The organism is Pseudomonas sp. RL_15y_Pfl2_60, assembly GCF_963970595.1.
GTDB lineage: Bacteria > Pseudomonadota > Gammaproteobacteria > Pseudomonadales > Pseudomonadaceae > Aquipseudomonas.
Window position 1 is genome coordinate 228466 of the sequence record NZ_CAXAOE010000001.1, and the last position, 57671, is coordinate 286136.

At 56.1% G+C, this 57671-nt stretch carries 55 protein-coding genes and 1 pseudogene (2 of these 56 only partly in view); 7 read left to right on the top strand and 49 right to left on the bottom strand.

The genetic code is table 11. From position 1 onward, the window contains the following. On the top strand, positions 1-331 hold the final stretch of the coding sequence (locus AACY26_RS01150; RefSeq protein ID WP_339510185.1) for an ion transporter. The gene continues 509 nt to the left of window position 1, outside the view; only the last 331 of its 840 coding nucleotides appear in the window; its start codon lies off the left edge, out of view; the stop codon is at positions 329-331. A 102-nt stretch (positions 332-433) separates the two neighbouring features. On the opposite strand, the gene AACY26_RS01155 is transcribed toward AACY26_RS01150, so the two are convergent. The 13 genes from AACY26_RS01155 to AACY26_RS01215 all read right to left on the bottom strand — a co-directional run bounded on the left by AACY26_RS01155 (position 434) and on the right by AACY26_RS01215 (position 11959). Next, complete coding sequence (locus AACY26_RS01155; RefSeq protein ID WP_339510187.1) at positions 434-1012, bottom strand: TerD family protein; 579 nt, start codon at positions 1010-1012, stop codon at positions 434-436. A gap of 88 nt (positions 1013-1100) precedes the next feature. Beyond that, positions 1101-1676 carry a TerD family protein gene (locus AACY26_RS01160; RefSeq protein ID WP_010485246.1) on the bottom strand — a complete coding sequence of 192 codons (576 nt, stop codon included), beginning with the start codon at positions 1674-1676 and terminating at the stop codon, positions 1101-1103. A gap of 36 nt (positions 1677-1712) precedes the next feature. Beyond that, positions 1713-2711: a TerC/Alx family metal homeostasis membrane protein gene (locus AACY26_RS01165; protein WP_089360809.1), complete on the bottom strand. Its 999-nt coding sequence runs from the start codon at positions 2709-2711 to the stop codon at positions 1713-1715. 45 nt (positions 2712-2756) lie between these two features. After that, positions 2757-3206, bottom strand: a complete 450-nt coding sequence (locus AACY26_RS01170; RefSeq protein ID WP_010485243.1) for a tellurite resistance TerB family protein — start codon at positions 3204-3206, stop codon at positions 2757-2759. Positions 3207-3252: 46 nt separating this feature from the next. Further along, positions 3253-4434 carry a TerD family protein gene (locus AACY26_RS01175; protein WP_339510190.1) on the bottom strand — a complete coding sequence of 394 codons (1182 nt, stop codon included), beginning with the start codon at positions 4432-4434 and terminating at the stop codon, positions 3253-3255. After that, positions 4434-5018, bottom strand: coding sequence for a TerD family protein (locus AACY26_RS01180; RefSeq protein ID WP_339510192.1), 585 nt, complete (start codon positions 5016-5018; stop codon positions 4434-4436). The genes AACY26_RS01175 and AACY26_RS01180 overlap by 1 nt, the downstream gene beginning before the upstream one ends. A 2-nt stretch (positions 5019-5020) precedes the next feature. Continuing rightward, positions 5021-5755 carry an HAD family hydrolase gene (locus AACY26_RS01185; RefSeq protein ID WP_010485238.1) on the bottom strand — a complete coding sequence of 245 codons (735 nt, stop codon included), beginning with the start codon at positions 5753-5755 and terminating at the stop codon, positions 5021-5023. After that, on the bottom strand, positions 5755-6705 hold the full coding sequence (locus AACY26_RS01190; RefSeq protein ID WP_339510194.1) for an HpcH/HpaI aldolase/citrate lyase family protein: 951 nt from the start codon (positions 6703-6705) through the stop codon (positions 5755-5757). The genes AACY26_RS01185 and AACY26_RS01190 overlap by 1 nt, the downstream gene beginning before the upstream one ends. Then, positions 6705-7799 carry a cysteine protease StiP family protein gene (locus AACY26_RS01195; RefSeq protein ID WP_339510196.1) on the bottom strand — a complete coding sequence of 365 codons (1095 nt, stop codon included), beginning with the start codon at positions 7797-7799 and terminating at the stop codon, positions 6705-6707. The genes AACY26_RS01190 and AACY26_RS01195 overlap by 1 nt, the downstream gene beginning before the upstream one ends. Continuing rightward, positions 7796-8548, bottom strand: a complete 753-nt coding sequence (locus AACY26_RS01200) for an HAD family hydrolase (protein WP_339510198.1) — start codon at positions 8546-8548, stop codon at positions 7796-7798. Before AACY26_RS01200 ends, AACY26_RS01195 begins: the two co-directional genes overlap by 4 nt. Continuing rightward, complete coding sequence (locus AACY26_RS01205; protein ID WP_339510200.1) at positions 8538-9656, bottom strand: phosphoribosyltransferase domain-containing protein; 1119 nt, start codon at positions 9654-9656, stop codon at positions 8538-8540. Before AACY26_RS01205 ends, AACY26_RS01200 begins: the two co-directional genes overlap by 11 nt. Before the next feature lie 64 nt (positions 9657-9720). Continuing rightward, complete coding sequence (locus tag AACY26_RS01210) at positions 9721-10860, bottom strand: trypsin-like peptidase domain-containing protein (protein WP_339510202.1); 1140 nt, start codon at positions 10858-10860, stop codon at positions 9721-9723. 100 nt (positions 10861-10960) lie between these two features. Then, positions 10961-11959 (bottom strand): ATP-grasp domain-containing protein, encoded by a 999-nt coding sequence (locus AACY26_RS01215; RefSeq protein WP_339510204.1) that lies wholly within the window; start codon positions 11957-11959, stop codon positions 10961-10963. A gap of 489 nt (positions 11960-12448) precedes the next feature. On the opposite strand from AACY26_RS01215, the gene AACY26_RS01220 reads away from it, so the two are divergent. Continuing rightward, positions 12449-12988 (top strand): DUF1523 family protein, encoded by a 540-nt coding sequence (locus AACY26_RS01220; protein ID WP_339510206.1) that lies wholly within the window; start codon positions 12449-12451, stop codon positions 12986-12988. Between the two features lie 60 nt (positions 12989-13048). On the opposite strand, the gene argR is transcribed toward AACY26_RS01220, so the two are convergent. The 19 genes and pseudogenes from argR to AACY26_RS01310 all read right to left on the bottom strand — a co-directional run bounded on the left by argR (position 13049) and on the right by AACY26_RS01310 (position 34260). Then, the gene (gene argR / locus AACY26_RS01225; protein ID WP_339510208.1) at positions 13049-14032 is read right to left on the bottom strand and encodes a transcriptional regulator ArgR; all 984 of its coding nucleotides are present in this window, start codon (positions 14030-14032) and stop codon (positions 13049-13051) included. Positions 14033-14102: 70 nt separating this feature from the next. After that, positions 14103-14867 (bottom strand): ABC transporter ATP-binding protein, encoded by a 765-nt coding sequence (locus tag AACY26_RS01230; RefSeq protein ID WP_339510210.1) that lies wholly within the window; start codon positions 14865-14867, stop codon positions 14103-14105. A gap of 26 nt (positions 14868-14893) precedes the next feature. After that, on the bottom strand, positions 14894-16006 hold the full coding sequence (locus tag AACY26_RS01235) for a succinylglutamate desuccinylase/aspartoacylase family protein (RefSeq protein WP_339510212.1): 1113 nt from the start codon (positions 16004-16006) through the stop codon (positions 14894-14896). A gap of 10 nt (positions 16007-16016) precedes the next feature. Continuing rightward, on the bottom strand, positions 16017-16715 hold the full coding sequence (locus AACY26_RS01240) for an ABC transporter permease (RefSeq protein ID WP_339510214.1): 699 nt from the start codon (positions 16713-16715) through the stop codon (positions 16017-16019). A 16-nt stretch (positions 16716-16731) separates the two neighbouring features. Continuing rightward, positions 16732-17421, bottom strand: a complete 690-nt coding sequence (locus AACY26_RS01245; RefSeq protein ID WP_339510216.1) for an ABC transporter permease — start codon at positions 17419-17421, stop codon at positions 16732-16734. 151 nt (positions 17422-17572) lie between these two features. Further along, positions 17573-18352, bottom strand: a complete 780-nt coding sequence (locus AACY26_RS01250) for an ABC transporter substrate-binding protein (RefSeq protein ID WP_339510218.1) — start codon at positions 18350-18352, stop codon at positions 17573-17575. 552 nt (positions 18353-18904) lie between these two features. Then, the gene (acs, locus tag AACY26_RS01255) at positions 18905-20866 is read right to left on the bottom strand and encodes an acetate--CoA ligase (RefSeq protein ID WP_339510220.1); all 1962 of its coding nucleotides are present in this window, start codon (positions 20864-20866) and stop codon (positions 18905-18907) included. A 165-nt stretch (positions 20867-21031) separates the two neighbouring features. Further along, positions 21032-21472, bottom strand: coding sequence for a methyl-accepting chemotaxis protein (locus AACY26_RS21290; RefSeq protein ID WP_445261273.1), 441 nt, complete (start codon positions 21470-21472; stop codon positions 21032-21034). 102 nt (positions 21473-21574) lie between these two features. Then, a pseudogene (locus AACY26_RS21295) lies at positions 21575-22348 on the bottom strand (PAS domain-containing protein); the annotation flags it as partial. Positions 22349-22487: 139 nt separating this feature from the next. Then, a complete protein-coding gene (locus AACY26_RS01265; RefSeq protein ID WP_339510224.1) occupies positions 22488-23369 on the bottom strand; it encodes a DMT family transporter in 882 nt (293 codons plus the stop codon). A gap of 98 nt (positions 23370-23467) precedes the next feature. Next, positions 23468-24379: a LysR family transcriptional regulator gene (locus tag AACY26_RS01270; protein ID WP_339510226.1), complete on the bottom strand. Its 912-nt coding sequence runs from the start codon at positions 24377-24379 to the stop codon at positions 23468-23470. A 70-nt stretch (positions 24380-24449) separates the two neighbouring features. After that, a complete protein-coding gene (ycaC, locus tag AACY26_RS01275; protein WP_339510228.1) occupies positions 24450-25076 on the bottom strand; it encodes an isochorismate family cysteine hydrolase YcaC in 627 nt (208 codons plus the stop codon). A gap of 84 nt (positions 25077-25160) precedes the next feature. Further along, positions 25161-26762, bottom strand: coding sequence for an MFS transporter (locus AACY26_RS01280; RefSeq protein WP_339510230.1), 1602 nt, complete (start codon positions 26760-26762; stop codon positions 25161-25163). Further along, positions 26752-28590, bottom strand: coding sequence for an amidohydrolase (locus AACY26_RS01285; RefSeq protein ID WP_339510232.1), 1839 nt, complete (start codon positions 28588-28590; stop codon positions 26752-26754). Before AACY26_RS01285 ends, AACY26_RS01280 begins: the two co-directional genes overlap by 11 nt. 84 nt (positions 28591-28674) lie before the next feature. Then, entirely contained in the window at positions 28675-29214 is a 540-nt protein-coding gene (locus AACY26_RS01290) for an antibiotic biosynthesis monooxygenase (RefSeq protein WP_339511667.1), read from the bottom strand. A 179-nt stretch (positions 29215-29393) separates the two neighbouring features. Then, complete coding sequence (locus AACY26_RS01295) at positions 29394-30218, bottom strand: alpha/beta fold hydrolase (RefSeq protein ID WP_339510234.1); 825 nt, start codon at positions 30216-30218, stop codon at positions 29394-29396. A gap of 279 nt (positions 30219-30497) precedes the next feature. After that, complete coding sequence (locus AACY26_RS01300) at positions 30498-31961, bottom strand: ATP-binding protein (RefSeq protein ID WP_339510236.1); 1464 nt, start codon at positions 31959-31961, stop codon at positions 30498-30500. A gap of 177 nt (positions 31962-32138) precedes the next feature. Beyond that, positions 32139-33089 (bottom strand): GlxA family transcriptional regulator, encoded by a 951-nt coding sequence (locus AACY26_RS01305; protein ID WP_339510237.1) that lies wholly within the window; start codon positions 33087-33089, stop codon positions 32139-32141. Between the two features lie 163 nt (positions 33090-33252). After that, positions 33253-34260: an AraC family transcriptional regulator gene (locus tag AACY26_RS01310; RefSeq protein ID WP_339510238.1), complete on the bottom strand. Its 1008-nt coding sequence runs from the start codon at positions 34258-34260 to the stop codon at positions 33253-33255. Between the two features lie 133 nt (positions 34261-34393). Between AACY26_RS01310 and AACY26_RS01315 the strand changes: the two genes are divergently transcribed. Beyond that, complete coding sequence (locus tag AACY26_RS01315; RefSeq protein WP_339510239.1) at positions 34394-35989, top strand: GMC family oxidoreductase; 1596 nt, start codon at positions 34394-34396, stop codon at positions 35987-35989. Between the two features lie 181 nt (positions 35990-36170). Here AACY26_RS01315 and sthA read toward each other — a convergent pair whose 3' ends face one another. From sthA to AACY26_RS01365, 10 genes are all read right to left on the bottom strand, one after another. After that, complete coding sequence (gene sthA / locus AACY26_RS01320; protein WP_339510240.1) at positions 36171-37565, bottom strand: Si-specific NAD(P)(+) transhydrogenase; 1395 nt, start codon at positions 37563-37565, stop codon at positions 36171-36173. Positions 37566-37671: 106 nt separating this feature from the next. Further along, positions 37672-37899: a (Na+)-NQR maturation NqrM gene (gene nqrM, locus AACY26_RS01325; RefSeq protein ID WP_339510242.1), complete on the bottom strand. Its 228-nt coding sequence runs from the start codon at positions 37897-37899 to the stop codon at positions 37672-37674. Beyond that, positions 37896-38921, bottom strand: coding sequence for an FAD:protein FMN transferase (locus tag AACY26_RS01330; protein ID WP_339510244.1), 1026 nt, complete (start codon positions 38919-38921; stop codon positions 37896-37898). The genes nqrM and AACY26_RS01330 overlap by 4 nt, the downstream gene beginning before the upstream one ends. Positions 38922-38923: 2 nt before the next feature. After that, a complete protein-coding gene (nqrF, locus tag AACY26_RS01335; RefSeq protein ID WP_339510246.1) occupies positions 38924-40147 on the bottom strand; it encodes an NADH:ubiquinone reductase (Na(+)-transporting) subunit F in 1224 nt (407 codons plus the stop codon). A 15-nt stretch (positions 40148-40162) separates the two neighbouring features. Beyond that, positions 40163-40771: an NADH:ubiquinone reductase (Na(+)-transporting) subunit E gene (nqrE, locus tag AACY26_RS01340; RefSeq protein WP_087517411.1), complete on the bottom strand. Its 609-nt coding sequence runs from the start codon at positions 40769-40771 to the stop codon at positions 40163-40165. Then, entirely contained in the window at positions 40771-41445 is a 675-nt protein-coding gene (locus AACY26_RS01345) for an NADH:ubiquinone reductase (Na(+)-transporting) subunit D (RefSeq protein WP_339510249.1), read from the bottom strand. Before AACY26_RS01345 ends, nqrE begins: the two co-directional genes overlap by 1 nt. After that, positions 41442-42230 (bottom strand): Na(+)-translocating NADH-quinone reductase subunit C, encoded by a 789-nt coding sequence (locus AACY26_RS01350; RefSeq protein ID WP_339510251.1) that lies wholly within the window; start codon positions 42228-42230, stop codon positions 41442-41444. Before AACY26_RS01350 ends, AACY26_RS01345 begins: the two co-directional genes overlap by 4 nt. Continuing rightward, the gene (locus AACY26_RS01355) at positions 42223-43434 is read right to left on the bottom strand and encodes an NADH:ubiquinone reductase (Na(+)-transporting) subunit B (protein WP_339510253.1); all 1212 of its coding nucleotides are present in this window, start codon (positions 43432-43434) and stop codon (positions 42223-42225) included. The genes AACY26_RS01350 and AACY26_RS01355 overlap by 8 nt, the downstream gene beginning before the upstream one ends. Positions 43435-43436: 2 nt before the next feature. Beyond that, positions 43437-44774 carry a Na(+)-translocating NADH-quinone reductase subunit A gene (locus AACY26_RS01360; RefSeq protein WP_339510255.1) on the bottom strand — a complete coding sequence of 446 codons (1338 nt, stop codon included), beginning with the start codon at positions 44772-44774 and terminating at the stop codon, positions 43437-43439. A gap of 409 nt (positions 44775-45183) precedes the next feature. After that, positions 45184-46650 (bottom strand): glyceraldehyde-3-phosphate dehydrogenase, encoded by a 1467-nt coding sequence (locus AACY26_RS01365; protein ID WP_339510257.1) that lies wholly within the window; start codon positions 46648-46650, stop codon positions 45184-45186. 132 nt (positions 46651-46782) lie between these two features. Here AACY26_RS01365 and mfd point away from each other — a divergent pair, with 132 nt between their 5' ends. Both mfd and AACY26_RS01375 read left to right on the top strand, forming a co-directional pair. Beyond that, positions 46783-50220: a transcription-repair coupling factor gene (mfd, locus tag AACY26_RS01370; RefSeq protein WP_339510259.1), complete on the top strand. Its 3438-nt coding sequence runs from the start codon at positions 46783-46785 to the stop codon at positions 50218-50220. A gap of 17 nt (positions 50221-50237) precedes the next feature. After that, a complete protein-coding gene (locus tag AACY26_RS01375) occupies positions 50238-50765 on the top strand; it encodes a CsiV family protein (RefSeq protein WP_339511669.1) in 528 nt (175 codons plus the stop codon). A gap of 214 nt (positions 50766-50979) precedes the next feature. On the opposite strand, the gene AACY26_RS01380 is transcribed toward AACY26_RS01375, so the two are convergent. Genes AACY26_RS01380 through AACY26_RS01395 form a run of 4 tightly spaced genes read right to left on the bottom strand, consistent with a single transcriptional unit; the run spans position 50980 to position 54028 of the window. Then, on the bottom strand, positions 50980-51717 hold the full coding sequence (locus tag AACY26_RS01380; protein WP_339510261.1) for an S-methyl-5'-thioinosine phosphorylase: 738 nt from the start codon (positions 51715-51717) through the stop codon (positions 50980-50982). Between the two features lie 10 nt (positions 51718-51727). Beyond that, positions 51728-52726, bottom strand: a complete 999-nt coding sequence (gene nagZ / locus AACY26_RS01385) for a beta-N-acetylhexosaminidase (protein WP_339511671.1) — start codon at positions 52724-52726, stop codon at positions 51728-51730. Positions 52727-52747: 21 nt separating this feature from the next. After that, positions 52748-53272: a L,D-transpeptidase gene (locus AACY26_RS01390; protein WP_339510263.1), complete on the bottom strand. Its 525-nt coding sequence runs from the start codon at positions 53270-53272 to the stop codon at positions 52748-52750. A 48-nt stretch (positions 53273-53320) separates the two neighbouring features. Next, the gene (locus AACY26_RS01395; protein ID WP_339510265.1) at positions 53321-54028 is read right to left on the bottom strand and encodes a TetR/AcrR family transcriptional regulator; all 708 of its coding nucleotides are present in this window, start codon (positions 54026-54028) and stop codon (positions 53321-53323) included. Positions 54029-54286: 258 nt separating this feature from the next. Here AACY26_RS01395 and lexA point away from each other — a divergent pair, with 258 nt between their 5' ends. Together lexA and sulA are read left to right on the top strand one after the other, a co-directional pair. Then, entirely contained in the window at positions 54287-54895 is a 609-nt protein-coding gene (gene lexA / locus AACY26_RS01400) for a transcriptional repressor LexA (protein ID WP_339510267.1), read from the top strand. Positions 54896-54905: 10 nt separating this feature from the next. Further along, positions 54906-55379, top strand: a complete 474-nt coding sequence (gene sulA / locus AACY26_RS01405) for an SOS-induced cell division inhibitor SulA (RefSeq protein WP_339510269.1) — start codon at positions 54906-54908, stop codon at positions 55377-55379. 178 nt (positions 55380-55557) lie between these two features. On the opposite strand, the gene AACY26_RS01410 is transcribed toward sulA, so the two are convergent. The 3 genes from AACY26_RS01410 to topA form a co-directional block, all read right to left on the bottom strand. Then, a complete protein-coding gene (locus tag AACY26_RS01410) occupies positions 55558-55791 on the bottom strand; it encodes a hypothetical protein (protein ID WP_339510271.1) in 234 nt (77 codons plus the stop codon). A 77-nt stretch (positions 55792-55868) separates the two neighbouring features. Next, complete coding sequence (locus AACY26_RS01415) at positions 55869-56387, bottom strand: DUF6586 family protein (protein WP_339510273.1); 519 nt, start codon at positions 56385-56387, stop codon at positions 55869-55871. Between the two features lie 124 nt (positions 56388-56511). Further along, positions 56512-57671 carry the 3' end of a type I DNA topoisomerase gene (gene topA, locus AACY26_RS01420; protein WP_339510275.1) on the bottom strand. The gene runs 1453 nt beyond the window's last position, so only the last 1160 of its 2613 coding nucleotides appear in the window; its start codon lies off the right edge, out of view; the stop codon is at positions 56512-56514.

The window sequence follows — 57671 nt, forward strand, 5'->3', positions numbered from 1 at the left end:
CGTGATTGAAGGCCCCGAACACGGCTTTACCAGTATTCCCAAAGGCATCTACTGGGCGGTGGTCACCCTTACCACCGTCGGGTTTGGCGATATTGTCCCTAAGACAGTGCTTGGGCAGTTTCTGTCGACCCTGGTGATGATCACTGGTTATTCGATTATTGCCGTGCCTACTGGGATTTTCACTGCTGAACTGGCAAGCGCCATGAACGGCGGCGAATTACTGGAGCGCGAATGCCCAAGCTGCAAAAAAGATACACACGAACCCAATGCAGCCTTCTGTAATCGCTGCGGCAACCCGCTGTACCCCCGCGAAGGCGATCAGGCAGGGTAATTGACCGGACTGCTTGGCACTGTGCCGGAGCATCCAGCTTGCAGGTTTCAGCGGGTGAAACCTGCAAGCAATAGTCGAACTGTTGCAGTTCAACCGTGCCGTTTAGGCGATGCTGACGCCATGGGCCTCAGCCAATGGCTTCAAGCCACCTGCAAAACCCTGGCCGATTGCCTTGAACTTGAACTCTTCGCCTGCACGATAGACTTCACCGAAGATCATTGCGGTTTCGGTCGATGCATCTTCGCTCAGGTCGTAGCGCGCCAACTCTTTACCGTCAGCTTTGTTCACCACACGAATGTAAGCATTGGCAACCTGACCGAAGTTCTGCTTGCGCTGATCCGCTTCATGGATGGTCACCGAGAAAACCAGCTTCTTGACAGCAGCAGCCAGGCCGTTGAGCTTGACGGTGACTTGTTCATCATCACCCTCGCCTTCACCCGACTGGTTGTCGCCCATGTGCTCAACCGAGCCATCGGCGGATTTCTTGTTGTTGTAGAAGATGAAACCTGCGTCTTCGAGAACCTTGCCGTTCTCACCGACGATAAAAACCGAAGCATCAAGGTCGAATGGCGAGCCATCGGTAACGCGTGGGTCCCAGCCCAAGCCAACCACTACTTCGCTCAACCCTGGTGCTTCCTTGGACAGCGAGACGTTTCCGCCTTTGGACAGACTAATAGCCATTTGCAAGTTCCTTGCTCAATAAATTCGAGCTTTTTTGAATGGTAAAACTCGCTGGCGCTATTAATGGCGCCAGCAAGTCATCGACTGTTTAGAAGTTCATGCCATAGGAGTTGGCCAATGCTTTCAGGCCACCCGCATAACCTTGGCCAACGGCGCGGAATTTCCATTCGCCGTTGTTGCGATACAGTTCTGCGAAAACCATTGCGGTTTCGGTCGATGCATCTTCAGCCAAGTCATAACGCACGACTTCAGCACTGGTTACTTCGTTGACGATGCGAATGAACGAACCGCCCACTTGGCCAAAGTTCTGCTTGCGCGAATCGGCATCGTGGATGGTCACGACGAAGGCAATTTTATCGACATCAGCCGCGACACGGCTCAGGTCGACCTTCAACACTTCGTCGTCGCCATCACCGGCACCTGTGCGGTTGTCACCGGTGTGCTCAACCGAGCCGTCTTGGCTCTTCAGCTGGTTGTAGAAAATGAAGTCGGCGTCGCCACGGACCTTGCCGTCAGCACCCAATAGGAAGGCGCTGGCATCCAGGTCGAAATCAGCGCCGTCGGTGGCGCGTGGATCCCAACCCAGACCGATCAGCAGCTTGGTCAAGCTCGCATCGGTTTTGGTGAGTGACAGGTTACCGCCTTTTTGAAGAGTCAGTGCCATGGGTAAAGCTCCTTTCTGGATGGTTAATACTGTTGCTCAGTTGTTTTCGGGCTGTACATCTTCCTTACCGGGGAAGATCCAGCTCGCGACGACGCCTATGACCAAGACAATCATGACGATCATCAGACTGGTGTTGGCATCAATGGTGTAACCGTGATGGAACATATGGTCGGTTGCATTCAAGCCGAGCTTAACGGCGATGAAGAACAGCAGCACGATGACCGCCTTCTCCAGGTGGACCAGGTAGCGTTTCAGGGCCTCCAGTACAAAGTACATGGTGCGCAAACCCAGGATCGCAAACAGCATCGCCGAATAGACGATCAGCGGCTCACGACTGACCGCGATAACCGCAGGCACCGAGTCGAATGCAAACAACACATCGGACACTTCCACGACTACCAGACACAGGAACAGTGGCGTCGCGAAAATCGCGCCTTTAGCCGCTAGCGTCATGCCTGCGTTTTCAGGCTTCTGAATTTCTGTCTCGAGATGCTTGCGCGAGACGAAGAAGTTATGGCCATACAGCTTCGGCCATACCGGAAACAGCTTCTGGGCGAAGCGATAGGCAATGTGCTTGGAGTAATCCTCTTCTTCCTCGTCGTCACCACCGGCGCGCAGCATCATTACGGCGGTCCAGGCCACGATCACTGCAAATACAATCTCGACCCAAGGGCCAAATGCGAGCAGCCCGGTGCCGATTGCGACGAAGATCCCGCGGAACACGATGGCGCCGATAATGCCCCAGTAAAGTATCCGGTGGCGCAAGCCATCCGGCACTTTGAACCAGGCGAAGATCGCCATGAATACGAACAGGTTGTCCACGCTCAAGACTTTTTCTAGGGCATAACCGGTGACAAACAGGCTGGCAACTTCAGGGCCATGCTGGACATACAGGAAGCCGGCGAAAGCCAGGGAGATTGCAACCCAGAACACCGACCAGACGGATGCCTTGGTCAGTGAAATTGGCTTGTCGCCACGATGGGTAATCATGTCGAGGAGAAGCGCACCAACAGCGATCCCCACGAAAACCGCCATAGTCAGCGGTGGGAATCCAATTTGTGTTTCCACGTCTAGAGTTCCTTAAAGGTCAAAGTCAGCTGGATTGAGATCCAGCTCCAGGCAAATCAAGCGACATACCGCTTTCTCGTCGTCATCGAAGTTGCCATCCGATGCACCAACGGCAGAGACCACGCGGACCAGAAGGCGAGCAGCGCCATCATTACCTTTAAGCTTGCCAACGACCTTCAGCGCTTCAGCCCGACCGATCTGTTGATCGAACTCGAACTTGGCACAGTGATCGTTGAAGGAGTTGATCACGTCCTTGAGGTCAAAGACTTTCAACTCGGGCGAGTTAGTAATAAAGCCGACCATCTTGGATTTTTCCGCCGAGGAAATATCACCATCGGCTGCCGCGACCAATGCACAACCTGCCGTGGTCGCATCCATGAATTTTTGATTACGAAACTTGCTGACCTCTGTAGTCAGCTTGTCACGTGCCGCTGTCGCATTTGTTTTTAGCCACTCAAGCATTTGAGTTCTCCTCGACAGGCGCAGCCAGATGACTGCGCCATGAATATTATTTTGAGCCTGCGGTCCAGCGCATGCCCCAGCCATAGGCCTTGTCCATCACCGCATGGCCGCGATGGAAATCAACCTGACGGGTGACCTTTACTGCACCATTTACGTTTTCCAGCAAGGCAATGGCGCATACCCCTTCACGACCACCCTCCTCGTTGAGGCGTACCTCAATGTCGGGTTGGCCGGGAATGTAGATGGTCACCACGCCGTCTGTTTCCTTCCAGTTGGGAACACCTTCATAAATGAAGGCAAAGAACAGGATGCGCCGCACCTCGCTCCACTTAGCCCCATTGATGTGCAGCCACTCGCCACCGGCCACCGAGCCAGTCCGGTCGTCGCCCATCAGCTGTATATAAGGCTCGTGCGTCAGGCTTCCGAATGCCTTGCCGAGCGCTTGAACCACGCCCTTCTGGCCATTTTGCAGCTCATACAAGCAGCCGACATCGAGGTCGATGGACTTGCTGCGGGCAAAGAAACCACCGCTCTTGGCCGGCCGCTGATTCCAGTTCAGGTTGACCTTGATCTCACCAAAACCGGCAGCGGTTTTTTCCAGGCTGATAGTGGTGCGCGTCTTGTCGAGCGTGACCTTGCTCAGGCTGACCGATGACTTTGCAGCCGCAGGCGGCGTTGGAGGTACTGGAGCCGGGGGCGGCGTTGGGGTGGCCGCTGGCGCTGGCGCCGCAACTTCAACCCCAAAGTGCTTGGCCAATGGTTCAAGCCCGCCTGCAAAGCCCTGTGCCACGCAGCGGAACTTCCACTCGCCCTGGCGTCGGTAGAACTCCCCGAGGATGAGCGCAGTTTCCTGCATCCCCGCAGTAGCAAGCTGAGCTTCGATACCGCCCGCGATGTTCAGCGAAAGCTGGGAAACACGGTCAAAACTGGCTTTGTTCTCGTAGATAGTGGCGGTCAACGCCACTTTCTCAACCACAGGCTCGAGCTTGCTCAGGTCAACAGTGAATACGGCCCGACCGGCAGATGATTCGGTCATCTGCACGACACCGCCCAGCACACTGGTTTGGCCGTAGAAACACATATCGCTATCGCCACGGACTTTACCCGCAGCGTTCAAGATAAAAGCCGAGACATCAATGTCCGCCCCAGGAATCGGGGTGTAGTTGATATCCACACTGAGTTGACCGGTCGCAACTGGCGCATTACCCCCCGGTACGAGAGCAACCATTAACGCACCGCCTGCACAGCCAGGGAAACCAGGTCATCGACCGTGCGACCATTGGTGGTAACGCCGATTGCCTTGAACTCCCAACCCGAGCTTTCACGCGACAGGCTGGCCATTACGATGCCAGTGTGACCGCCACGCTCGGACAGGTTGTAGCGGGCCAGTTCGCTGTTGTTGCTGGCGTTGACGATACGGCAGTAGGCGTTTTCAACTTTCTCGAAAGTCTGGCCAGTGAAGCTGTTGACTGTGAACACCAGGTACTTGACTGCTTCAGGCAGGCGCTGCAAATCGACCTTGATGGTTTCGTCATCACCGTCGCCTTCGCCGGTACGGTTATCACCGGAGTGCTGGATGGAGCCGTCATTGGACTTGAGTTGACGGAACCAGACCAGGTCGATGGCCTTCAGCTCGCTGTCGAGCAGGATGCAGGAAGCATCGAGGTCGATCTCGCCGCCGCTGCCCAGCAACTTGCCGAAGAACCCGCTTTTTGCCGCATCCCAACCAAGGCCCAGGCTGATTTTGCTCAGGCCAGTGCCAGCAGTTTTTTCCAGGGATATCGTTTGGTTTTTGCTCAGCGTGAGTGCCATGGTTACGCTCCTTGTTGATCGTCAGTATTTGCTTGGTTTTCGGACTTGAGCTGTACAACGCTCGCTTGTTCTTTACGCTTCTTGGCCCTGCGCTTGCGTCCACGACGCCAGGCGGAGTGAAAGTGCCGCCAGTGCGCGTCTTGCGCTGCAGCCAGCAGTTCCAGGTCACCACGGGTGTCACCCCAGGCCCTGAGCCGATACTCGCTGAGGAGCCCGTAGACCGCCTCAAGCCGGATCACCTTGTTTTCGCAGCGGCAGTTGTTGCCGCTGATACGGCCCGTCAACACTCCGTCGACAACCTCAAGCTCGGTGGCGATCAACTTGATCCCAAGACGCTTGGCAAACGGGCCGAGGACCAAGGCTGGAGACGCCGAGCAAAGCGTAACCTCGGCACCTGACTCGACCTCGGCGGCGACCGACGACAAGCCCGATGGACGCATCAGCCGGGTCCAATAGCGGTCGCAAAATGCCACTGCCTTGTGTTCAACCCACTGCGCCTCGACACCGGTCAGAAACTTGGCGATCAAATGGGCCTTGAGTTCATCACGGTTCATATGCCTGAAGAGGAAGCGCAAGCTGGGTATCGCCAGGGTAAAAATCCGGCGGATAAACTCAGTTCTACCGAAAGCAAACCTGAGAAACGGGACAAAACTGTCACGCCGTGTCAGCGTGCCATCGAAGTCAAAGACCGACAGCACCCGCTCGTCATCCGCATCAGCACCCAACATCTCATGCATTATCGAGCCGCTCCAGCCAGTAGGACCGGCGCTTCACCGCTGCCGATCTCAGTTTGTTTAACGCCGAGCCAGCGAGCTCGCTCAAGAATCTTGACTGCCCACTTGTAGTGAGTCGCCGGCTCGCACATCACATCGTTGTGTTTGAACACCGCTGGGGCCAGATCGCTGACGATCAGCTTTGCGCTGTTGAAATCTTCAAGGCTGACGCGCAGCGAATCCTGGATGATGCTGATTTGGCTTGGATGAATCGCCGTCTTACCGACCATGCCATGGGCGATATCAAGTTCGAGTTCCGCCTTGAGCAAATCGGGTTTGGCCAACTGCTCGAACACTGGCGCAGTCAAGGCAAAGCCCTGCGAGCCCATGACGCCCGACAGCATCGCAATCACGTAGGACATCGGCGTGCTGTAGAGCGTTGTAGCCGGCATACGACGCAGCCCCAGGCAACCCATCAAATCATTGCCGCCAACGCGCAGGGCAATGACTCGCTGGTCGAGGCTGGCCTTGAGCGCCTGGCCTAACTCGACCATCGCATTCGGATTGAACACCTCAGGTGTCTCCAGGGTCGGCATCAGGTACAGGTCCGCATTGGTCACGGCCTGCTCCCATGCCCGCAGGTTGCTCAGCGTCAGCTTTGGCACGACGAAGCCATCGACATGGCGCATCAAAGGCCAGTCATTGAGCACTGCTGCCATTTCCGAATCGCGCGGGCGCACGAACATCAGCGGCGCGCCAGCTGGACGTCCGCCACGGGCAGCAATAGCGTCGAGCAAGACCTTGAGGTTTTGCAGCGCCGTGGACACATCGACCTCGGCCACTGCGTCTTCCAGGCACACGACCAGCGAACGCAGTTCGGGCAGCTTGGTGCCAAACACTATATCCAGCAGGTCGCTGCGCGTAGCCGGCATGTATAGGGTGGCCCCGAGGGCGTATGGCGACACTTTATTCATTAGCTCAGACTCCGAATGATGGTCACCGCCCTGTAGGGTCCAAGCGCGCTGCCAACTTCTTCCACCGTAACACCAACGGACGTGGTGAGGTGCATGAGCAACTGAACATCGCTGTCATTGCGGTCACGCACCAACACATGGTCGGGCACCCGTCGCAGCACTGCGCGAGTCGCTTCGGCAATCCCTGGTTTGACCCGGTTCAGGTTGCTGATGTCAAACCGTTCAGCCAAGGACTCGACGACGGACCGGGCTGCCGCCTGCAGCGCTGTTCGTTGATCGTCGCTCCAGGGTGTTGCCGGGGCGACCGGAGCCAGTGCTCGGCGCTGGGTTTCGATGTGCTCGATGAACTCGCGTGTCACGTCGTGCTCGGTCAAATGATCGTACACAACGCATCCATGCAGCCCACCATTAGCGGGCCAGATGGAGCGCGACACCAAACCCGAAACGGTGGCGCCCAGGATCCCCGACGGAATGATCCAGTCCTCTGCCGAAGCCGATAGCCAGGCACGGCCACAAGGGTCTGCAAGCACCACCAGGCGCGGCTCGGCCGCAAAACGTGGGTCGTCCTTGAGACTACGCCTAATTTCAGCCGATATAGCGCCTTTACCTGTCCATCCATCGACAAACACGATGTTCTCGGCGCCATGGGCCTGAATAATGGCCTCAAGCGCTAGATTGTCTATGCCGCGGTCGCGAACAATACTGATTCCATAGTGATGGCAATCGCGGCCCAGTTCGATCAAGGCGCGACGCAACAACACCCCCAATGGCAGCCCCGCACGCACGAAGGACACCAATATTATCGACGGCCCAGTACAGGCTTGGTTCAATGCCAAGGCCAAGGATTGCACATCCGCAGCCATGCGCTCGCCGCTCTGTTGCAGTGCCCGTTGGTATAACGCCTTGTGTACCGGCGTCGGCGCGTGCTCTTGGCTGATCATCTCGGAATAATGCTTTTGCCTGGTTTGGATCAGGCGTTCCTTTTCCTCGACATCGGTCACTTCGATCTGCACCGCTTGCAGCAAGAAGTGCACGTCATCAGTTGCATAGCTACCGCTGCCGACGGTGTCCAGCTCAACAAGAGACAGCGTCATAGGCAGCGCTCCACAAGCTTGGCGAGTTGGCTGCGAGCCGGGGTTGCCCACATATGGCAGGCGTCCATAAACCCGAGGTCGGTAATGCTGTCACCAAAGCCCAATACCGGCCGCTCACCATTGATTTGGCGGTCACGGCGCAACCATTCCTCGACGGCTACGCGCTTGGACAGGCCCACAGGTAGAAACGCCAGGTTATTGCTGTTGGCGTGGATATGCATGCCATCGAGCAAGCCGCGCGCCTGGACTTCAGCCAGGACCGTATTCAGCACTTCATCACTGGATTCATTGTGCTTGGTGACCACGTAATGCTGCAGACCGTGCTCTGCAACCACCCAGCCACGTAACGAAATGCCCAGCGCCTTGCCGATCTCAAGCGTCGCTTGGCTCAGGTTCGGCAGGCGCTCTTGGTAATCGGCCAGAACCTCGGTCATGTGCGCCTGCCAATTAAGGTCAAGCGACCCGGTGGCATCGAGCATGATGCCGCCATGGGCACAGATTGCGCCTTGGCTGAAAGGCAGTTGTACGCGGCTGTAGGCTTCAACACTGCGCGCAGTCACAGGCACCACATCGGCACTGGCGAGCAACCACTCGACAAAAGACTTCTGCACGGGGCTCATGTAGCCATTTGGCTGGCCCTGGATGTCGAGCGTGGCCGTATGCCGAGGCGTTCCTTCGACCATCTTGCGCGCAGTTTGGAACAAGGTGTCATCAAGGTCGATCAAGACCAGCGGACGATTACTGCTCATCGACAATCACCTCGGCGCCAAGGGCTTCCAGCAGTTGTGCCGAGACGGCTTGCGCCGGTGTTTCCGAGCAAATCAGCACGCGATCGAACTGGCCTGGACTGACGTTGTAGAGGAAGTTGGGAATCCCAAGGCCGTAGTTATCGGAAAACGACAGCGCATGGCCGATGGCATGACCAAGGGCGATGGGCGAACGACTTGTTGAGCTGAAGTGAACATCAGCGCCCGCCCGCTCCAAGCGCTCGGCCAACAGGAATGGCCGCCAGACAAACTCACTGGTGCCAACCACCAGCACGCGCTCACCTGGCTCGACCTGCAAGCCAGGCGCCAAGCTGTCTTGTACTTCACGCACGCCCAAGCGCCCCCAATTGTTACCTGAGGACAGCGGCCAGTTGCCTGCTGCGACGGTTCCCACTGCGGGCATCTGCGGCAGTGGCGCCTCAACATCTTCGTTGAACTGATAGGAGCCTTGGAGCAAGGATACTTGCTGTGCCGACGGCCCAATGCTGTCACGAACGGCATTGCCCGACCAATCGGTGAGTACGCATGTGACAACACGCTCAAGTTGGGTCATACCCGCATCGACCAGTGCGCGATGCAGGTTGATGAATGTCTTGCCTGTGGAGGCTTCGTCGTCGACAAGCACCAGCGAACGGGCGTTCAACAGCGCTTCAGGCTCGACCGGCATATGGATCAAGTGCGCACTGGCGTGGCTGTGCTCTTCTTCGAATCGAGTGAAGAGTTCGGTGCCGGTCGGATGACGGGTGCTGACCATATAAAGCGTGTCCGGCCGGGTGCGGCTGTACGCACGATGCACACCCGCACCAAGGCCAACAGCGGTCTCGGCCATGCCGATCACCACAACCGGGCCGGGTAAGTCAGCCGGGATCTTGGCCGCCAAATGTTCAAAACTTGCATTCATCACTGCAGGACGAACTGGAATATGACGCCCTAATACCTTTGAAACGAACAAAAATGCACGCTTGGGATTGTGCCGCTCGGCAAAGCCGAACAATTCATCAGGCGCACCGACGCAGCCCTCGACCTTGACTTCGAGCAGGCCGCGCATCAGTTGCGCACTAAGCATATGTGTTGCGGTGTTACCAGCCATTAACAATGTTCCTAGATTGACGTTGGGCAGATTACCCAGCGCCGGTTCCGTGGGCTTTGTGCAATTACAGGTTTCGCGCCTCGATTCGCCATAAAGCAGGCTGGGCTTCACGCGCCAACTCAGCTGTATTCAGGGCTCTTGCGTTTGGCGTTTTGTCTGCATCGATACGACAAGCCTCAAGGAAAGAAAGTACCAAGGCGCCCTTGACCGCAAAGTTCATGTTTTGCGTGTCCGGGCAGGTTGAAGTCACCATCGCGACCACTGCGCCGCTTGAGTCAAATAACGGGCTACCACTCGAGCCCGGCTGAATAGGCGCGGTAAACTGCAGAAGGCTTGAGTCGTTGTGTAGCCCAAACAATGCCGAGACACCGCCCTGGGTAACATGCACGCCACCGCCAGCCAGGCCAGCGAGCGGAAAGCCAAGGGCAACCACCGGGGCACCAAGGTCACAACCAGCGCCATCCTTGAATACCACCGGTTTCAGTCCCGGACACTCAAGAACCCTGAGCAGGGCAAAATCATTGCTGCGATCGACCACCACGGGCTCGGCCCGATAACGCCCCTCGAAAGAGGCGATGTGAATCTCCTGCATCCCCTCGATAACGTGGGCACAGGTCAATATATGGTTGGCTGAAACCGCAAAGCCGGTGCCGGTTGCACTGCCTGCTGCTCGACCAGAATCCGAGGGCATGGTGCGCCCCTTGGGATGGGCATCATCAACATCAAGCCCAAGCCGTCGCCCCATTGCCGCCAAACCGTAGGCCGAACCTTCAGCCAGGGCGCGAAATTTCCATTGTTCATTGCGAATGTAGTATTCGCCAATAATGATCGCAGACTCGCCGTTCTCGCCAAGATCAAGCCTGCACTCGATCTGTCCATCGATTTGCAAGTGCAGGGTTTTGAGCGCGCTGACCGGCCCGGCTGCGGCATAGCTGTAGACGACCAGAAGCACTCGATCAGCGCCAGCTGGCAACGCTGCCAGATTGAGCGCGCAGCCGACCTTTTCCGGTCCGCCACTCCACTCCATCCATTCGCGCTCGGTCTGGAATAGCGCAGCCGGGCCTTTCGGCTGACGCTTCTCGTCAACCGGCAATAGTGCAACGGCCGCATACTCGCCAAAAGCACTGGCGTCAGCGCATTCCAGCGTCCACTCACTGCGGCTAGCCGATATTGGGGCGTTGGCGCCGGGGGTTAGCAACATCATTGTCTAGGCTCTCCCTGAGCATTCATGCTCTGTGCCCGATAATCACGCAGACAAGCGCAGTACTGCAAGGCAAGGCTGAGCGTCTGATCGTCATTTATTATCAAGCTGCCACAGGCACGGCAATGGTGAGCGCCTTGACTCTCACATCTGCTCGCCAAACCGTTTCAGGCTCCACCAAGCCCAGGCGGCGAGTCGCAAAGATGCCAGGCAAATTGACGCCAGTGGCCCGGGTATAGCCAATCCCTCCGGAATAACGTGGATTGATTTCCAGCAAATGGGGTTTGTGGTTTGCATCATCCCGGGTCTGCACATTGACTATCCCGTCACAGGCAAAATGCTGCACAGCCTTGAGTGCCAACTCGACTGCCGCACCTTCGCGCTCGAAAGTCTGGTACAGGCCTGACTTGCGCCGGCCGACGAATGCAACAGGTTGCCCTGCCTCGCACACGATATCGACCGAGCACTCGCTTCCGGCCATATAGGGCATGACCAGCATTGGCGGGCGGTTTTCAGCGCCAGCGTAAGCTTGCAGGTACATGTCGAAATTCACTTCGCGCATGCCTGTCTTGGCAAAGCAGCGAAATGGATCGGCGTCTTGCTTGAAGCGCCAGAAACCCTCGCCGTATATCCCCACAACCGGCTTGATGCAAACCTCGCCCTGCGCCGCAAGCCTTGCATAAGCATCGCTCAGTTGCCGGCTATCCGTTACGGTGATGGCAGGCACACAATCCAAGCCCGCACGTTCGGCTTGCGCCGTGAACAGGCTTTTGTCATCGACCATGTTGAGCGCATCAATCGACAGCCCGCCGGTCACAAGCGTCAGGTCAGCGGCTTCGAAACGCGCCCGGGCCAGCTCAAGCAGATGGCCTTCGCGCCCGGCGACTATGACGCGAACAGCGTTCGCCCGAGCGGTCTCAAGGATCCACTCGATACGTTCTTGGTTATCCGTAGGTTCTATCAGCGCAACGTCAGCGAGCCCGGTGATTTCGGGTCGTGACTGACGATGGGAGGCAAAAATCTTCACACCTTCGGGCAATGCCTCGCGTACACCTGCAATGATGTCGCGCTGACTGGACTGCCCTTCGAGTAACCAAATCATCTGGAGCTCCTATTAATGTGCACGTTCACAGTAACTCGCCTGCTTAAGGCAGTGACTGCTAATCTCCAAGGGGGAAGAAGGAATTGCCTGCATGATTTAGCGGCTGAATCCGTTAGAAGGGTCTTCAATCCAGTGAAGTGTGCTTGGTGAGCCAGTGCTCGTGCATAGGTGTCCGTTTGGTTAGTGTGCGCGCTCAATAATATCAGCTTGCCTGTTGACTAAAACGACCAGCAAAACTTTGTATCAATTGACTGTTACAACTAATAAATCAACGAATCCTGCAGGCAACATCACCTTGCAACAGACGCCTTGCAGCTGCCAATGAGTCTAATTGACGCGCCGCCCCGCACCCCTCCACTCAATGACAGCGGAGTAAAGTTGTTTCATCCAATGTCTATAACCCATATTGGACGCTTATTCCCAGCGGAACCTCTGACCTTGGCCGAGAAAATCAGGCAATATTCGATTAATTACTAACGGAGTCTGTACATGAAGTGGTTAAAAGGACTGGTACTGGGCGTGGTTATTCTGGCGGTTGGCGCCAGTGCGCTGGGTCTGTTTTACATCCTGCCCCGGCACGAAGTCGTCCTGGTCACAGGCGTGGAAGTCAAACGCGTCGACGATGACGGGGTCATCAATGCCGAGAACCCGGCTGACGGCCCGACCCGTGACGTTTACTTTATCAACACCGAAGACCCGGACAGCAAGAAGGTCGTGGTCTATCGCAATGAAGATACTGGCTGGAGCTTCCCCTGGTACTTCAAGTTCGACTCCGCCGATGAGCAAGCCAAAGCCCAGGGTTATTCTCGTGACGCCCAGCAACTGGCGCTTATTCGCTATTACGGCTGGCGGATACAGATACTCTCGGTCTTCCCCAATATCACCCACATCGAAGCGACCAACAGCCGGGCGCAGCCCTTCCCTTGGTTCAACACCATTTTCTTCAGCGTGCTTGGGCTCGTGGTGCTGTTTATCGTCGTTAGCCTAAAGCGGCGCAACAAGCGACGTGACCAAGTGGTGGTAAGTTAAGCAAGCCGAGTCGGCAAGACGTCAGCAGGTGCTCAATTCCAGAGGATATCGCCTGCCACGTCAGCCGCGCTCAATCGGCGTCGAAGTCAGCTCGAAAGGGCTGTTACTGCGGCGCTGGTTGCGATCTTCACGCGGGGTCGCGCCAAAGAAATTGCGGTAAGCGCTGGAGAAATGCGGGCCGGACGAGAAGCCACAGGACAAGCCAATCTGGATAATCGACTTGCTGGTTTGCATCAACAGTTGGCGCGCCTTGTTGAGGCGCAACTCAAGGTAATACTGACTCGGCACGCGGTTCAGGTATTGCTTGAAGATACGCTCCAACTGGCGGCGCGACACGCAAACATGCTGCGCGATTTCATCCGTGGTCAGCGGTTCCTCGATATTGGCTTCCATCAGCAACACCGCTTGAGTCAGCTTCGGATGACTCGAACCCAAGCGATTTTGCAGCGGAATGCGCTGGCGCTCACCGCCCTCACGAATACGTTCGACCACCAATTCTTCACTGACTGCACCGGCCAGCTCGGCGCCATGATCGCGCGCCAGTAATGCCAGCATCAGGTCCATCACCGCCATGCCACCACAGGCCGTCAAGCGGTCGCGGTCCCAGTCGAACAAATGGCTGGTGGCGATCACCTTGGGGAAGCGCTCAGCGAAATCATCCTGCCAGCGCCAATGCACCGAGGCGCGATAACCGTCGAGCAGCCCTATTTGCGCCAAGGGATAAACCCCGGCTGAAATGGCGCCTATCACGCATCCGCTGCGCACCAATTGCTTGATCGCGCTCGACAACCCCAGCGCAATGTTTGCTGGCGGCTCGTCAGCGAGCAGGAACAGACGCTGCAGGCCTTCCAGCTTGCCCGGCCAAGGCTCGCTTGGCAGCGTCCAACCATCGGCCGCTGCCTGGGGCTCGGCTTGCAGGAAGGTCAATTCGTAGACCACTTCCGGGTGGACACGCTGCGCAACGCGCAGCGCCTCTTCAGCCATCGCCAGGGTTAACGGCTTGGTGGAGGGCCAGATCAGGAAGCCAATTCGGTGGGCATTCATTCGGGGCAGTTTAGCTCTGTTATGCGACCACTGAGCAAAACTCGCCAGTGACCCCACTCGATTAAGGTGCTTATTTTAGGCTACCGGAGAGAAACTGCTTGAGGCGATCAGATTGAGGATTCGCCAGCACTTCACGTGGACAACCGCGTTCTTCAACAACACCTTTATGCAAAAACACCAACTGGTTCGACACTTCACGGGCAAAGCCCATTTCGTGCGTAACAACCACCATGGTACGCCCCTCTTGGGCGAGGTCCTGCATAACTTTGAGCACTTCACCGACCAACTCTGGGTCCAGCGCTGAAGTGGGTTCGTCAAACAGCATGACTTCTGGCTCCATCGCCAGCGCCCGGGCAATAGCCACACGTTGCTGTTCACCGCCGGACATATGTGCGGGGTACGCCTCTTTTCGATGCGCAACCCCTACTTTGTTCAAGTAATACTCAGCTTTCTCAAGCGCCTCTTTCTTCGACACACCCAGCACATGGACCGGCGCCTCGATGACGTTCTCCAAGGCGCTCATGTGTGACCACAGGTTGAAGTGCTGAAACACCATGGCCAGGCGTGAACGCATGCGCTGCAGTTGCTTGGGATCGGCTGCCTTGAGCGCACCATCTTTACTGGTGACCAGCTTGAGCTCTTCATTATTGAGCAGAATCTTGCCGCCATGGGGCTGTTCAAGCATGTTGATGCAACGCAGGAAGGTGCTTTTACCTGAACCACTGGAACCAATAATACTGATCACATCACCGGCTTTGGCTGCCAGCGAAACACCCTTGAGCACTTCGTGGCTACCGTAACGCTTGTGCAAGTCCTGGACTTCAAGTTTGTACATGGTGTCGACTCTCGAATGCAGTGAAATCAGTCGCTGAGTAAGCGGCCCTGACGTATAGATTGATGACCGGCCACCTTCGCCAGCCAGCGCCCCGGCTGGGCAAAGCGCATGCGCTCAATCGCAAAAATCACACCTGATGTACCCGCACAAACCACGCTGTGCTGATCGTCGAGCGGATCGATCACTTCAAATACCGGCGTTCCGGCCTCAACATAAGCACCAGCAGGCTGCAGGAAACTCACCACACCCGCATGCGGCGGATAAAGCATTTCAGTGCCGGCAAACGGCACAGCATCGCAGCAGTCTTCCGGTGCAGCAGGCCAATCGCCATTGATCAAGCCCTGCTCTGCCAGAAACGCCAGGATCGACTCAGCATCCGCACTGGCCTGCTCGCGTCCGGTGCGCTCCATGCCACCCAACTCAACAGTCGAAGCCACGCACACGGGCTCAATTGCAGCCTGCGGAAAACGCTGGGCCAGGCGTAGCCATGGGCCAGAGCAAGCCTCGTCAAAGGATGACCCACCTGAATCTTCAGCCAGCAGTACGGTGCCCGCTTGCAGGCGAGCCGCCAGCGAGCGTAACTGCGGCCAGTGCTGGGGAATTGCATACAGATGCACAGCCGCTTCAAAGTCACAATGCAGGTCGAGCACCACGTCGGCACCACAGGCGTGCTGCAGCAGCAGTCGCTGCATGGCTTCGAGCTGGGACTGCGCTGGAGCAAGGGCCTTGAGCGCATCCACCATGGCAACACGAATCAATTGCGTATTGGCTGCCAGATCGGCACCCAGTTGTCCTTCTAGCTGCGGAGCAATGGCTTCGGCAAGGTCGACAAAATCACGATTGAAGTTATGCCCGCTGCACAGTTCATAGCGACCCTGATGCTGACCTTGCACCATCTGCCCAAGGCCAATCGGATTGGCCACGGGCACCAGTTCGATCACGGCATTGAGCTGGCCTTGCTGCTCAAGCTCAAGCAAGCGGCGCTTTAGCTCTACCGCAACACGCATACCCGGCAGCTCATCGGCATGCAGGGAAGCCTGGATATAGACCTTGCGCTCGCCGCTACCAAAGCTGAACACCGACAGGCGGCGCTCGGTACCGGGTGTACTCCAAGGCAATAGATGATCAATACGTTGCATCAACCTCTCCTCAATGCTTGCGTGGCGCCAGATACGCCAACCAACGGCGCTCGGCAAGCTTGAACAGGCGCACCAGGATAAAAGTCAGGCACAGGTAGAAAACGCCTGCGGTAATAAATGCTTCAAACGGCAAGTAATACTGAGAACTGACCGTGCGCGCTGCGCCGGTAATGTCGATCAGGGTTACGATCGAGGCCAGGCTCGTGGTGTGCAGCATCATGATCACTTCATTGCTGTATTGCGGCAGCGCCCGACGAATAGCCGATGGCAGCAAGATACGGCGATAGAGCTTGACCCGCGACATGCCCATGGCCTTGGCCGCCTCGATCTCGCCGTTGGGCGTGGCCTTGAGGCTGCCGGCGAGAATTTCTGCGGTATAGGCGCTGGTGTTGATCGCAAAGGCCATGCAGGCACAGAAGGATGCATTGGAGAAATACGGCCACAGCGCGCTTTCACGCACTAGCTCGAACTGGGCCAGGCCGTAGTAGATCAAAAACAGCTGCACCAGCATCGGCGTGCCGCGAATCACATAGGTGTAAAGCCATGCCGGGAAGTTGATAAACACCGACTTGGACACGCGCATCAAGGCCAGTGGAATTGCCAGCAGCAGGCCAATAAAGAGGGAGATCAGCAGTAACTTTAACGTCACCAATACGCCGCCAAAATACAGCGGCAGGCTGTCCCAGATAACGTTGTAATCGAAAATCATGCGTGCGCTCCCCTACTCACAGATCAGCGGCTTTAGTGCCGACCGAGTAACGTTTTTCGAGATAACGCAGAGCCAGCAGTGAAACGCTGGTCAGCACCAGATAAAGCGCGGCGACGGCGAGATAAAAGGTAAAGGGCTCACGCGTGGCATCTGCTGCGCTCTTGGCCTTGAACATCATGTCTTGCAAGCCTACGACCGAAATCAACGCCGTGGCTTTGGTCAATACCAACCAGTTGTTGGTGAAACCGGGAATGGCAAAGCGGATCATCTGCGGCACAAGAATGCGGAAGAACACCTTGAGGTTGCTCATCCCATATGCAGCGCCTGCCTCCGCCTGTCCTTTAGGGATCGCCATAAAAGCGCCACGAAAGGTTTCCGACAGGTACGCGCCGAAGATAAAGCCCATGGTGAAGACACCCGCCACAAAGGGGTTGATGTCGATATAGTCGTCATAACCAAGCATCGGTGCGACACGGTTGACCATGTCCTGGCCGCCGTAAAAAATCAGCAGGATCAGTACCAGGTCAGGAATACCGCGAACCACCGTGGCGTAGGTTTCACCCAGAATGGCCAACCACTTGATGGGCGACAGACGAAAAGCCGCGCCCAACAAGCCAAGAAAAGTGGCCACCGCCATTGAGGTCAGGGCCAGAATTACGGTTAGCCAAGCACCGTCAAGAATGGTCGAACCATAGCCATTCAGCATGCTCTAGTTTCCTCATGCAGGCACCGGGTGGCGCCGAAGAGTGCATAGAAAAGTGGCGCATACCGTGCAATCCAGAGTACTGCACGGTGTACGTTCACCAACGGATTGAGATGTGCACTGGATCCGTGTGCGCCACTTTCAGTTGAGGCGATTAATCACCGTAGACGTTGAAGTCGAAGTACTTGTCCTGAACTTCCTTGTACTTACCGTTAGCGCGAATGTCCTGAATCGCAGCGCTGATTTTGTCAGCAAGCTCAGTATCGCCCTTGCGCACGGCAATACCAGCGCCTTCGCCGAAGTACTTCTTCTCGTTAAAATCCGGACCTACCAGCGCGAAACCTTTACCGGCGTCAGTCTTGAGGAAGCCATCGTCGATGTTGACAGCATCGGCCAGGGTTGCATCGACCCGACCTGCAGTCAGATCAAGAAAAATCTCGTTCTGCGAGCTGTAGCGCACCACTTCGACACCGGCAGGCGCCAGTACATCGGTGGCATAGCGATCGTAGATGGAAGCACGTTGCACGCCGACTTTCTTGCCCTTGAGGTCAACCAGCGGATCCTTGATCTCGGTACCGGCCTTCATGGCGAGCTTGGCTGGGGTGTGGTAGTACTTCTTGGAGAAATCCACCGACTTCAAACGGTCTTCGGTGATGGTCATCGAAGACAGGACCGCGTCGAACTTGCGGACTTTCAGGGCCGGGATCAGGCCGTCGAACTCTTGTTCGATCCAGGTGCATTTAACCTGCATCTGTTCACACAAGGCATTGCCGATGTCGTAGTCGAAACCGGTGATGTTGCCGTCTGGAGTCTTGAAAGCAAAGGGTGGGTAAGCGGCTTCAATGCCAATACGTAGCGGTTTTGCATCATCAGCCATGGCCAGCGGCGACAGAACGGATAGCGCCAATGCGCCGAGAAGTGCAATCTTCTTCATCTTGTGACTCCTTCGAAAGGGAATGGCAACGGATGGCAGTGAGTAAATGCATTCAGCTATGCATGAATTATAGTTAACTCGCCATCAAGACTACGCTGGGCGCAGGCAATGTACGGCTTCGGCTGAGTGAGCGGCATTCTAACGAGAGGCTGAAACTGTATATTTCTTCAATGCGACAAGTAATTACAAATGCACCTGAGGCACCCAGCCTGGCGATTGACATCTCAAGCAAAAAATGCCAGAGAAGAATTGAAGTCTAACCAATATTCAAAGCAATATTGACGCCACTTCTTTTGACCCCCTTGATTCACTGGGCCAATCCGCTAATTTTATTTCAAAACCTAACTATTTTCAGCACTTTATAAGCGTAATGTGTTTCTCTGCGCCCCATTTGAATGCAGCACTGTTACCGACACTCTAGCGATTGGTGACTGGTCATAGGGCCATTAGACTGCATCTGGCAATCCGCGCCGACTGTCGAGCGAATTGGCGATGCCAAAAAAAACGCCCGACTCATAAGAGCCGGGCGTTTCGTTTACTGCAGATGACTCGCTAGGCACAAGCGCTCTGCATGGCCTTGTGCGTATCAATGAGGTGCTGCACCACGCTTGGATCAGCCAGGGTCGAGATATCGCCCAAGCCATCGTACTCAGCGGTGGCGATCTTGCGCAGGATGCGGCGCATGATCTTGCCCGAACGTGTCTTCGGCAGCCCTGGCGCCCACTGAATGACATCAGGCGAGGCGATTGGACCTATCTCTTTGCGCACCCAGTTTTTCAACTCCTGGCGCAGCTGCTCAGAGCTTTCCACACCGCCAGTCAGGGTGACATAGACGTAGATCCCCTGCCCCTTGATGTCGTGCGGCACACCGACAACAGCCGCCTCGGCCACTTTCGGGTGGGCAACCATGGCGCTTTCGATCTCGGCGGTGCCCATGCGGTGACCAGAGACGTTAAGTACGTCATCGACACGCCCGGTAATCCAGAAGTAACCATCTTCGTCGCGGCGAGCACCGTCACCGGTAAAGTACATGCCACGGAAAGTCTTGAAGTAGGTATCGACAAAACGGTCATGGTCGCCATACAGCGTGCGCGCCTGGCCTGGCCATGAATCGATGATCACCAGATTGCCTTCAACGGCGCCTTCCAGCAGATTGCCCAGGTTATCAACCAGGGCTGGCTGGACGCCGAAGAACGGACGAGTCGCAGAACCAGGCTTGAGCGCCGTTGCACCCGGTAACGGGCTGATCAGAATGCCACCCGTCTCGGTTTGCCACCAGGTATCGACAATCGGGCATTTCTCTTTACCGATGGTCTTGTAGTACCAGTTCCAGGCTTCCGGGTTGATCGGCTCACCCACCGAGCCAAGCAAGCGCAAGCTGGAGCCATCGGCATCCTTAATGGCAGCTTCGCCTTCAGCCATCATCGCGCGGATTGCGGTTGGCGCCGTATACAGGATATTGACCTTGTGCTTGTCGATGATCTTCGACACCCGGGTAATATCCGGATAGTTCGGCACACCTTCAAACAGCAAGGTGGTCGCGCCGTTGGCCAGCGGGCCGTAGACGATATAGCTGTGCCCGGTCACCCAACCGACGTCGGCAGTACACCAATAGATATCACCCGGCTTGTAGTCGAACACACGCTCATGAGTCAGCGCCGCGTAGAGCAGATAACCACCTGTGGTGTGCTGCACGCCTTTTGGCTTGCCGGTTGAACCCGAGGTGTAGAGGATGAACAAGGCTTCCTCGGCGCCCATCTCTTTGGGTGCGCAGTAGCTGCCCGCAACCTTCATCAGGTCTTCGTACCAGACGTCGCGATGCTGGTTCCACTTGATATCGCCGCCGGTGCGCTTGCAGACGATGATTTTCGTCACGCTGGAGGTTTCGGGGTTGGTCAAGGCGTCGTCGACGTTGGCCTTGAGCGCAATGCGCTTACCGCCGCGCAGCCCTTCATCGGCAGTGATCACCACTTTGGAGTTGCAGTCGATAATCCGCCCTGCCAGCGCTTCGGGCGAGAAGCCACCGAACACCACCGAGTGGATTGCACCGATGCGGGTACAGGCCAGCATGGCCACGACCGCCTCGGGGATCATTGGCATGTAGATGGTCACTACATCGCCGCGATGGATGTCCTGGCCGCGTAATGCGTTGGCGAACTTGCAGACGTCCTCATGCAGTTCGCGGTAGGTGATTTTGCGGTGCTCTGAAGGGTCATCCCCTTCCCAGATAATTGCCACCTGGTCGCCACGTTCTTCAAGGTGGCGATCAAGGCAGTTATGGGACACGTTAAGGGTGCCGTCGGCAAACCACTTGATATCGACATGATGATCGTCGAATGAAGTTTGCTTGACCTTGGTGAACGGCTTGATCCAGTCAAGACGTTGCGCTTGCTCACGCCAGAAACCATCCGGGTTAACCACGGACTGCTGGTACATGGCCTTGTAGGTTGCCTCATCGGTAAGCGACTTAGCCGCTGCCTCTGGGCTCACGGGATACAGGTTCACAGCACTCATCAACAACTCCTGCGACACAATAGGATTGGTTATTCTTATACCCCATTGTGTGACCAGCAGCCCCATTGCAGGCCATTCGACCATGGTCTTAGCGCCAGGCAACCAGCCTAAAAGCAGGCATCTGCTGGAAAAGCATGTCGATTCATGCCACCCAGCCCGTCAACCTCAGGTCTTCAGCTGGTTTGCAAACTGGCCAACTGCACTGACCACATGTTGCGCGCCATCCTGGATGTCGACAATCACCGCACCCGCCTCATTGGCCAGGTCCAGCCCCTGCTCCGCGAGCTGACGGCTGCTCGCCATGCTGCCCACCGCAGTCTTGGCCAGGGTCTGGTTTTTCTGCACCACTTCGACAATTTCCTCAGCCGCCTGGCTGGTGCGTCCCGCCAATTGGCGCACCTCATCGGCAACCACCGCAAAACCGCGCCCTTGCTCACCTGCACGAGCCGCCTCGATAGCAGCGTTGAGCGCCAACAGGTTGGTTTGATCGGCAATGCCGCTGATGGTCTTGATGATTGAACTGATCAGTTGTGACTGCTTGTCCAGGGCTTCGATACCTTCGGCAGCTTCCTGCACTTGCTCGGCAATACGGTGCATCACCGCCACGGTCTGGCTTACGACTGAAGCGCCCTTCTTTGCCGTAGAGTCGGTCTGCTGCGAGGTGCTGTAGGCGATATTGGCCGCCTGGGCGACTTCATCCTCGCGGTTGACCTGATCGGTAATAACGGTTGCGAACTTGACCACTTTATAGAGCACGTCGTGGGCGTCATGTACCGGATTGTAAGAGGCCTCAAGCCACACCACGCGACCGTGTGCATCCACCCGCTTGAAGCGATCTGCAATAAACTTCCCGCGGTTGAGTTGCTCCCAGAACTCCTGGTATTCCGACGAGTTGTATTCCTCGGGCTCACAGAAGGTGCGATGGTGCTTGCCCTGGATCTGCTCCAGGCGATAACCCATGGCCCCGAGAAAGCGCTCGTTGGCCGTCAGCACTTCGCCTTTGAGGTTGAACTCGATGACCGCAGTGGAACGTAGCAAGGCATTGATCAGGCCTTCATGTTCTTTAGAGGTTTCTATGGTGCGGGTCAGGTTGTTCGCACACATGGTAAAGCCTTCAACTACACCGCTGCCATTGCGCAGCGGCTGCCAGATTGCACGTAGCCAGGCATCGTCGCCGTTACCGCAGAGCAGCCGGTACGCACCACTGATGTGTTCACCCTGGGCGAAGGCATTTTTCAATTTTTGATAATTGACATCGCTGCGGAAAAAACCGGGGATCAAGTCTTCAAGGTCACGCCCGATCAGGTCTTCTCGGCGGTATCGCATCTCCTCAAGGAACAGGTCGTTGACAAACAAGATGCGGCATTGAGCATCGAGTTCAAGCACCAGCATTTCTTGATAGATAGACTCTTTAATCTGCCGAGTCCGAGAGTAGGCCTCCCGCAACTCTGCCAATTCCTGCTTCATCTTACGATTGAACATTGCGGCGCTACTCACTCAGATTGACGGGGCATGATCAAGTAGTCGGCGCCGTCGATTTTTTCTTAAGTGCAGCCACAGAAATATTCACAACTAGCCATTTGCCTGTGTTTCCAACAGCCTGGCGGCGCCTGAAAGCAGGCTATTGGCGTCTTTGTTGCCAGGCAGCCGCCAGGCCACTCATGCAAATAACCACAATACCGATCAAGGTGCTCAGGTCAGGCACGTGGGAAAAGACCAAAAATCCCAGCAGCCCGGCAAAGACAATCTGACAATAGCCAAATGGCGCCAGCAATGCAGGTGGTGCACGGCGAAATGCCTGGGTCAGGAACAGGTGTGCAGACATGCCGCATGTACCCAGCGCGAGCATCAGCAAACCATGGGTAAAACTTGGAACTTCCCAGAAAAAAGGCACCAACGCACTGACCAGCAAGGTATTGAACAACCCGGCGAAGAAGTTACTGGTGGTCGGGGAATCAACCTCGCTAAGTTTGCGGGTGAGTATCTGGTAGCAGCTAAAGCACATCGCTGAACAGAACGGCAATATGATCGCCGGGGTAAACATTTCACCGCCCGGATGCACGATCACCAGCACCCCGGCAAAGCCCACCAGGACAGCCGCCCACTGGCGCCGGGTTACCGATTCACCCAACAAGGGCACCGACAGGGCCGTCACCAACAGCGGGGCCAGGAAGTTTACCGCTGTTGCCTCAGCCAAGGGGATGAACAGCAGACTGCTGGTAAAGAACAGGCTCGTTCCCAGCAAGCAACTCGCGCGCAGAGCCTGGAGCCCCGGGCGCTTGGTTCGCAGTACACGCAACCCCGACTGCGGCAGGAAGATCGCAGCCATAAGCAGGGTATGCACCACATACCGTGCCCACACCACCATCACGATCGGATAGAAGCCCGACAAGTACTTGGACAACGCATCATGGCTGGCGAACAAAAACGTTGCCAACAGGATAAGCAGAATCCCTTTGACTGGATGACTAGGATTCGACAGCGTTGCGCTGCTGGCACTCATGCACGCCTCGTCAGTAAATGCAGGTCAAGGCCCACAAAGGATGAATAGGTTGCTAACTATAGTGCAGAGCAACCAACTGACCAAGCGTCGTCATAAATCTAATAGTGCTCACTGCCCATAAATTCAACGATTTTTGAACGCAACCATCGCTCGGCACAATCGTTGTCCTGGGCGCTGCTCCAGACCATCGACAGCTTTGACTGCGAAATTGCAAAAGGCGCAGGTTCGGCACGCAAGCCACCCCCGGAAACCAGTTCCGCAGCGGCGTAGTCGGGCACGGTCGCTAGCAACTCTGAGCCAGCCAGCAAGGAGCGCAAGCCATTGAACTGCGGCACCGCCAAGACCACGTTCCGAGAACGTCCGATCCGCTCGAAATCGCGATCAATGTTGCCGTTGAGGTCGCCTGAGAAGGACACCAGCGCGTGCGGGCGGCAACAATATTCATCCAACGTCAGGGCGCCAGGACGGTCATCGGCGCGCAGCACCTTGGTATCGATCAGCCGCAAGGTCCGGCACTTTGCATTGGCCGGTAAATCCATCACATAGCTGACACCCACAGATATTTCACCCGATTCAAGCTGGCTGGGCATCAACAGGAAATTGGTACGCCGAATGACCAACACCAGGCTGGGCGCTTGCTGTCGGAGGTTGTTCAACAGCGGCGGCAGCAAGCCACACTCGACGTCATCGGAAAGGCCAATGCGCATCGTCAGCTTGCTGGTGGCGGGATCAAACTCCTGCGCGTAACTCAAGGCATTGGACATTGCATCCAGCGCCGGACGCAGTTGTTCGAATATTTCCAGCGCACGCTTGGTTGGCTCCATGGTGCGACCGGTGCGGATAAGCAGTTGATCGTTGAAGAAGTCCCGGAGCCGGGACAGCGCATGGCTGATCGCAGGCTGACCGAGAAACAGCTTCTCGGCGGCACGGGTCAAATTACGTTCAAGCATCAATACTTCAAAAATGATCAGCAGGTGCAGGTCAACCTTGCGCATGTCATTGCGATTCATCGCCTCGCCCCACGTCCAGTTATTCAGGCTGAAGATAAGTGGCGCCAACCCGCAGGCTGGCGCCTGGGTCTTACTTGGTTTGCGCCGAGTAGCTGTTCATCAAGTTGCGGTAGTTGGGGATACGCTCGGAAAGCAGGTTGCCCAAGCCTTCGATATCGTTACGCCAGTCACGGTGTAGCTCACAGGCCACGGCAAACCAGTTCATCATCTGCGCACCTGCCGCGCTCATACGGTTCCAGGCGGCCTGCTGCACGGTTTCGTTGAAGGTGCCAGATGCATCGGTCACCACAAAGACTTCAAAACCTTCAGCCAATGCCGACAGGGTTGGGAAAGCCACACACACATCGGTGACCACCCCGGCGATGATCAACTGCTTACGGCCAGTTGCCTTGATCGCCTTGACGAAATCCTCGTTATCCCAGGCATTGATCTGCCCTGGACGAGGAATGTAAGGCGCATCCGGGAACATGGCCTTCAACTCGGGAACGATGGGGCCGTTCGGGCCACTTTCAAAGCTGGTGGTCAGAATCGTTGGCAGCTTGAAGAACTTGGCCAGATCCGCCAGGGCCAGTACGTTGTTCTTGAATTCATTGGGCGAGAAATCCTGTACCAGAGAGATCAAGCCGGTTTGATGGTCGACCAACAGCACAACTGCGTCGTCTTTATTGAGGCGCGAATAGGGCATTACTGTACTCATGGGTGACTCTCCTTGGATTGCTGGTTGCGGGTATATCTATTGGCGAGCGTTCCAGCACGAATGTGTCTCGCCAATAGCAGAAAATCATGGATGCTGGCCCTGCCCGGCCAGCAGATGGCGTATCTGCACCGGCACGCCGTCCATCTGTAAACGCCGGGCCTTTGCTTCGATCCGTTGTTCGGCGCGGGTAACGCGATTGTGGTGGCGCAAGTGTTCAAGCCAGGACTCATCAAAGAACACCTCAAGCCAGCGCTGCAGATTCTCAGTGTCCTGGACCAGTGCCCAGGAAAACGCACCATTGCGCCGACGCATGCGCCGCACATCATTCATCGCCTGTTGAAATGCCAGCCAATTCTCGGCTGCGACTTGATACTCAACGGTGATCATGACCGGGCCATGATCAGGATCTTGTTGATCGAGCAACACCGGCACTGGCCAGTGCAGTGAAGGCGCAAGGTCCTCGGCATCAGTTACTGGCAGCTTGAAGCGCAAGGTCGCGCCAATCCCCAGCAACAATGCGACTGCCGCACCACACAAGGCAGTGGCGATTGAACTGTAGCTGGCCACAAAGCCCCATAACAGCCCGCCACAGGCCATGCTGCCGAAGAAAACCAGGATATAAACCGACAAAGCGCGCGCACGAACCCAACTGGGAACGGCCGTCTGCGCCGCCACTTGCAGGGTCGAGAGCACTGCTATCCAGGCCGTACCGCTGATAAACATCACCGCAATGAGCACGGGTAAATCACGGACAAAAGCCAAGGCCACAATCACCAGCGCATAAAGCAGGCTAGCGCCGGCAACCAAGGCATCTGCCTGGACTTTATCGCGCACCTTGGGCAACAAGGTTGCGCCGATCACAGCGCCGACACCGACGCTGCCCAGCAACAAGCCAAAGTCTGCAGCGCTGCCATGCAGTTCCTGGCGGACAATCAGGGGCAACAAAGACATACCCCCGCTGGCGCCGAGAAAGAACGCCAAGGCTCTTAACAACACCGCCTGCAACGGCTTTGATGCGCGGCTGTAACGCCAGCCTGCGCGAATTGCGCCCCACAAGCGCTCAGCCGGCAGTACCGCTGGCACAACCTCGCGGCGCCAAAATAGCAACACGACGATAACGGCGAAGAACGACAGCGAGTTAAGGGCAAATGTCGCCCAAGGCCCACTCAAGCTGACCAAAACACCTGCAATGGCTGGGCCGATCGCCCGCGCAACATTGACGCCGACACTGGACAGCGCAATTGCCGCTGGCAGGTCGGATTTATCCACCAGTTCCGGAGTCAAGGCCGACCATGCAGGCATCATCAAGGCAGTGCCAATCCCCATGCTCAGGGTCAGCAGTAACAACAGGGTCACTGTCATCTGGCCGCTCAGGGTCAGCAAGGCCAGCGTCATAGCGACCGCCGCCATCCACAATTGCACCCCAAGCAAATAGCGTCGCCGGTCAACAATGTCGGCCATCGCCCCTGCTGGCAGCGCCAGGAAGAACATAGGCGCCGAGCCCGCAACCTGCACCAGCGCCACATTCATCGGGCTGGCTGAAAGTGATGTCATCAACCAACCCGCTCCCACCTCATGCATCCAGGTGCCGATGTTCGAGGCAATGCTGGCCAGCCACAGCCACCGGAAGGTTGTGTAACCCAACGGGCTCCAGGCCGATGATTTAACCCCTGTGTCAGAAAGCAAAGCAGGAACACCCGAATGCGCCCCAAAAACCCTGGAAGTCGCTCACAGGAACCTTGGATAAACGCGCCCGCTCATGGCTGTGCGCATGCACCGAACAGGCGCCAACGCATTGGTGAACCTGTGCCGCCAAGGGCGCATTCGGTCGCCAATGCCCCGGCACATTGACCACTGGCGACCAGTCCGGCATGACCGGTACTGAAGGCGGCGATAGTTTGTTGAACTCTTCGCTGGCATACACCACTTTGCCGCCGACCACCGTCAACACTGACTCAATCCACTTGACCGCTTCTTCATCCACCGAGAAGTAATCCGCCGACAAGGCAATCAAATCTGCCAGTTGCCCTACTTTGATCTGGCCTTTTTTTCCCTGCTCCGACGAAAACCAAGCGCTGCCATGGGTAAACAGTTGCAAGGCCGTAGCCCGCGACAAGCCTTCGGGGTACAAGGCCATGCCGCCAACCGTCTTGCCACTCACCAACCAATAAAGCGAAGTCCAGGGGTTGTAGCTGGAAACACGGGTAGCGTCAGTGCCTGCGCCAACCGGCACACCCTCGGCGAGCATGCGCTGGATCGGCGGCGTCTGCTCGGCGGCCTGCTGGCCGTAGCGGTCGACAAAGTATTCGCCCTGGAACGCCATGCGGTCCTGAATGGCGATCCCCCCGCCTAGGGCGCGCACCCGCTCGATATTCTTGGGCGTGATGGTCTCGGCATGGTCAAAGAACCAGGGCAACCCGTTAAACGGAATATCCCGGTCAACCTTCTCGAACACATCCAGCATGCGCGAGATGGATTCGTCATAGGTTGCATGCAAGCGGAACGGCCAGCGCTGCTCGACCAAGTGCCGCACAACAGGCTCCAGTTCAGCCTCCATGTCGGGCGCAAGATCTGGACGCGGCTCGACGAAATCCTCGAAGTCAGCGGCGGAGAACACCAGCATTTCCCCGGCGCCGTTGTGCCGCAGAAAATCGTCGCCTTGATGCAGCTTCACCGACCCTGTCCAGTTCTTGAAGTCGGTCAGCTCCTCCTTGGGCCGCTGAGTAAACAGGTTGTAGGCGATGCGCACGGTTAATTGATTGGCCTTGGCCAGCTCCTCGATCACCGCATAATCGTCTGGGTAATTCTGGAAACCGCCACCGGCATCAATCGCACTGGTGACGCCAAGGCGATTGAGCGCACGCATGAACTGACGTGTAGAATTGACCTGGTATTCCAGCGGCAACTTCGGCCCCTTGGCCAGCGTCGAGTAGAGAATCATTGCGTTGAGCTTGGCCACCAGCATGCCGGTTGGGTCGCCATTGGCATCACGCTGGATCTCGCCACCCGGAGGGTTTGGCGTATTGCGGCCGTACCCCACAACCCGCAGCGCCGCACGATTAAGCAGCGCACGGTCGTACAAATGCAGAACAAATACCGGTGTATCCGGCGCCGCTTGATTGAGTTCATCAAGGGTCGGCATGCGCTTCTCGGCGAACTGGAATTCATTCCAGCCGCCAACTACCCGAACCCATTGTGGCGCGGGCGTAATATCGGCTTGAGCCTTGAGCATGCGCAAGGCATCAGCCAGTGATGGCACGCCTTCCCAGCGCAGCTCAAGGTTGTAATTAAGACCGCCGCGTATCAGGTGCAGGTGCGAGTCATTGAGGCCAGGCACTACCGTACGCCGCTGGAGGTCGACCACTTGGGTGGTACTGCTACGCAAGGCCATCGCTTCGGCATCACTGCCGACCGCAACGAACCGTCCATCCTTGATCGCGACCGCAGTGGCTTCGGGTTTTTCACGGTCGACTGTGTGTAAACGACCGTTGAACAGAATCAGATCAGCGCTCATGGCTCTTCCCTTCAAATATGTTGGGTGATACGCCAGCAGTCGCGGCGCTTGAAGCAGCTGTCACTAAACCGAGCTACCTCAGCCTCAGTTCGGGCTCAACCAACGGGCAAATAAAGCCGTCGCCCGCGGCATAAAGAAATAAACCACCAATAGAACAATGCTCAGCGTGATCAACACATTGCTGGCCCAGTAACCCGCCAGGATTGGGAGCTGTAGGAAAAGCGGTTGCCACAGCAAGGGCACCAGCAAACTGAGCGGCAATATCACCATGAAGGTGATGCATGCCTGCTTCCAGCGCGGCGCTGGCCGGGTATTGGCCGGGATAAACCAAAACTCACGATTGGTCTCTATCTGGGTCTGATCGCCCTCGTCGAGCAGTGGCGCCACCTCCTCGATCAAATGACGACGCTCACTGGAGTCCAGCCAGTGCTGCAATTCAGCGGTTCCGGCGAAACGCAGTACGCAGATAAACTGGCCAGCATCACGCATCACATTGACACCCAGGTGTCCGGGGTATGTGCTGGCTATCTGCGTGGTTCGTCGCAGCCACTTCTCATAAGCGGGTTGCTGCGCCGATTTGACTCGGTGGCGCACGATCAGAGTGACAATATCGAGCTCTTCCATTGCATCCCCCGGTAATACCGCTGGCACTTCAGCGCTGCACCCAGGCCATATGACCCGCGCCGCCGGGTCGAAATACAGCGGCGTGGGAAGCAGCAATAGGCGTGAGACGCCGCATAAACGATAGAGCCCAATCAAAAGCATCATTACAGGCCAGCTAACCTGGCTCAGCACTCACTGGCTCAGCCTTTGATAAACGCCAGCAAATCTGCGTTTAGCTGATCCTTGTGCGTGTCTGTGAGGCCGTGGGGTGCGCCTGGATATACAAGCAGCTTGGCACCGGCGACCAACTTGGCTGACGCTTGGCCGCCCCGACCAATAGGGACGACTTGGTCGTCATCGCCATGCACAACCAGGGTTGGCACATCGAACTTCTTCAAGTCTTCGGTAAAATCCGTGGCTGAAAAGGCTGCAATGCAGTCGTAGGTGTTCTTGTGGCCGCCGAGCATGCCCTGCATCCAGAACCAGTCGACCATGCCTTGGGAGGCCACAGCACCTGGACGGTTGAAACCAAAGAATGGCCCGCCAGCCAGGTCTTTATAGAGTTGCGAGCGGTTTTCGATAGAACCTGCACGTATTCCATCGAACACCTCAATTGGAACACCCTCGGGATTATCGGGTGTCTGCAACATCAACGGCGGTACGGCGGAGATAAGCCCCAACTTGGCCACCCGCGCCGTGCCGTGACGACCGACATAGCGGGCGACTTCGCCACCGCCAGTCGAAAAGCCCAGTAAGACTGCATTCTTGAGATCAAGCGCCTCGATCAGCTCAGCCAAGTCATCGGCGTAATGATCCATGTCATTACCCTCCCATGGCTGACTGGAACGGCCGTGCCCCCGACGGTCATGGGCGATCACCCGATAACCCTGATCGGCCAGAAACAGCATCTGCGACTCCCAGCTATCAGCCGTCAAAGGCCAGCCGTGGCTAAACACTATTGGCTGGCCGCTGCCCCAGTCCTTGTAATAAATTTCAACGCCGTCACGAGTGGTAATGGTGCTCATCTGAAAATCCTCTGCAAAATAAGTGGGAACGCTGTGGTGTTTGCCCTTACTTCAGTTGCTTGATCAGTTCAGCGTTGAACCACAAGGTGGCGACGACTCGCTGAGCTTTTGCGCACGACGCAAATTGCTGGTCTGGCTGTATATTCAGCCCGAATCAACAGGTGCGCGAGTTAAGGGTTGTTAATAGTCGTTAGGCAGGGATTTACTGATGAAGCACACAGACCAGGCTGGCTTCAGTTTGCGGTGCCAGAGCGCCCCGCGAAAAAAAAGGGCAACAACTCAACAGTAATCGCGATCCTGTTCGATCACCCGCATCTGGCGTTGCTGGATGTGCTGTGCACGCAAGAGCGGGAAGTCCTCACTGGCCTTGAGCTTCTCCAAGGCATAGACGCGAGTTACGTTGAGCAGCCGGTAATGCACGGCCTCCTCGCCCATCTCAACGACTAATAATGACTTGGCCGCCAACTGCACAACAGCCTCGAAAATGGCTGACTCGCTGACCCGTTTGCAATGGATGAGGTTAATCGCCTGCTCAAGTGTTACAGCCCCGTTAAACAGTGCAAAACGTTGCAAAATCACCTGCTCCGTCGGCGTCAACAACCCATAACTCCAGTCCAAGGAAGCTCCTAGCGAATGCTGGCGCATCAAGGCCGTGCGCGGGCCTTGCATGGTTAACAGGAAACTGCCATTTAATTGCTCGCACATACCTTTGAAGCCAAATACGCTGGCGTAGCTCGCTGCCAGCTCGATGGCCAAGGGCGAGCCCTCCAACTGCCGACAGATGTCCACAATCGCCGCCACATCCGCAACATTGAGACTGAAGTTTTGCTGGTGCGCTGCGACGCGGTGAACAAACAGCTGTATCGCGCTGTAGGCCATGGCATCGGCGGCGCTGACCCCTGAAGCATCCAGTGCGAAGGTCAATGCGGGGAGGCGCAGCACATTCTCCAGCGCAACCAAGAGTGGCTCGCGACTGGTTGCCAAGATCGACAAGCGCGGGGCGCTCTTGAGCAGGACCTCAACCAGCTCGGCACAGGCGTCAATCAGGTGCTCGCAGTTGTCCAGCAAAAGCAATAAGTGACGCCCGTGCAAATACTCATGCAGGCACTCAAGCGGTTGTTGCTGGTCGAAGCTCAGGCCCAGTGCGCAGCAAACCTGCGCAGGTAACAACGAGGGGTGGATTACCGCTGCCAGATCAACAAAAACCACGCCATCCTGGTAATACTCGCAAAGCAACTCGGCAACGCGAACCGCCACCACCGTCTTGCCCATGCCGCCATCGGCCACCAGGGACATCAGTCGCCGGCCGGGTAATTGCCTGACCAGATGATCGATAACCGCATCGCGGCCCTTGATCGAGGTCAGGAGCGCGGGCAGTTTGGCGGGGACGGTTACAGCCGGTTCGGGGCTTGGAGCAATATCCACGGCCGTGGACTGCACATCGGCGACAAAACTGTAGCCGCGCTGCGGAACATTGACGATATAACGCTGGCCATTTAGACCGTCGCCCAGTGCCCGACGCAGTGCAGCAATATGCACGCGCAAGTTAGTTTCTTCGACGACAGTGCTTGGCCACACATGAGCAATGATCGCCTCCTTGCTGACCACCGCCCCGGCATTTTCAATCAGCAGGTGCAGGATTTCCAACGCCTTGCTGCCGACCCGAAGCGGCCGATCGCCCTCCAATACAACGCGACGCTGCACATAGAAACTGAACGAGCCGAATCGGCGTATCTCATCCAAACAGAGACTTCTGAGTGTACTCATTCCTTGCAAGCGCTTGATGGTCACATCTCGCCAAGAGGCCAGCGCTCCTCCTGCTGAAGGGTTCCTTAGTAGTCTGGCAAAGATTTAAGACAACAACGCCCACACAAGGGGGTCGATACTGCCAATGAGATGCCCAATACGGACACATAAGCGCTAGTTGAACTGCCGGCGGTATTGGCTGGGCGGCACCCCGAGTTTTTCCACAAACAAATGACGCATATGCCGAGCGCTGCCAAAGCCACTTCGATAAGCCACTGTTTTTAATGGCAAGTTGCCGCTTTCAAGAAGACGCCTCGCGTTATCGACCCTGGCACTTTGGACAAACTCCATAGGCGTCATATTCAATTCACGGGTGAAGGTTCGCGCAAAGTGACGGGGGCTCATGGCCGCCAGGCTGGCCATGCGTTCAACGCTGAATTCCTCTGCGACGTTTTCCAGGACGTAGTTGCGCACTCTGAAAATAGGCGAGTCATCCTTGGCTACATCGGCCACCAGTGGGCTGAATTGCATTTGCCCGCCTTGGCGTTGCATCACCACCAAGAGCACCTTGGCAACAGATAAGGCGACCTTTTTGCAATGGTCTTCAGCAATGATCGACAAGGCCAGATCAATACCGGTGGTCACGCCACCCGAGGTGATCAGGTTGCCATCCCTGACAAATATCTGGTCGGTTTCAACCTGGGCATCGGGGTATTTTGCTGCCAGCCTTTGCGTGTAGTTCCAATGCGTAGTGACCCGCCGTCCATCCAGCAGGCCGGCTTGCCCCAGAATAAATGCGCCCGTGCAGACAGAGGCAAACAGGCGAACCTGGCTGGCTGCTTTGCGCAACCAGCATTGCAACGCCGGGAATGGCTGGTTGTAGGCACCTGGACCACCCGGGACGATCAACACATCGTAGAAACCACTGGCTTGGTCGATATGGGTGTCCGCGGTGAGCGTTATTCCACTTGAGGTGCGGACCGCCAGGCTGTCCGAGGCGATTGTCAGAATCTCGTAACGGTCTTGAGGCTCAAGGTATCGGTTGGCAATAGAGAAAACCTCTACCGGCCCGGCGACATCGAGTAAAAGTAGATCGGGAAATAAAATGACTGCGACTGTTTTCATCAACCATGACCCGCAAAAATAAAAAAGCCCTCACCTGGGCCACAGGCAATTATAGGGCACAAGCAAAAGCCTACCGACCAATAAAAGCCTAATAAATTCATAGTCTTAGGTAACAAAATTGGCTGAATGCCAACCAGTGCCCAGTGAATTCAGATGCAGCGTCTTAGCAGCTTAGCAACTGACGGCGATACTCACCCGGGGTCAGGCCAAACCAGCGTTTACAAGAGCGATTGAAAACGCTTTGCTCGCTGTAACCGAGCAGGCCCGCCACTTGCGACATAGGCATATGCCGCTCACTTAAATAGTGTTCAGCCCGGTTACGGCGAACCTGCTCGACCAGCTCATCAAAACGGTGTCCTTCTTCAGCAAGGCGGCGCTGCAGCAAGCGCGGATGCATGCCGAGTTGCGCGGCAATAATCAGAAGTCGGCAGCGGTTGGTCGGTAGCAGCCGGAAAATCAAGCGTTCAACCTGCTCAGCCAGGCTCACGGACTTCTCTGCCCCTATCTGGCTCAGGTACTGGACCATCGCTCGGTGCAGGCTGGGGTCTTGCTGCTCAATCCGGCGCCCCAGCTGCTCATGGGTCAGCACAAACGCATTGACTGGCTGGGCGTCATACACAGAGGTTTTGAAGTAGCGTCGATAACGTGCTTGCGGCAAGGGGCTGATGCCACTGAGTAACACCGATTGAGCCGCGAAAGAGCTGCCAAACAGCAACCTCATGATGTTATGCGCCGCTCCCATTGCCAGTTCGACCATTTGCCGCTGCATGTGTACACCGGGCAGGCGAATATCAACTGACATACGCGGTGCGTCAGCCTGGGACAAATCCAAATCCAGTTCGATACCCGGGCTGTGATAACCAATAAAGCGCACCAACTCAGCCAGGGCTTGCCCCGCCGTAGCAGAACTGCGCGCAATAATCGCCACCGGCCCGAGAATATGGATGTCCTGGTATTCAGCCATGCGCAGGCCAAAATCAGGACAGTCGAACTCCTCAGCCGCGCACTCAAGTAATTCAATCAGCGTGCGCAGCGGCACCGAGGCGTCTTCTTCATCAAGCAAATGTACAGGCACCCGAAACCGCTCCAACAGCAGCAGCGGATCGCCTCCCAGTTGCCCGACAAGCTCTCGGAAACCCGTAAATGAAGTCGTTCGAATAAGTGCGGTCATGTCACCTAAAATCAATTAAAAGTCATCAAAGATCAATTAATTTATCACAGGGAAGCGAACAATTGACCCACGAACAATGACTGCATTGCCTACCCTGCAATGTGCTTACAACAATTAAAACTGGGATCTGCTCATGCAATTTGACTACATCATCATTGGTGCTGGCTCAGCAGGTTGTGTACTGGCCAACCGACTGAGTGCAAACCCTGAAGTGTCCGTTTGTCTGCTTGAGGCAGGTTCTGAAGACACCTCCCCGCTTATCCATACCCCGGTGGGCGTTGCTGCTATCTTGCCAACTCGCCACGTTAACTGGGCATTCGACACCGTCGCGCAGAAAGGTCTCGGCAACCGAATTGGCTACCAACCCCGTGGCAAGACCCTGGGCGGTAGCAGCTCGATCAACGGCATGATCTACATTCGTGGCGACCGCAGTGACTACGACGACTGGAAAGCGCTGGGCAACGAGGGCTGGGGCTATGACGACGTACTGCCCTACTTCCGCAAAAGCGAGTCCTACCACGGTGGGGCGAATCAATTTCATGGCGGCGAAGGTGAGCTCTTTGTTGATCAGCTCACACCCCATGCCGTGACCAAAGCCTTTATCGAATCAGGCATCAGTGTCGGCCACAACTACAACCCAGACTTCAACGGCGAACAGCAAGAAGGCGTTGGCGCCTATGATGTGACTATTCATAACGGCCGTCGCTGGAGCACCGCCACTGCATTTTTAAAGCCTATCCGCGAGCAGCGCAGTAACCTCAAGGTGATTACCGGCGCCTTGGTTGAACGCATTATTCTCGACGGCAAGAAAGCCGTTGGCGTATCCATCCGGCACAAAGGCAAAAGCCAACAGCTCAAAGCCCGTAAAGAAGTGCTGCTTAGCGCGGGAGCATTTGGCAGTCCGCACTTGCTGATGCTTTCCGGGATTGGCCGCAAGGAAGACCTGGAACCCCACGGCATTGCCGTGCTGCATGAGCTGCGCGGAGTTGGCCAGCAGCTACAGGATCACCCTGACGTGGTGATCTCCTACCGCAGCCCAGACACCTCGCTGCTCGGGGTGTCCATTACCGGCTCACCCAAGATGGGCAAAGCGCTTTGGCAATACACGCGCAGTAAAACCGGACCATTTGCCAGTAACTGCGCCGAGGGCGGTGCTTTCCTCAAGACCGACCCAACGCTTGATCGCCCCGATGTCCAGTTGCACTCAGTGATCGCGCTGCTCGATGACCACAACCGCAAGTTGCATTGGGGCCACGGTTTCAGCTGCCATATCTGCGTGCTGCGTCCAAAGAGTGTCGGTAGCGTTGGCCTGAACTCCAGCGACCCGGCAGTTGCGCCGAAAATCGATCCTAACCTGCTCGGCCATGAAGATGACTTGAAAACAATGCTCAAGGGCTATCGCATGGCGCAAGAGATCATCAAGCAAGCGCCGATGGCGGCCTATCAACTGAAAGATATATACGGCACCGACAAACTAACAGACGAAGAACTGCTGCAAAGCATCCGCTCGCGAGCAGACAGCATTTATCACCCGGTTGGCACCTGCAAAATGGGTAATGACGACAACGCAGTGGTTGATAGCCGTCTACGTGTACAAGGCATCGAGAACCTGCGTGTGGTTGACGCCTCGGTGATGCCAACATTGGTTGGCGGCAACACCAACGCCGGCACTATCATGATTGCTGAACGCGCTGCTGAGTGGATTATCCAGGCTGACCCCGCTGTTTAAGCAAAGGCCTCAGCGGCAAGCCGAGTGCAATTGAACAAAAGCTGCACCCATAAAAAACCGGCAATAGTTGCCGGTTTTTTATTTCAGCCTAATCAGTAACTCTCCCGATTCGGCCACTGCCAATCCTTTGAGTTACTGAACGGGTCATCCCCAACCGGCTCAGGCCACCGGTCGGAGCCGCTCAAAAAAGCCGGTTGAGACCATCGAACGCAGCAACCCGATAGGCTTCAGCCATGGTCGGATAGTTAAAGGTGGTGTTAACAAAATACTTGAGGGTATTGGCCTCACCTTTCTGGTTCATGATCGCCTGGCCGATGTGCACGATCTCCGAGGCCTGGTAACCGAAGCAATGCACCCCTAAAACCTCAAGGGTTTCGCGGTGGAACAGGATCTTCAGCATGCCAACCGGCTCACTGGAAATCTGGGCGCGTGCCATACCCTTGAAGAACGCCTTGCCCACTTCGTATGGGACTTTATCCTGGGTCAGCTCGCGCTCGTTCTTACCGATCGAGCTGATTTCAGGGATGGTGTAGATACCGGTTGGCACATCGTTGACGAAACGCCAGCTATCGTTCTCAACAATACTGCCAGAGGCCGAACGACCTTGGTCAAATGCAGCGCTTGCCAGGCTCGGCCAGCCAATCACATCACCGGCTGCATAGATGTTTGGCACCGCCGTACGGTAATGCTCGTCAACATCGAGCTGACCGCGACCATTGGCCTTCAGACCAATGTTTTCCAGGGCCAGTTTGTCGGTGTTACCGGTGCGACCGTTACACCAGAGCAGCGCATCGGCCTTGATCTTCTTGCCTGACTTGAGATGCAGGACAACGCCGTTATCCACACCTTCGATGCGTTCATATTCTTCGTTGTGGCGAATCAATACGTTGGTGTTACGCAGGTGGTAGCTCAAGGCATCGGAAATTTCAGCGTCAAGGAAGCTCAGCAGTTGATCGCGGTTGTCGATCAGATCGACCAATACGCCCAGGCCGCTGAAAATCGATGCGTACTCACAACCAATCACCCCAGCTCCGTAAATAATCAGACGCCGTGGCGTGTGGCTCAGGGTCAGGATGGTGTCGCTGTCGTAAACCCGAGGGTGAGTGAAATCAACGCCATCAGGGCGGTATGGACGCGAGCCGGTGGCAATGACGATGTCCTTGGCAACCAGTTTCTCAACCGCGCCATTTGCACAAACCACTTCAATCGAATGCTCATCGGCAAAGCTTGCGGTGCCATGAAACACGTCAATACGGTTGCGCGCGTAGTAACCGGTGCGCGAGGAAACCTGCTTGGAGATAACCCGCTCGGCGCTTTTCAGCACATCCGGGAAAGAGAACCAACGCGGCTCGCCAATCTGGCGAAACATCGGGTTGGTGTTGAACTGCATGATCTGACGAACTGAGTGACGCAAGGCCTTGGATGGCACTGTCCCCAGGTGAGTGCTGTTGCCCCCTACTTCACGGCGACTGTCGATCACAGCAACCTTGCGACCGGCTTTTACCGCGTTCATTGCTGCGCCTTCACCCGCTGGGCCGGAACCCAACACCACTACATCGTAGTTGTAGACCGCCATGTTTACTCCTCAGATCACGCCGCAGCGCTATCTATGCGCTCGCGGCAGGGCCGACGCTGCCAGTCGCAGCGCGGCAATCAGAAACTCATCTGTTGCTATACCGCTGTTAAAGCTTGCTTGCGTCGTAGGCCAGCGTGGTTTGCTTGGCTGGATCGACACTGTTGACCTCTTCGCACTTCTCACGGCTACCGCCACAAATCGAGCACTCTTTCTCGATGCCCAGGTTAGCGATACCGCCGCACGAACCGGCGATGGGCTTACGGCCCATGATGACACCGACGGCCATCAGCGAGACCACCAGCAACATAACTAAAAAAACGATTACAAAGGTCATTGCTCTTCTCCTGCAGCAAAAAGCTGCTCGAATGCAGGGCTAGTGTGTGTGACGAAGCCATTGACTCCTCGGGTCACGAAGAATGCAGCTATCCCTGCCTTCTTAGCGTAAGCCATACCGCGCTCTGGCCCAAGCACCATCAACAGCGTCGACAAGCCGTCAGCCATCAAGGTTGAGCGATTTGCCACTGTTACCGCAGCCAACTTGTGGGTGATAGGCGCGCCCGTTTGCGGGTCAATGGTGTGTGAATAGCGCACACCATTTTCTTCAAAATAGTTACGGTAATCGCCCGAGGTAGAAATACCGTAGCCGTCGAGCTCAAGGATCTTTTGCGACACCCGCTCATCGTCACGCGGCGCCTCGATGGCGATACGCCAAGGCTGTCCGTCAGGCTTCTTGCCTGCCGCCTTCAGCTCGCCAGTCGCTTCGACCAAATAACTGGTGATACCCAGTTCGTTGAGCCGCTTAATAATCTTATCGACCGTATAACCAGCAGCAATGCTGTTGAAGTCGAGCTGAATGTCTACATCTTTACACAGCGATTGCCCGTCGATATGCAGGTGTTGGTGACCAATTTGCTTGCGCGCCTCGGCTACCTGCTCAGGACTTGGGACTTTCTCAGCCCTGGCTTTGGGACCAAAGCCCCAAAGATTTAGCAATGGCTCAAGAGTCAGGTCAAAGGCACCATCACTTTGCTCGGACAACTCGCCGCCGACCTTGACCAACTCAAGCATGCCCTCTGGCAACGGCATGCAACTGCCTGCAGGAGACTGATTGAACTTGGAGACCAAGGAATCATCACGGTAGGTCGACATTTGCTTATCGACCTCAGCCAGAATCGCTTCGGTCTGTTGCTTGACCTCGGCGACATCCGGTGTGGCGTCAGTATGAACGTACTTGACGCTGTAGCTGCTGCCCATGGTTGGGCCGCCAAATTCTTCTACCCGGTCCGAAAACCAGCAGCCCGTTAGGGCTGCCGCCAAGGCGACAGCAATAACGGGCTGAAGTACAGCATGCTTCATGATCAACCGCCGAAGTCATCGAGGAGGATATTTTCCTGCTCTACACCTAAATCAACCAGCATCTTGATCACTGCGGCGTTCATCATTGGCGGGCCGCACATGTAGAACTCACAATCTTCAGGAGCCGGATGGTCCTTGAGGTAGTTCTCGTACAGCACGTTGTGAATGAAGCCTTTGAGGCCTGTCCAGTTGTCTTCAGGTTGCGGATCCGACAACGCCAGGTGCCACTCGAAGTTAGGGTTCTCGGCCTGCAGCTGATCGTACTCTTCGTTGTAGAACGCCTCACGCATGGAGCGTGCGCCGTACCAGAAGCTGATCTTGCGCGTCGACTTCAAACGCTTGAGCTGGTCGAAGATGTGCGAGCGCATGGGCGCCATGCCCGCACCACCGCCGATAAAGACCATCTCTGCATCGGTATCCTTGGCGAAGAACTCACCAAATGGCCCGTATACAGTGACCTTGTCACCCGGCTTGAGGCTGAACACATAAGAAGACATCTGGCCAGGTGGCAAGTGATCCTTGCCCGGTGGCGGCGATGCAATACGGATGTTGAACTTAACCAGACCGACTTCTTCTGGGTAGTTGGCCATCGAGTAAGCACGGATAACCGTCTCTTCAACCTTGGACACGTACTTCCACTGGTTGAACTTGTCCCAATCGCCGCGATACTCCTCTTGAATATCGAAGTCTTTGTAATGCACTTCGTGCGGTGGGCACTCAAGCTGCACATAGCCGCCAGCACGGAAATCAACACTCTCGCCTTCTGGCAATTTGAGGGTCAATTCCTTGATGAAGGTGGCAACGTTAGGGTTGGACTCGACGGTGCATTCCCACTTCTTGACGCCGAAGACCTCTTCCGGCACTTCGATCTTCATGTCCTGCTTGACCGCAGCCTGACAGGACAAACGCCAGCCTTCTTTGGCCTCACGACGGGTGAAATGTGATTCTTCGGTGGAGAGCATTTCACCGCCGCCGGAAAGGATCACACACTTGCACTGGGCGCAGGTACCACCGCCACCGCAAGCAGATGACAAGAACACATTGTTGGCCGCCAGGGTTTGCAGCAACTTGCCGCCTGCTGGGACTACGATGGTCTTTTCACCATTGATTTCGATGCTCACGTCACCGCTGGATACCAGCTTGGCCCGCGCCATCAAAATAATCACCACCAACGCCAGAACGATGGCGGTGAACATACCTATTGCGAGAAAAATTTCGTAATTCATCTGTTCATCCCGTCCTTACAACTGCACGCCAGAGAAGGACATGAAGCCCAGAGACATCAAGCCGATGGTGATGAAGGTAATACCCAAACCCTGCAACCCCGCCGGTACGTCACTGTACTTGAGCTTCTCGCGAATCCCTGCCAGAGCAGCAATCGCCAGCGCCCAAGACAAGCCCGAACCGAAACCGTAAACGGTACTTTCAGCCAGGTTGTAGTCACGTTGCACCATAAACAGCGTACCGCCCATGATCGCGCAGTTAACTGTGATCAGTGGCAAGAACACGCCCAAGGCGTTGTACAGAGCAGGCACGTACTTATCCAGGAGCATCTCCAGGATTTGCACGATGGCCGCAATAACACCGATGTAGCTGAGCAAGCCAAGGAAGCTCAGGTCTACTTCAGGCAGGCCAGCCCAGGCCAGCGCGCCGTCTTTGAGCAGGTAGGTGTAGATCAGGTTGTTGGCTGGAACTGTGATGACTTGCACCACGATTACCGCAATACCCAGGCCAATCGCAGTCTCTACTTTCTTCGAGATTGCGATAAAGGTGCACATGCCCAGGAAGAAGGCCAAGGCCATGTTCTCAACGAACACTGCTTTAGCCAGAAGGCTCAGATAATGTTCCATTAGTAAGCCTCCTTATTCGAGACCTGTGGCGCCATTTTGAAGCTTGGCTTTTCCACTTGATCTTTCTTCCAGCTGCGAATGCCCCAGATAAACAGGCCGATCAGGAAGAACGCCGAAGGTGGCAACAACAGCATACCGTTCGGCTGATACCAGCCGCCGTCATTGATCACCGGGAGGATTTCAAAGCCCAGCAGCTTACCGGCACCAAATAGCTCACGGATGATGCCAAGAGCAATCAACATGGCGCTGTAACCCAGGCCGTTACCGATACCATCGAAGAACGACAGCACTGGCGGGTTCTGCATGGCAAAGGCTTCAGCACGGCCCATCACGATACAGTTGGTGATGATCAGGCCGATAAATACCGACAGCTGTTTCGACAGGCTAAAGGCATAGGCCTTCAGTACCTGGTCGACCACAATTACCAAGGACGCAATGATCACCATCTGCACGATCATACGGATCGAGCTTGGGATCTGGCTGCGGATCATCGAGATAAACAGGTTGGAGAACCCGGTTACCAGGGTCAAAGCGATCGACATAACCAGTGCGGTCTTGAGGTTCGAGGTGACCGCCAAGGCGGAACAAATACCCAGAATCTGCAAACCAATCGGGTTGTTGTTGAAGATCGGATTGAGCAGGACTTCTTTAATAGTCGGCTGCGACATGATCAAGCCTCCCCTGCGCGTAATTTAGTGAGAAACGGACCAAAGCCTTGTTCACCCATCCAGAACTTCAACAGGTGATCAACGCCATTACTGGTCAGTGTCGCTCCAGCCAGTGCATCAACCTGATGCTCTGCTTTCGGGCTTTTCGGGTCAACACCACCTTTAACTACAGAGATAGCCACTTTGCCATCGTCTGAGTAAATGGTTTTGCCAGGCCACAGGCCTTTCCATTTCGGGTTATCAACTTCACCACCCAAACCAGGGGTTTCGGCGTGCTGATAGAAGCCAAAGCCACTCACAGTGTCCAGATCAGCTTGCAGGGCGATAAAGCCATACAAGGTTGACCACAGGCCCTGGCCACGGATCGGCAACACCACTTTATCAAGCTTGCCGTCTGTCTCAACCAGATAGACGATGGTGTAGCGCTCGCGGCGCTTGAGCTTGGCAAGGTCTTGCTCGGGCGTCAGGGCAACTGACTCGCTCGGGTCTTTAGCGCCTTGCAGCGGTTCGTACTTGAGCGGGTCTTTGGCGTCACTGAAGGTCCCGGTTTGCAGGTCAACAATCTTTGCCGTGATGCGCTGGTCGAACAACGCTTTTACTTCCTTGCCGCTCATGCCCGGATTACCCAGGCTGGCGATAGCCAGGATGCTGCGTTGCTTGTCCAGCAGGCGGTTGTCCTGCTGTGTTGGCTTCAGCGCAATAGCGGCGCCGGCAACAAATACCGAGCACACAAGGCAAACCAACAGGGCCACCAGCAACGTGCGTGCGGTGGATTCTTTTTGACTAGACATTACGCGCCAGCCTCCGCTTGATATTGGCTTGAACGACGAAGTGGTCGATCAGCGGTGCAAACAGGTTGGCGAACAGAATCGCCAGCATCATGCCTTCTGGGAATGCAGGGTTGACCACACGGATCAACACCACCATAAAGCCGATCAGGGCACCGAAAATCCACTTGCCGGTGTTGGTCATGGAGGCCGACACAGGGTCGGTGGCCATGAAGAACATACCGAAGGCGAAACCACCCACAACCATATGCCAGTACCACGGCATGGCGAACAGAGGGTTGGTGTCAGAGCCAATCAGGTTGAACAGCGAGCTCAGGCCGATCATGCCGAGCATTACGCCAGCAACGATGCGCCACGAAGCAATCTTGGTCATGACCAGGATACCGCCACCGATCAGCAGTGCCAGTGTGCTGGTTTCACCAATGGAGCCGTTGATGGTGCCAACAAAGGCGTCCATCCAGCTGATGCCGTTACCAATCACATTCTCAACACCACCAACGGCGGCCAGGCCCAGCGAGGTCGCGCCGGCAAAGCCGTCAACCGAAGTCCATACCGCGTCACCGGACATCTGCGCCGGATAGGCAAAGAACAGGAATGCACGACCCGCGAGCGCCGGGTTGAGGAAGTTCTTGCCAGTACCGCCGAACACTTCCTTGCCGATGACCACGCCGAAGCTGATGCCCAGTGCCACTTGCCACAATGGAATGCTTGGCGGCAGGATCAAGGCAAAGAGCACCGAGGTCACGAAGAAACCTTCGTTGACTTCATGGCGGCGGATCGAGGCGAACAACACTTCCCAGAAACCGCCAACAATAAAGGCAGTTGCATAGATAGGCAGGAAGTAGGCCGCGCCCTGGATGAAGTTATCCCAGATACTGGCCGGATCGAAGCCTGCCAAGGAGCTGATCAACGCAAAGCGCCAGCCCTCTTGAGCAGCCAGCAGATCAGGGCTTGCGCTGTAGATCAGGTTGGCTTGGTAGCCGGTGTTCCACATGCCGAAGAACATCGCCGGGAAGGTACACATCCAGACGGTGATCATCATGCGCTTGAGGTCGATGCCGTCGCGCACGTGAGCTGTGGTTTTGGTTACGCTGCCAGGACGATAGAAAAAAGTGTCCACGGCCTCATACAAGGCGTACCACTTTTCGTACTTACCGCCAGATTCGAAGTTGTGCTCGATTTTATCGAGAAAAGCACGGATACCCACGATTAACCCTCCTTCTCGATGCTTGCGAGGTTATCGCGCAGGATCGGGCCATATTCATACTTGCCAGCACAGACATAGGTGCACAACGCCAGATCTTCTTCGTCGAGCTCCAGGCAACCCAGCTTCTGGGCCATCTCAGTGTCGCCAACGATCAGGTAGCGCAGCAGTTGTGTCGGCAAAATATCCAGTGGCATTACCGCTTCGTAATTGCCCACCGGAACCATCGCCCGCGGACTGCCGTTGGTGGTGGTCGAAAAAGCAAACTTCTTCGCCGCCGCCAGCTTGGATACGAAAATATTCAGCACCGAGTGCTTATTCACACCCGCGCGCAGGTAATGCAGCATTTCCCGGTCATTACCCTCAGCCAGGCAAGAAACCTGCTGGTGATAGCGCCCCAGGAAAGCAAAAGCGCCCTGCGCCGTGCGACCACCCAATAGCGAACCCGAAACGACGCGGTTTTCGCCAGGCTGGAGCTCACCGGCGGTGAGTTCCTCAAGGTTTGCACCCAGACGTGTACGCAACAGGCGCGGGGTTTCGACAACCGGGCCTGCCAGCGAGACAACCCGGTCAGTCCACAGTTGCCCGGTGGTGAACAACTTGCCGATGGCAATGACATCCTGATAACCAATCGACCACACGTTCTTGGTCGCGGTAACGGGATCAAGGAAATGAATATGGGTGCCAGCCAAGCCCGCTGGGTGCGGCCCTGCGAAGGCTTCAGCCTGCACGCCTTGCAGTTGCTCGCCAGGCACATTGGCGCCATCGGCTTTGCACAGGAATACCTTGGCAAAGGTGCTAAGCACCTGCAGACCACTTTCAAAATCTGTGGCGTACTCAGCGATCACAACCGCTGGATCAGCAGCCAGAGGATGGGTATCAATCGCGGTCACGAAGATCGAGTTAGGAACCGCATCAATGGCAGGCACCTTACTGAACGGACGTGTGCGCAAGGCAGTCCACAGGCCTGACTGTTGCAGGTTCTCACGGACTTTCTCATGGCTAAGTCCAGCCAGTTCGCTGGCCGGATACTGAGCAAAGGTCACTTGCTCATCACCCTCGATGTCAATCACCACTGACTGCAGTACACGTCGCTCACCGCGATGAATCGCGCTGATCACGCCTGCTGCAGGTGCGGTATAGACCACCCCTGGGGTTTTCTTGTCAGCGAACAGTATTTGTCCGAGCTTGACCCGATCACCCACCTGGACTTCCATCGTAGGCTTCATACCATGATAGTCGTAGCCTATGACGGCGACGCTACGTACCGGCCTTGCGGCCTCGATACGTTGCGCCGGCGCGCCAGTTATGGGCAAATCGAGCCCATTCTTAATTTTGATCATAGGTTTGCCTAACCACTGATATTAGAAATCTTCTTAGAATACGGACGACGCCAGAAAGCCAATAGGCAAGCACACACTGAGATAAATCAGCATGATGGACGGCATCGGTCGCGGGTAAAAAATCCGCTTGATTATAAAGACGGCCCCTGCCACTGACCACCCAAGCATTGGCTTTTTTTAGGCGATACGTAACAAGAGGCGACAAGCTCATAGTTTGGATAAATCAATCCGCACCGTGAATACGACTAAAGCACCTGTACAGCCGCGCTCATATCAAAACCTAATCCGCCCATTATCACCCAACGGGCTAAATTTCGCGACCAGCCAGTCAGCAGCCCGCAGATGCCCGGCAAAATCAGGGCATAAAAAACGGGAGCCTGGGCTCCCGTTCTTGTGCAACTAAGGCGTCTTAGCGAGGAAATGCTGGCGGGTTGACCCCGACCATATCTTCCATCACCCGGACGACCTGGCAGCTGTAGCCGAACTCATTGTCGTACCAAACGTACAGTACAACGCGGTTATCGTTGCTGATGGTGGCTTCGGCATCGACAACACCGGCATGACGCGAACCGACAAAGTCAGTCGAAACCACTTCTTGCGAGTTCACATAGTCGATCTGCTTGTGCAGATCCGAATGCAGCGCCATGTAGCGCAGGTACTCGTTGATTTCTTCGCGAGTGGTCGACTTCTCAAGGTTGAGGTTGAGAATGGCCATCGACACATTCGGCGTCGGAACACGAATCGCGTTACCGGTCAGCTTGCCCTTCAGCACAGGCAGAGCCTTGGCCGCAGCAGTAGCCGCGCCGGTTTCGGTGATCACCATGTTCAACGCTGCAGAACGACCACGACGACTGCCTTTATGGAAGTTATCGATCAGGTTCTGGTCATTGGTGTAGGAGTGAACGGTTTCAACGTGACCGTTAACGATGCCGTATTTGTCATCGACAGCCTTGAGCACCGGCACAATGGCGTTGGTGGTGCAGGACGCAGCAGAGATGATCTTGTCGTCCGGGCTGATGTCAGCATGGTTGATGCCGTGAACGATGTTCTTCAGCTCGCCCTTGCCCGGTGCAGTCAGAACCACACGGTTGATGCCTGGGCACTTGAGGTGCTGACCCAGGCCTTCAGCGTCGCGCCACTTACCGGTGTTATCGACCAGCAGTGCGTTTTCGATGCCGTAAGCGGTGTAGTCGATCGACGCCGGGTCGTTGGAGTAGATAACCTGAATCAGGTTACCGTTGGCGCTCAGGGTGTTGTTGGCTTCATCGACAGTGATGGTGCCGTTGAACGGACCATGCACCGAATCACGACGCAGCAGGCTGGCGCGCTTGGCCAGGTCATTGTCGGCACCTTTGCGCACAACAATGGCGCGCAGACGCAGACCGTCGCCACCACCGGTTTTTTCGATCAGGATACGTGCCAACAGGCGACCGATACGACCAAAGCCGTAAAGCACAACATCCGTGCCTTTGCGCCCTGCAACATTCTGCTGGCCGGTTACGCTCTCTAGCTCTTCACGGACGAACTGCTCAAGGCTACGGCCGTTGGCTTCTTTTCCGAACTTGGCCATCATGCGACCGAGATCGATCGATGCAGCGCCCAGCTTGAGCTCGCCCATGGTTTTGAGAACCTGGAACGTGTCGTGTACCGACAGCTCAACATCACCATCAAGACGGTGGCGAGCATAACGGTGAGCTTTGAGTATCTGAATAACAGAACGATTGATCAGGCTACGACCATAGATCGATGTGACCACGTTGTTATTGCGATAGAGCTGGCCGATCATCGGAATCATCGCTTCCGCAAGGGCTTCTCGATCGATCCACTCACCAAGACACTGGTCGGGCTTCTGATTCACAGGCAGTACCTTCCACATATGTAGGGGCTGAAAAAAGGGGCTACATTATGCCGATCCGCGAGCGTGGGGGCAATGTCGCCTGTCGAAACTGACAGCAGACACTTTCGCCCGTTACAATCGCCAGCCTCGTATCTTGACCGTGAGCCGCCTGTGTCCGTACTGCGCCTTCCGTCCCTGCCCGCTGCTGCCGGCAAACAACACTGGGGCAACCTTCCCGGTGCTGCGCTAAGCCTAGCAATTGCTGAGGCTGCAAGCGCAGCAAATCGCTTCACTTTACTGCTGACCGCCGACAGCCAAAGCGCCGAACGGCTCGAACAGGAGTTGAGTTTCTTTGCCCCGCAATTGCCGGTTTTGCACTTCCCTGACTGGGAAACCTTGCCTTACGACCTTTTTTCGCCACATCAAGACATCATTTCCCAGCGCATATCTGCGCTTTATCGCCTGCCAGAACTAAAACATGGCGTTTTGGTAGTACCGATAACCACGGCCCTACATCGCCTGGCCCCGACGCGCTTCCTGCTCGGCAGCAGCCTGGTCCTGGATGTTGGACAGACACTTGATGTCAATGACATGCGCAGTCGCCTTGAAGCCACGGGTTATCGCTGCGTCGACACGGTTTATGAGCATGGCGAATTTGCCGTGCGTGGCGCCCTGATTGATTTATTTCCCATGGGCAGCAAACAACCGTATCGGATTGATTTGTTCGATGACGAAATTGAAACCCTGCGCACCTTTGACCCGGAAACCCAGCGGTCAATCGACAAGGTTGAATCCATAAAGCTACTTCCAGCCCGTGAGTTTCCGCTGGAAAAGAAAGCCATCACTGATTTCCGTGGACGCTTTCGCGAGCGCTTCGATGTCGATTTCCGCCGCTGCCCGATCTATCAAGATCTCTCCACGGGCATCACCCCGGCGGGCATCGAGTATTACATTCCACTGTTTTTCGAAGAAACCGCGACCTTATTCGACTATCTACCGCAAGACACCCAGGTGTTTTCGCTGCCCGGCATCGAAAAAGCCGCCGAACAATTCTGGAATGACGCCCGCAACCGCTACGAAGAACGTCGGGTTGACCCTGAGCGACCACTATTGCCGCCCGCGGACATCTTTTTACCGGTCGAAGACTGCTTCGCGCGCCTGAAAAACTGGCCCCGCGTGGTGGTCAGCCAGGACGATATCGAGGACGGGGTTGGCCGCTTGCGCTTCAACGCACAGCCACTGCCTGACCTGGCGATTCAAGCCAAGGCCAGTGAGCCACTGGCTGCGCTACGGCGTTTTATCGAGGAATACCAGGGCCGCATTCTGTTTTGCGCCGAGTCTGCCGGTCGCCGTGAAGTCCTGCTCGAGTTGCTCGCACGGCTGAAACTCAAGCCCAAGGAGGTCGATGGCTGGCCAGCGTTTGTCGCCGGCAAAGATCGCCTGGGGATTACCATCGCCCCGCTTGATGAAGGCTTGCAGCTTGAGGATGTAGCACTCATCGCCGAAAGCCCGCTGTTTGGCCAGCGCGTCATGCAGCGCCGTCGTCGCGAAAAAACCCGTGACGCTGGCGAAAACGTCATCAAGAACCTCACCGAGCTGCGTGAGGGATCGCCCGTGGTGCATATCGACCACGGCGTAGGTCGCTATCAAGGCTTGGTTACACTGGAGATTGATGGCCAGAATGCTGAGTTTTTATCGTTGCAGTATGCCGAAGAAGCCAAGCTTTACGTGCCAGTTGCCAGCCTGCACCTAATCGCCCGCTACACCGGCAGCGACGACGCCCTTGCCCCGCTCCACCGCCTGGGCTCGGAAATCTGGCAAAAAGCCAAACGCAAAGCTGCCGAACAAGTCCGTGACGTTGCCGCCGAGCTGCTGGATATCTATGCGCGCCGCGCCGCGCGTGAAGGCTACGCCTTTGCCGACCCACAGGTTGACTACGCCACCTTCAGTGCGGGCTTCCCCTTCGAGGAAACCCCAGATCAACAAGCTGCAATTGATGCAGTGCGCGACGACATGCTTGCGCCCAAACCCATGGATCGCCTGGTCTGCGGTGATGTTGGCTTCGGCAAAACCGAAGTGGCCATGCGCGCCGCATTTATCGCGGTACACGGCGGCAAGCAAGTGGCGATCCTGGTGCCGACCACTTTGCTCGCCCAGCAACACTACAACAGCTTCCGCGACCGCTTTGCCGACTGGCCAGTAAAAGTCGAAGTCATGAGCCGCTTCAAGAGTGCCAAGGAAGTTGGCGAAGCCATGCAGCAACTGGCGCAAGGCAAGGTCGATATTGTCATCGGCACCCACAAATTGCTGCAGGACGACGTCAAGTTCAACAATCTTGGCCTGGTCATCATCGACGAAGAACACCGCTTTGGCGTGCGCCAGAAAGAACAGCTCAAGGCACTGCGCAGCGAGGTCGATATTCTGACGCTCACCGCGACACCAATCCCGCGCACGCTGAACATGGCGGTTGCCGGGATGCGCGACCTGTCAATTATTGCCACGCCTCCGGCACGACGCCTGTCGGTCCGCACCTTTGTCATGGAACAGCAAAACACCGTGATAAAAGAGGCGTTGCTGCGTGAGCTACTGCGTGGCGGTCAGGTTTACTACCTGCACAACGATGTCAAGACCATCGAAAAATGTGCCGCCGACCTTGCCCAACTGGTGCCGGAGGCGCGTATTGGTATCGGTCACGGCCAGATGCGTGAGCGCGAGCTGGAACAGGTGATGGGTGATTTCTATCACAAGCGCTTCAATGTACTGATTGCCTCGACCATCATCGAAACCGGTATCGACGTACCGAGCGCCAACACCATCATCATCGAGCGCGCCGACAAGTTTGGCCTGGCCCAACTGCATCAATTACGCGGTCGCGTCGGACGCAGCCACCACCAGGCCTATGCCTATCTGTTGACGCCGCCGCGCAAGCAGCTCAGCGACGACGCCCAGAAACGCCTCGAAGCCATCGCCAATGCCCAGGATCTCGGCGCCGGTTTTGTTCTGGCCACCCACGACCTGGAAATTCGCGGTGCTGGCGAGTTGCTCGGCGATGGGCAGAGCGGTCAAATCCAGGCGGTTGGTTTCACCCTGTACATGGAAATGCTCGAACGCGCGGTTAAAGCCATTCGTAAAGGCGAGCAACCGAACCTGGACCAACCTTTGGGAGGTGGCCCGGAAATCAACCTGCGTGTCGCCGCACTGATTCCAGACGATTACCTGCCTGATGTACATGCACGCCTTATCCTGTATAAACGCATCGCTTCGGCGGTCGATGAGGATGGGTTGAAGGAGTTGCAGGTTGAAATGATTGATCGCTTCGGCCTGCTTCCAGAACCGACCAAAAACCTGGTGCGCATCACCCTGCTCAAGCTCAAGGCCGAAACGCTGGGCATCAAGAAAGTCGATGCAGGGCCACAAGGCGGTCGCATCGAGTTTGCTGCGGACACCTGTGTTGACCCGCTGACACTGATCAAATTGATCCAGAGCCAGCCCGACCGCTACAAGTTCGAAGGCGCTACGCTATTCAAATTCCAGGTCCCCATGGAACGCCCGGAAGAACGATTCAACATACTTGAAGCGCTGTTTGAGCGCCTGACACCACCCTCTTGAAGGACCAATACGTGAATATGCGTGCACTTCGCAGCCTTGCCCTGCTGCCTTTATTGGCGTTGAGCGCCTTTAGCCCGACAGCTGTGGCCGCCGACAGCTATCAAATTGAAGTGATTGTCTTCCGCCAGCCCGGTGAAGTCCTGATTTCCGGCAAGCGCGCGCCCGATGACTGGCGCCAGGGCGCACGCTTGCTTGAACCCGATCAGGAACGCGCCACTGCGCTTAATGACGAAGCTGAAAAGCTCAATGATGGCGGCGATTATCAGGTTCTGTTGCACAAGGCCTGGACCCAATCCAGCGATGAAACCCTGGCCTTCAGCAGTGGCGATATGCAGCTAGGTCATGCACCTATCGAAGGCACCCTGACCCTCAAGCAAGACCGCTCGCTGGAGGCCAAGGTCGATCTTTGGATCAACCAGTTTGAGCCTGGCGGGCTGGTTTCGCGCAGTGAACGCCTGCAACAGTCAAGCACCTTGCAAACGCACAAGCTCAACTATATCGACCACAGTAACCTGGGCATGCTGATCCGAGTTCGCCCTGAGTAAACTCACCTGCATGGTGGACAAGCTTCGCGTTGTCACACCATGCAATGCCAACAACATGCAGGGCGGATAACGCTCTTTTATCCGCCATTGTCCGTAATAAGCATTCAGGAAGCCTGCTCGGCGTTAAGCATTTCCCCGCTTGACTCGATGGACAAGCTTCGCGCTGTCACACCCTACACGACCAACACTAGGCGCCGGTGGTCCGCGCCTCCCTTCAGGCGCTCAACACCCGAGCCAGAACAGCCTTGACCTTATCCATCCCCTCGACCAGCGCCTGTTCGATCTGGGCCATGGTAATCAGCTCATTACTCTTGCCCGCCGCCGGGTTAACCACCAACGACAAGCAGGCATAAGGCAGCGCCAATTCACGCGCCAATACCGCTTCCGGCATACCGGTCATGCCGACAATATCGCAGCCATCGCGCTCCATGCGGGCAATCTCGGCCACAGTTTCAAGGCGCGGGCCTTGGGTCGCGCCATAAACACCATGGCTGCTGAATGCACAGTGCTGCGCAGCCAACGCATGGCAAAGCTTGTTGCGCAGCGCTTCATCATAGGGATGGCTGAAATCGATATGGGTGACGTGCTCCAACTCACCGGCAAAATAAGTGTGCTCGCGCCCACTGGTATAATCGATGACCTGATGCGGCACGCAGAAATGACCAGTCCCCATGGCCATGTGAATACCACCGACGGCATTGACTGCAAGAATTGCCTGAGCGCCCGCCTCTTTCAACGCCCACACGTTTGCCCGGTAATTGACCTGATGCGGCGGGATACGATGCGGATGGCCGTGACGCGCCAAAAACAGCACTTCACGCCCTGCGTATTCACCTCGCAGCACCGGCGCGGACGGCGCACCAAATGGCGTATCGATATTCAGCGCAGCGGTAATGGTCAAGCCCTGCAACTGAGTCAGGCCAGTGCCGCCGATAATCGCGTAGACAGTCATCTCGTTATCCTTATTCAACCAACTGTGCAGCGCGCAACGCGCCAATAGCCTCAAGCCAACGCGGGCTCTGACGGTATTCAACACCCGGGAACGCCTGACGACGCATCCGCCCCAAGCCCTCAGGCGCAACCACATTGAGGCGTTGAGCAGCACTCAAGGCCAGCTCGGCGGCGGCGCGATCATTGCAGACCAGGCCCATGTCGCACCCTGCATTGAACGCCGCTTCAATCCGGCATGCGGCATCACCCACTACATGGGCACCCGCCATTGAAAGGTCATCACTGAAGATCACACCCTTGAAGCCAAGCTCACCACGCAGAATGTCTTGCAACCAGCGACGCGAGAAGCCAGCAGGCTGGTCATCCACTTTTGGATAGATAACGTGGGCAGGCATTACAGCCGCCAATTGATTGCCTAATTGGGCAAACGGCTGCATGTCTTGGCTGCGGATCTGCTCAAGGCTGCGTTCATCCACAGGAATCGCTACGTGTGAATCGGCCTCGGCCCAACCGTGCCCCGGGAAATGCTTGCCCGTAGCGGCCATACCCGCCTGGCTCATGCCACGAATAAAGGCACTGGCCAGTTGCGTCGCTCGCAGTGCATCACCTTCAAAAGCGCGACTGCCGACCACTGCGCTACGCTGGTGGTCGAGATCCAGCACCGGCGCAAAGCTCAAGTCCAAGCCAGCGGCCAATACTTCGATAGCCATGATCCAGCCACAGTATTCAGCAAGCTGCTCGGCATTGGGATTGTCAGCAAGCGCCCGCATGGCTGGCAAGCGGACAAAACCTTGGCGCAAGCGCTGAACACGGCCGCCTTCCTGATCGACAGCAATTAATAAATCCGGGCGAATTTGTCGAATAGCCGCGCTCAATTCGCGTACTTGGCGCGGGTCTTCAATATTGCGCGCAAACAAAATCAAACCGCCCACTTGCGGTTGACGCAGGATCTGCCGGTCTTCAGCAGTAAGCCAGGTGCCATCGATGTCGAGCATCAACGAGCCTTGCAAAGGTGAGCTCACAAGAATTCCTTAATCAAGAGATATAGCGGCCCAGTCAGGGCGCGGCGCTTCATCTATCACCAGCGCACAGTTGACCGGCACCTGAGGAAACAGTTGCTCTATATCGACGTTGCGCAAGCGAATACAGCCATGGGAAAGCGGCTCCCCCATCGGCTCGGTATCCGGTGTGCCATGCAGGTAGATGTAGCGGCGAAAGGTATCGACACTGCCCAAGCGATTGCGCCCGGGCTCGCAGCCACTGAGCCAGAGAATCCGGGTCAGAATCCAGTCTCGCCCCGGAAACGCTGATGCCAGCTCTGCCGACCAAATTTCTCCGGTCCAGCGGCGACCTCGCAGCACAGCGGCCAACGGTAAGTCCGCGCCAATTTTGGCGCGCACGATATGCCGCCCACGAGGCGTACAGCCAGAACCATTTTGCTCGCCAACACCGTTGAGAGCCGTTGATACTGGCAGACGCAACAACAGTCGCCCATCAGCAAAACCATAAAGGCGCTGATCAGCAATAGAGATATGTATGAAATCAAGAGTAGCCATGGGCGGCTAGCTTAGCGGATCAGCCCCGCTACGCACAGCCACCCGGCTTTAAACCTTGGCTGCAACAGGCGGATTTTTAACCCGTGGACGCAGCTGCGCAGCTGCCAGGGCCGGATCACTCAAGCCAGACTCTGAACGCATGCCTGCTGCCAGAAACGGCACCATCAAGCGCATCACCTGTTCAATAGAAGTGTTGACCCCGAAGTCTGTTTCCGACATTGCACGCAATGCCTTGATCCCCGACATGCTGAATGCAGCAGCGCCGAGCATAAAGTGCACACGCCAGAACAGTTCAAGCGGTGGAATACGCGGCGCAGCTTCATGAACCAACATCATGTAGCGGCGGAACACCTTGCCATAGACTTCTTCGAGGTATTTGCGCAGGTGGCCCTGGCTTTGGCTGAACGCCAGGCCGAGCAAACGCATGAAAATGGAGAGATCGTTGCCACTGCGCGGCTTGACCGCAAGCGCATGCTCTACCAACAGCTCAAGGAGCTCTTCGAGTGACACCTGGGTGTCTTGCTTGGTTTGGCGACGATCCAGCTCGCGCTCAAGACTTGCGCAAAAAGGCCCAAGAAAGCGTGAAAACACCGCTTGTATCAGGGCCTTTTTCGAACCGAAATGATAGTTCACCGCAGCCAGATTCACCCCAGCCTTGCTGGTAATCAAGCGCAACGACGTTTCCGCAAAACCTTTTTCGGCAAACAGTTGCTCTGCGGCATCCAGAATGCGTTCAACAGTTTCCGACTGGGCCATTATCCATCACCTAACAAACACTTGTTTGAAACATACGTTTCAGCTCCATGCATTGTCAAGCATTGCAATGCTGTCTTTTGCATCGACCTTCACGATTGAAGAATCACACCTATGCAAGACGTTCAGCAAAGCAATCGAGTAACAGGGCCACGAAGAGAAAATAGCACGATTAAATTAACCAATTGCAAAAGTATGATTGCCAAGCCGCCTCTACTGTATATAATCCCAGTCACTGTATATAAAAACAGAGCCAACCCAATGATAAAGCTGACGCCCCGCCAAGCTGAGATTCTCGCCTTCATCAAGCAGTGCCTTGAAGACAACGGCTTCCCGCCTACTCGTGCGGAAATTGCCCAGAAACTCGGCTTCAAATCTCCAAACGCCGCCGAGGAACACCTCAAGGCGCTGGCCCGCAAAGGCGCAATTGAGATGACACCCGGCGCCTCGCGCGGCATTCGCATTCCTGGCTTCGAACCTAACGCTGAAGAAGACGGCCTGCCCGTCATTGGCCGGGTGGCTGCTGGCGAGCCCATTCTAGCGCAGCAGCACATCGAAGATTCATGCCGCATCAACCCTGAGTTCTTCCACCCCAAGGCAGACTACCTGCTGCGCGTTCGCGGCATGAGCATGAAGGACATCGGCATCCTCGATGGCGACCTGCTGGCCGTGCACACAACCCGTGAAGTACGCAATGGCCAGGTGGTAGTGGCGCGCATTGATGATGAAGTAACAGTAAAACGCTTCAAGCGCGAGGGCAGCAAAGTCTGGCTGATTGCTGAAAACCCGGAGTTTGCGCCAATTGAGGTCAATCTCGAAGAGCAGGAACTGGTTATTGAAGGGCTAAGTGTCGGCGTTATCCGCCGCTAATGGAGTATTTATGCAGCTGTCTCAACCGCTAAATCAGACACAACTTCCACTGTTCGAGGCTTTTATGGCTGCCAGCGCCCCCGCACTGCCGCAAGAAGCACTCAACGATGCCTGGCAGGACCAGCCCCAGGCATTTAGCGAATTGTCGCTCAGAGGCGCTACGAGACACTGCCTGACCCTGCTTGCCCCGATCCTGCGTGAACTCAGCGAAAATGACAGCGAACGCTGGCTGACGTTAATTGCACCGCCCAGCAACCTGACCCAAAGCTGGCTGCGCGAGGCCGGACTGAACCGTGAGCGCATCCTGTTACTGCACCCACGCGGCGAACAAAGTGCACTGCAACTGGCTGAAGAAGCATTGAAGCTGGGTCGCAGCCACACCGTGGTCAGTTGGTTTCATCCGCTGCAGCGTGCTGCGCGCCAGACACTGGAAAATGCTGCGCGCGAAGGGGCTGCGCAAAGCCTGAATATCAGCCTCGGGTAAATCCGAGTTGGATAGCAATTTTCTGTCCACGGCCCAACGCAATGATTCAAGTGGCTTACCAAACAGCACGTCATCTTGAAATCACGGGACAGTAATGGATTTATCCAGCTTCTAGTCCTTGGTCACCCAAAAACCTTATGCAGACACGGCGACGCTTGTATCTGCAGCCAAGAGCCCTTCAGTGCAGAACGCGAACTTCGCCTTCATGCTGAAAATCATTTTCAGCCAGGCGGCCAGCCATTTGCACACCTACATTGAGCATGGCTTTGGCCACTTCCACGTGCTGACCTTGCAGGAATGACTTCGCGTCTGATGAGAAATCCAGCACTACAAGCGCCTCCTCATCGTCTGCACGGCGCAAGGCGATACGGCCATCTGGTAGTTCTACGATTTCTAAAAACGAAGTAGGCATAGGTTTGAGTCTCCACGTTAGCTGCGCATTGTAGCAGCCGACGGGAGCGTCACCCTAGCCCGCTTATCAAGAAGGACCTACCACTCACTGAGCGTTTCGCGGAAACGTCGCGCCAGCGCAGTGATCTGTTTGCGCCAAGCCTCGAGGGTTTCGCGCTCAAGCGGCTCTTGCTCCTGATCAATACTGACCGCCACTATCAATGGCGTAGTCGGATCGACCTTGGCCTTTTGTTGCATTTGTGGCGGCTTGTGCAGGGCTTTGTAAGCCTCGAGCAATTGAGCAAGCCAGGTTTCAGGATTGGCAGCCAATTCAACTAACTCGGAAAACTCAGGGCTTGGCGCAGCCTGCAGCATCGAGGCATCAAGCAAAACCTCAATCTGGGTCGACTGGCTGTTGGCCAAGCGGTAGTAACCGGCGATCTCGTGACACAGGCCCAATACAGCGCCAAACAGGTGGAACAAGGTGGCCTCGCGCTCAGCCTGGACCAACCCCTGGACATTCATTGCGCGTGACTCTTCAGCCTTGCGCCATGATTCAAGCGCTAGGCCCGCGTAAAAGATTTTCTGGTTGGTGCGGGTATACAACTCGTTAGCCATGACTCACCACTCCTCGACAAATCAGCGATCAACACCCGGCCGGGCTGAACCCGCCCGGCCAGGTTGACTCTAGGCCAGCTACAGGCCCAGCCGTACAAGCCCAAGGCGTGCACGGCTGCTTTGATCAACGCTTCTTGTCTTCGACCTTCCACTTGCCGCCGTCAAAGAATGCTTTCCAGCCTGTAGGCTTACCCTCAACCTCAGTCTGTACATATTGCTCTTTGGTTTTGCGGCTGTAACGAATAACTGCCGGACGGCCTTCTGGATCTTTCTGCGGCGCGCTGAACAGAAATTCGTACTTCGGGTCGATTTCATCTTTGTGCGGCAGGATCTCGATCACCAATGGCGCACGGGTTTCGCGATTCTTTGGAAACTGACTGGCGGCCAGAAACAGGCCCGAAGCACCGTCGCGCAGCACATAGGTGTCATCCACCTTCTCGCACTTGAGTTCCGGCATCTTCACCGCGTCCATCTTCGGCGGTGCAGGCTCGCCGCTACGCAGCAATTTGCGGGTATTTTTACAGGCGCTATTGGTGCAACCAAAAAACTTGCCGAAGCGGCCGGTTTTCAGTTGCATCTCGCTACCGCACTTATCGCACTCAAGGCTCGGACCTTCGTAACCCTTGATCCGGTATTGACCGGTCTCGATTTCATAGCCTGCGCAATCGGGGTTGTTACCACAGATATGCAGCTTGCGCGTTTCATCGAGCAGGTAGGCATCCATTGCGGTGTCGCAAATTTTGCAGCGGTGCTTGCCGAGCAGCACCAAGGATTCCGATTCACCCTCGTCATCCGCGGCGATTTCATCGCCAGGCACCAGGTTGATGGTGGACTTGCAACGCTCTTTAGGTGGCAAGCTGTAGCCAGAGCAGCCAAGGAACACACCGGTCGAGGCCGTGCGAATCATCATAGGACGACCACACTCGCGACAGGCAATGTCGGTCAAGGTCGGCGTATTGGCACGCATGCCAGTGTCACCGTCAGCCGCCACTTCAAGCTTTTTCTTGAAGTCGCCGTAGAACTCGTCCAGCACGTTCTTCCACTCGCGCTCGCCCTGGGCAACATCATCGAGATGCTCTTCCATGCCAGCGGTAAAGCCGTAGTCCATAAGATTGGAGAAACTTTCAGACAGGCGCTCGGTAACGATGTCGCCCATCTTTTCCGAATAGAAACGACGGTTATGCAGTGCAACGTAACCACGATCCTGAATGGTCGAGATAATTGCCGCATAGGTCGACGGACGACCAATACCGCGCTTTTCCATCTCTTTAACCAAGCTGGCTT

Bases quoted from the DNA above. Each gene is read 5' to 3' on its own strand.
- AACY26_RS01155 (WP_339510187.1), bottom strand. From the start codon at position 1,012: ATGGCTATTAGTCTGTCCAAAGGCGGAAACGTCTCGCTGTCCAAGGAA.
- AACY26_RS01160 (WP_010485246.1), bottom strand. From the start codon at position 1,676: ATGGCACTGACTCTTCAAAAAGGCGGTAACCTGTCACTCACCAAAACC.
- AACY26_RS01165 (WP_089360809.1), bottom strand. From the start codon at position 2,711: ATGGCGGTTTTCGTGGGGATCGCTGTTGGTGCGCTTCTCCTCGACATG.
- AACY26_RS01170 (WP_010485243.1), bottom strand. From the start codon at position 3,206: ATGCTTGAGTGGCTAAAAACAAATGCGACAGCGGCACGTGACAAGCTG.
- AACY26_RS01175 (WP_339510190.1), bottom strand. From the start codon at position 4,434: ATGGTTGCTCTCGTACCGGGGGGTAATGCGCCAGTTGCGACCGGTCAA.
- AACY26_RS01180 (WP_339510192.1), bottom strand. From the start codon at position 5,018: ATGGCACTCACGCTGAGCAAAAACCAAACGATATCCCTGGAAAAAACT.
- AACY26_RS01185 (WP_010485238.1), bottom strand. From the start codon at position 5,755: ATGCATGAGATGTTGGGTGCTGATGCGGATGACGAGCGGGTGCTGTCG.
- AACY26_RS01190 (WP_339510194.1), bottom strand. From the start codon at position 6,705: ATGAATAAAGTGTCGCCATACGCCCTCGGGGCCACCCTATACATGCCG.
- AACY26_RS01195 (WP_339510196.1), bottom strand. From the start codon at position 7,799: ATGACGCTGTCTCTTGTTGAGCTGGACACCGTCGGCAGCGGTAGCTAT.
- AACY26_RS01200 (WP_339510198.1), bottom strand. From the start codon at position 8,548: ATGAGCAGTAATCGTCCGCTGGTCTTGATCGACCTTGATGACACCTTG.
- AACY26_RS01205 (WP_339510200.1), bottom strand. From the start codon at position 9,656: ATGGCTGGTAACACCGCAACACATATGCTTAGTGCGCAACTGATGCGC.
- AACY26_RS01210 (WP_339510202.1), bottom strand. From the start codon at position 10,860: ATGATGTTGCTAACCCCCGGCGCCAACGCCCCAATATCGGCTAGCCGC.
- AACY26_RS01215 (WP_339510204.1), bottom strand. From the start codon at position 11,959: ATGATTTGGTTACTCGAAGGGCAGTCCAGTCAGCGCGACATCATTGCA.
- AACY26_RS01220 (WP_339510206.1), top strand. From the start codon at position 12,449: ATGAAGTGGTTAAAAGGACTGGTACTGGGCGTGGTTATTCTGGCGGTT.
- argR (WP_339510208.1), bottom strand. From the start codon at position 14,032: ATGAATGCCCACCGAATTGGCTTCCTGATCTGGCCCTCCACCAAGCCG.
- AACY26_RS01230 (WP_339510210.1), bottom strand. From the start codon at position 14,867: ATGTACAAACTTGAAGTCCAGGACTTGCACAAGCGTTACGGTAGCCAC.
- AACY26_RS01235 (WP_339510212.1), bottom strand. From the start codon at position 16,006: ATGCAACGTATTGATCATCTATTGCCTTGGAGTACACCCGGTACCGAG.
- AACY26_RS01240 (WP_339510214.1), bottom strand. From the start codon at position 16,715: ATGATTTTCGATTACAACGTTATCTGGGACAGCCTGCCGCTGTATTTT.
- AACY26_RS01245 (WP_339510216.1), bottom strand. From the start codon at position 17,421: ATGCTGAATGGCTATGGTTCGACCATTCTTGACGGTGCTTGGCTAACC.
- AACY26_RS01250 (WP_339510218.1), bottom strand. From the start codon at position 18,352: ATGAAGAAGATTGCACTTCTCGGCGCATTGGCGCTATCCGTTCTGTCG.
- acs (WP_339510220.1), bottom strand. From the start codon at position 20,866: ATGAGTGCTGTGAACCTGTATCCCGTGAGCCCAGAGGCAGCGGCTAAG.
- AACY26_RS01265 (WP_339510224.1), bottom strand. From the start codon at position 23,369: ATGAGTGCCAGCAGCGCAACGCTGTCGAATCCTAGTCATCCAGTCAAA.
- AACY26_RS01270 (WP_339510226.1), bottom strand. From the start codon at position 24,379: ATGAATCGCAATGACATGCGCAAGGTTGACCTGCACCTGCTGATCATT.
- ycaC (WP_339510228.1), bottom strand. From the start codon at position 25,076: ATGAGTACAGTAATGCCCTATTCGCGCCTCAATAAAGACGACGCAGTT.
- AACY26_RS01285 (WP_339510232.1), bottom strand. From the start codon at position 28,590: ATGAGCGCTGATCTGATTCTGTTCAACGGTCGTTTACACACAGTCGAC.
- AACY26_RS01290 (WP_339511667.1), bottom strand. From the start codon at position 29,214: ATGGAAGAGCTCGATATTGTCACTCTGATCGTGCGCCACCGAGTCAAA.
- AACY26_RS01295 (WP_339510234.1), bottom strand. From the start codon at position 30,218: ATGAGCACCATTACCACTCGTGACGGCGTTGAAATTTATTACAAGGAC.
- AACY26_RS01305 (WP_339510237.1), bottom strand. From the start codon at position 33,089: ATGAAAACAGTCGCAGTCATTTTATTTCCCGATCTACTTTTACTCGAT.
- AACY26_RS01310 (WP_339510238.1), bottom strand. From the start codon at position 34,260: ATGACCGCACTTATTCGAACGACTTCATTTACGGGTTTCCGAGAGCTT.
- AACY26_RS01315 (WP_339510239.1), top strand. From the start codon at position 34,394: ATGCAATTTGACTACATCATCATTGGTGCTGGCTCAGCAGGTTGTGTA.
- sthA (WP_339510240.1), bottom strand. From the start codon at position 37,565: ATGGCGGTCTACAACTACGATGTAGTGGTGTTGGGTTCCGGCCCAGCG.
- nqrM (WP_339510242.1), bottom strand. From the start codon at position 37,899: ATGACCTTTGTAATCGTTTTTTTAGTTATGTTGCTGGTGGTCTCGCTG.
- AACY26_RS01330 (WP_339510244.1), bottom strand. From the start codon at position 38,921: ATGAAGCATGCTGTACTTCAGCCCGTTATTGCTGTCGCCTTGGCGGCA.
- nqrF (WP_339510246.1), bottom strand. From the start codon at position 40,147: ATGAATTACGAAATTTTTCTCGCAATAGGTATGTTCACCGCCATCGTT.
- nqrE (WP_087517411.1), bottom strand. From the start codon at position 40,771: ATGGAACATTATCTGAGCCTTCTGGCTAAAGCAGTGTTCGTTGAGAAC.
- AACY26_RS01350 (WP_339510251.1), bottom strand. From the start codon at position 42,230: ATGTCTAGTCAAAAAGAATCCACCGCACGCACGTTGCTGGTGGCCCTG.
- AACY26_RS01360 (WP_339510255.1), bottom strand. From the start codon at position 44,774: ATGATCAAAATTAAGAATGGGCTCGATTTGCCCATAACTGGCGCGCCG.
- AACY26_RS01365 (WP_339510257.1), bottom strand. From the start codon at position 46,650: ATGTGGAAGGTACTGCCTGTGAATCAGAAGCCCGACCAGTGTCTTGGT.
- AACY26_RS01375 (WP_339511669.1), top strand. From the start codon at position 50,238: ATGCGTGCACTTCGCAGCCTTGCCCTGCTGCCTTTATTGGCGTTGAGC.
- AACY26_RS01380 (WP_339510261.1), bottom strand. From the start codon at position 51,717: ATGACTGTCTACGCGATTATCGGCGGCACTGGCCTGACTCAGTTGCAG.
- AACY26_RS01390 (WP_339510263.1), bottom strand. From the start codon at position 53,272: ATGGCTACTCTTGATTTCATACATATCTCTATTGCTGATCAGCGCCTT.
- AACY26_RS01395 (WP_339510265.1), bottom strand. From the start codon at position 54,028: ATGGCCCAGTCGGAAACTGTTGAACGCATTCTGGATGCCGCAGAGCAA.
- lexA (WP_339510267.1), top strand. From the start codon at position 54,287: ATGATAAAGCTGACGCCCCGCCAAGCTGAGATTCTCGCCTTCATCAAG.
- sulA (WP_339510269.1), top strand. From the start codon at position 54,906: ATGCAGCTGTCTCAACCGCTAAATCAGACACAACTTCCACTGTTCGAG.
- AACY26_RS01410 (WP_339510271.1), bottom strand. From the start codon at position 55,791: ATGCCTACTTCGTTTTTAGAAATCGTAGAACTACCAGATGGCCGTATC.
- AACY26_RS01415 (WP_339510273.1), bottom strand. From the start codon at position 56,387: ATGGCTAACGAGTTGTATACCCGCACCAACCAGAAAATCTTTTACGCG.